This is a genomic window from Amycolatopsis sp. PSD-21 (assembly GCF_055561455.1).
This window is the reverse complement of sequence record NZ_CM145712.1, coordinates 7412705-7470375: the sequence shown is the minus strand read 5'-3', so window position 1 is coordinate 7470375 and position 57671 is coordinate 7412705. Positions and strand designations below refer to the sequence as shown.

The following is a 57671-nucleotide window of genomic DNA, read 5'->3' as shown; positions in this document are numbered from 1 at the left end:
CACCCTGCCGCTGGTGGTCGGCCTGTCGATGGCCCAGTTCCTCGACGGCGGCGCCTCGGTCGGGCTCCAGCCCGCGAAGTTCGTGCAGGTGTTCGCGATCGTGCTGATCCCGGTCGTGATCGGGATGGCGGTGCGGGCGCGGTTCACCGGCTGGGCCGAGCGGATGCGCAAACCGGTCAAGATCGGCTCGGCCGTGGTGCTCGTCCTGGTGATCGCGGCGGCGATCGCGCAGGAATTCCGGACCCTGGCGGACAACATCTGGACGCTCGGGCCGGTGGCGCTGGCGCTTTCCGTGCTCAGCCTCGCGATCGGGTACTACGTGCCCCGGTTGTTCCGGGTGGACCGCGGGCAGTCGATCGCGTCCGCCATGGAGATCGGCGTCCACAACGCCACGCTCGCGATCGCGGTGGCGTATTCCGTGCTCGGCGACAAGGCGATGGCCGTACCCGCCGGGGTCTACGGCGTGCTCATGTTCTTCCCCGCCGGGATCGCGGCGTTCCTGTTGTCCCGCAGCAGGGAGAGCGCGCAGGTCTGAGTTAGTTTGGGGATGTGCCTCGCCTCCCCATCGGTGACCTCCTCGACGTGAACGGTGTCGCCGTCCACGTCCGGCAGGACGGTTCCGGGCCGCCGGTGTTGTTGCTGCACGGGTATTGCGGGTCGGTCCACTGGTTCGACCGGCTCACGCTCGGCCTGGCCGCGACCCATCACGTGATCCGGGTGGATCTGCTGGGACACGGGTGCACCGGTGGTTCCGCGGGTTTGGACGCGGCGTCGCAGGCGCGCATGGTGGCCGGTGTCCTCGATGCGCTGGGCGTCGAGGACGTCCTGGTCGCCGGTCACTCCTTCGGTGCGGACGTCGCCTTGGCGCTGGCCGCGGTCTCCCCGCGAATCGGTTCCCTGGTCCTGATCGGACAGGCGCCGGACTACAGCTACGCGTCTTTTCCGCCGGGCAGTTCGGTGTTGTTGCCGATGGTCAGCGCGCTCGTGCGGCTCGTGGCTCATCGGCCGTGGGTGCGGTTCGCTTCCCGGTTCCGCCGAGGCGGCTGGTTCGGCGATCCCTTGCAGGACTTGGCCGATCACGCCGTCACCGCGCCCGCGATGGCCCGGGTGGTCCTCGTGGAACGGGCGCGGCTGCTCGCGTTTCGTCCTCTCGATGCGCAACTGGCGGCCTTGGGGTTGCCGTGCCTGGTGATTCTCGGGCGACGGGACCGGTTTTACGACTGTGACAAGACTTTCGCGCGGTACTCGGCGGCAGGCGCCCGCGTGGAGGTCGTGGAGGACGCCGGGCACTCGCCGTTCCTGGAGCGGCCGGGCGAGGTCGCTCGGTTGCTTCGTGAGTTCAGTGGGTCGTGAGTGGCGTTTCGGGTTAGAACCCGAAACGCCACTCACGACCAGCGCGCCCCACGACCGACTTGCCTCTACGTGCTTGCTTCCCCGATGGCCTGATCCAGCACGCCCAGCCCTTCCGCCAGTTCGTCCTCGGTCGCGGTCAGCGGGGGAGCGATCCGGAAGACCCCGCCCATCCCCGGCAACTGCACGATGTTCATGTGCAGCCCCAGTTCGAGGCACCGCCGCGTGACCAGCGCGCCCAGTTCGTCGGAGCTGCGTTTCGTGGCCCTGTCGACGACGAGTTCCACGCCGACCAGCAGGCCCCGCCCGCGGATGTCGCCGACGACGGGATGACGCGCGGCGAGGTCGTCGAGGCCCCGGCGGAGGAAGGCACCCAGTTCGGTGGCGCGTTCGTCGAGCCGGTCGCGGGTGAGGACGTCGAGCACGGTGTTCCCGACGGCCGCCACCAGCGGGTCCGCGACGTGCGTGGTGAAGAACAGGTAGCCGCGGTCGTGCGCTTCCTGCTCGATCTCGGCGCTCGTGATCACCGCCGCGAGCGGGAGGCCGGCACCCAGCGTCTTGGACAGCGTGAGGATGTCGGGGACGACGCCGTCGCGTTCGAAGGCGTACCAGTTCCCCGTGCGGCACAAGCCGGTCTGCGCCTCGTCGAGGATCAGCAGCATCCCGCGTTCGCGGCACTTCTCCTGGAGGGCGGCGAAGTAACCCACCGGCGGCTCGATGATCCCGCCCGAGCTGAGGACCGGTTCGACGATGCACGCCGCGAGGCTGCCGACGGACTGGGCGTCGATCATCTCGAACCCGAAGTCCAGCTGCCGTTTCCAGTCCAGTTCTCCTTCCGGAGTAAGGAAATCCGGCCGGTAGGAGTTCGGCGCGGGAATGGCGAAGTTGCCGGGCGCGGTCGGTCCGTAGCCCTTCCGGCCCGCGCTGTAGGTCGCGTTCGCGGCCGCTTGCGTCATCCCGTGCCACGACCGGGCGAACGACACGATCTCGTGTTTCCCGGTGACGAGTTTCGCCATCCGGATCGCGGCCTCGTTCGACTCCGCCCCGGTGGTCAGCAGCAGCGCCTTTTCCAGCGGTGACGGCAAGGTCTCGGCCAGCCGACGCGCGAGGTCGACGACGGGGCGGCTCAGCATCCCGCTGAACAGATGGTCGAGCGAGCCGATCTGCCGTCGGACGGTCTCGACGATCTCGGGATGCGAGTGCCCGAGGATCGCGCTCATCTGTCCCGAAGTGAAGTCGAGGATCCGCCGCCCGGATTCGGTGAACAGGTAGCTCCCGGCGGCGTGGTCGATGATCTCGCGGGTGAAATCGCCGGCCCCGGCGTAGCGCACGAGGTGCCGGTCGGCGTCGGCCCAGAAACGGTCGGCGGTGGACAGGTCGGTGATCGGAGCAGCCATGTCCCGACGGTAAGTCGCCTTCGAGCGACACGTCCAGCTCACGATTCCGGCTGTGCTGTTCGGCCGATCCGTACAACAATGGCCCCATGCTCAACCCCTGGAGGCTCAGCCTGCTGAGCAGGCTGGACACGCTCGGCACCGTCCGCGCGGTCGCGAAAGCGGCCAACCTGAGCGCGTCGAGCGTGTCCCAGCAGCTCGCGGTCCTCGAGGCCGAGACGCGCACGCGGCTGCTGGAGCGCACCGGCCGCCGCGTCCGGCTGACCCCGGCCGGGCGGATGCTGGCCCGCCGCGCGAGGGAGATCCTCGACCACATGGACACCGTCGAGGCCGAGTTGCGCGGCCTCGGTGAGGGCCCGGCTGGCCTCGTCCGTCTCGGCGCCTTCCAGAGCGCGATCCACACCATCGCCGTCCCGGCGGTGAACCGGCTGGCGCGCACGCATCCGCGCCTGCAGATCGAACTCCTCGAACTCGAACCGCATGTGAGCATGCCCGCGCTCCGCGTCGGCGACGCCGACGTCATCGTCACCACCACGGACTTCGTCGAGCAGCCGCTGGGGTCCGACATCGACCTGGTGCCGCTCGCGACCGACCCGATCGTGCTGGTCGTCCCGCCCGGACATCCGGCAGCGGGCCGCGGGCCCGCCGACCTCGCCGCCTACGCGAGCGAGCCCTGGGCGTTCGACGTCCCCCAGTCGTACATGGCCAATCTCGCCACCCGGCTCTGCCGTGAAGCCGGTTTCGAGCCGCGCGTGATCGCCCGGTTCAGCAACTACATGATGACCTTGCAGCACGTCGAGGCCGGGCTTTCGATCGCGCTCCTGCCCGGCCTCGCCGTCGACCGGCGCTACCGCGTCGCCACCCGTGAGCTCGCGACGCCGGTCGACCGGTCCATCACCGCGGCGATCAGGCGCGGGTCCGCGCCTCGCGCCGCGGTCGACCTGGTTCTCGAGGCGATCCGGAGTCATCCGGAACTGCCGCTGTGAACCCGTGCCGCCGCGCCGCCAGCACCACGGCCAGCGTCGGCACGAGCAGCACCAGGACACTCCAGGGGAACGACTCCGCGCCGAAGCCGTCGAGGAGGACGCCGCCGGCGATCCCGCCGCCCGCCATCGCCGCGTTCCACAGGGTGACCAGCATGGCCTGCGCGATATCCGCCGCGCCGCCCTTGTCGCCGGCCTGTGCGGCGGCGGTCTGCAGCAGCGTCGGGATCCCGCCCCAGCCGAGCCCCCACAGGGTCACGGCGACGTAGACCAGTGCCGGATTTTCGCCCAGCAGCGCCAAAATCGTCGCTCCGAGCGCTACGAGAAGGGTCCCGGCGACGGTCAGCGGACGCAGCCGCCGGTCGATGAAGAGACCCACGAGCCAGATGCTGACCATCGACGCCAGGCCGAACACCAGCAGGATCCGATCCACCGAGCCGCCCATCGACACGTGTTCGAGGAAGGTGGCGATGTAGGTGTAGAGGATGTTGTGCGCCAGCACGAACGTCAGCGTCACGAACAGGACCGCGGCGACGCCGGGCACGGCGAGCGTCCCGCGCACCGGGAGCCTGCCGCCCTTGTCCTGCCCGGGGAAGTCGGGGACGGCCAGCGCGATCCAGCCGAGCAGGCCGAGCGCGAGCGCCGACATGAGCGAGAACGTCACCTGCCAGCCGAAGAGGCCGCCGAGGAAGGTGCCTGCCGGGATGCCGAGCGAGAGCGCGAGCGGGATACCGGTCATCACGACGGCGATCGCCTTGCCCCGCACCGGTTCCGGCGCCAGCCGCCGGGCGTACCCGGCCAGCAGCGCCCAGACCACGCCCGCCGCGATCCCGGCGACGAACCGCGCGCCGAGGGTCAGGGGATAGTTCGTGGACAGCGCCGTGACCGTGTTGGCGACGGCGAACCCGGCGACTCCGGTCAGGAGCAGGCGTTTGCGGCGCCAGCCCGCGGTCGCCGCGGACAGGGGAATCGCGGTCAGCGCGGTGCCGATCGCGTACACCGTCACCAGTTGCCCGGTCGCCGCTTCGCTGACGCCGAGCCCGGCGCTCATCGCGGGCAGCACCCCCGCGGGCAGGGCTTCGGTGAGGACGGTGACGAACGCCGCCGTGGTCAGCGCGAGCAGCGCGCCGAGTGGGAGTTTCGCAGTCATGCTCCGTATGCTCGAACCATCACATAGATGTGAAGGTCAAGTCGGCCGGGGTGAGGTGGCGCACATGCGGATCGGGGAGTTGTCGGAGCGGACGGGCACGTCGCGCCGGCTGCTGCGGTACTACGAGGAGCAGGGTCTCATCGTCTCGGAGCGGCTGCCCAACGGCTACCGCGACTACGCCGAATCGTCGGTCGACCGGGTGATCCAGGTCCGCGGCCTGCTCGACGCCGGGCTGCCGACCAGGATCATCAAGCAGATCCTGCCGTGCCTGGACAAACCCCGGCAGATCTACTTCCCGGACGCGACCCCGGAGATGCTCGAAACCCTGGAGGCCGAACGCGACCGGATGACCCGGCGCGCCGAATGCCTGCTCCGCAACCGGGACGCCATCACCGAGTACCTCGACGCGGTCCGCGCCTACGACCCGGCTTCCTGAGCCGGAGGGACTTTCCTCGCAACGGCCTTGACAGGGTGAGAAAGCGCTTTCAGGATGTGGGCAGGAAAGCGCTTTCAAAGGAGAACGGATGACCACGCGGAAACTCGGCGTCGTGATGAACGGCGTCACCGGGCGGATGGGCTATCGGCAGCACCTGGTGCGCTCGGTCCTGGCGATCAGGGAGGCCGGCGGGGTCGAGCTGGCCGACGGTTCGCGGGTCCAGCTGGAGCCGGTCCTGGTGGGGCGCAACGCGGACAAGCTCGAAGAGATCGCCACCCGGCACGGCCTGACCCGCTGGACCACCGACCTCGACGCCGCGCTCGGCGACGACGACCTCCCGCTCTACTTCGACGCGCAGCTGACCGCGGTCCGCGAGAAGTCGATTGTCCGTGCCATCGACGCCGGAAAGCACATCTACACCGAGAAGCCGGTGGCGGAGTCGGTCGAAGGCGCGCTCGCGCTGGCACGGCACGCCGAAGCGGCCGGGGTCAAGAACGGCGTCGTCCACGACAAGCTGTACCTGCCCGGCCTGCTCAAGCTGAAGCGCCTGATGGACAGCGGCTTCTTCGGCCAGGTGCTGTCGGTGCGCGGCGAATTCGGCTACTGGGTCTTCGAGGGCGACTGGCAGGCGGCGCAGCGTCCCAGCTGGAACTACCGCGCCGAAGACGGTGGCGGCATCGTCGTCGACATGTTCTGCCACTGGAACTACGTGCTGGAGAACCTCTTCGGCGCCGTCAACGCCGTGACCGCGAAGGCCGTCACGCATATCCCGGAGCGCGTCGACGAGAAGGGCGACCGGTACGCCGCGACGGCCGACGACTCCGCGTACGCGATCTTCGAGCTCGAAGGCGGGATCATCGCCCAGCTCAACTCGTCCTGGTGCGTGCGGGTCCACCGCGACGAACTGGTCGAGTTCCAGGTCGACGGCACCAAGGGCAGCGCCGTCGCGGGCCTGCACAAATGCGTCATCCAGCCGAGGGAGGCCACGCCGAAGCCGGTGTGGAACCCGGACCTCGCCGAGACACGGTCGTACCGTTCGCAGTGGCAGGAAGTGCCGGACAACGAGGACTTCGGCAACGGTTTCCGCGCCCAGTGGGAGCAGTTCGTCCGCCACGTCGTGGAGGACGCGCCGCATCCCTACGACTTCATGGCTGGCGTGCGCGGCATCCGGCTCGCGGAAGCCGGCCTGGAGTCCTCGCGCGAGAACCGCCGGGTTTCGCTGTCCTAACGGCCGAAAACCGCTCCCGGGTCTTCCGCGATCAGCACCGAGATCTCCCGGATCTTGCGGTTCGTGTGCTGTGACGCCTCGGTGAGCCAGCGGAAGGCTTCCTCGGCGTTCAGCTCCAGACGCGCCATCACGATCCCCTTCGCGGTGGCGATGGCGTCCCTGGTCTCCAGCGCGGCGACCAGGGTCTCCGCCTGTCGTTCGGCGGCGGCCCAGCGGGACGCGGTCAGGATGATCGCCGAGATCGCCGAGGTGAACATCGCGACCAGGGCCGCCTCGACCGGGTCGAAGGCGTTTTCCGTGAAGCTCCAGACATTGAGCGCGCCGGTCAGCGGCTCGGTCTCCCGCCGCTTGAAGTGAGACTCGTCGGGGACGAACAACGGGCAGGCCAGCGCGGTCCGCACGCCGAGCAGCTCGGCGGTGGTCGTGAAGTCCGGCCAGCGCGCGGCCGCGTCGGCGTCCAGCAGCGTCCGGACGATCGTCCCGCTCTCGGCGGCCTTGAGGCAGGGCCCCTCGTCGGCGCTGTACTGCGCCTTGTCCAGGGGGAGCACGGACTCGTCGGTGGCGGCGACGGTGCTCGGTTCGCCGTCGGAGTACAGCGTCACCGTGGCCGCGTCCGCGCCCGGCAGCAGGCCGATCACCTTCTTCGCCACCCGTTCCAGCAACTCGTCGCGGGGCTCGTCGAGCCGCATCGACTCGGTGAGCTCCCGCAACGCCGAAGCGGTGTCGCGAAACTGATCCATCGTGGCCCTTTCCCTCGGACGGCGGATTTCGCCGACCACCAAGAACGTACTCGTTCCGGCTAGCCGGGCATTGACCGATTCGGGCTAACCCGTGGCCGGTGACCCGCCGGTTCGGTGCTCATCAGGCCCTCGCCGCGGGTGAGCCCGGGCAACCGCTGTTCGAACCGGGCGACCTCGCCCGTGGGTAGCACACCCGTCAGCTCGGCCCGGTCGCCCTGTGTCACCGAGCCGGTGACGGTGCCGCCGTGTTCGACGAGCCGGGAGAGCGTCGCGGTCACCGTGTCGGCGGGCAGTTCCACCTCGATCCGGCTGACCGGTTCGAGTACCTCCGTTCCCGCCTCCCGGAGGGCCTCTGCCAGCACGAACGGGGTGATCTTGCGAAAGTCACCCGCCGCGCTGACCGGGCTGAAGTAGCCGGTGTGGGTGACGGTCACCACACAGTCGACGACCTCCCGGCCGGACGGGCCGCTCCGCAGTGTCGCGTCGACGGTCTCCTCGATGGCCTTGTGGAAGGCGAGCGGGAGGGAGCCGAGTTCGACCTCGAGGCCGAAGGTCAGGCCGGAACCGGGTGCGCCGGGGCCGACTCGAAGCCCGAGCGTCGCGAAGTACGGGTTCCGTTTCTCCGTGATGAACCACACCGAATGCCCGGTGCCGACCGGCCGCTCGACGCGGACCGGCCGGGTGAGGCTGAACGTGACGTCGAGGCCGTGCTGAGCGGCGAGCGTCTCCGCGATGATCTCCTTCTGCACCTCGCCGTAGAGCCGCACCGAGATCCGGCGGGTCTCGTCGTCCTGCCGGACGGTGATCAGCGGATCCTGTTCCGCCAGCTCCTGCAAGGCCGCGAACACCGCGGGCGTGGCTGGACCGACCACGGTTTCCAAGGCGGGCGGCGGAAACCGTGCGGCGCCGTCCTCGCCGTCGGGAACACCGACGAGGTCGCCGATCCGGATCTCCTTGAGCCCGGTGACCTTGGCGATCCGACCGGCCCGCGCCCGGCCCTCGACGGTCTCGTCGCCGAGTTCGAAGACGTGCACCGCGCTGACCTTCGCCTCCTTCGTGACCGTCCCGCCAGGTCCCCGCCGATGGAATCGGACGTGGTCCCGCGCGCCGATCTCGCCGGAGAACACCCGGACGTAGGCGATCTTCTCGTGCGCGCGGCCGCGTTCGATCTTGAACACGGTGGCACGCAACCGGTCGTCCGGCACCGGTTTCATCGCTCCGGCAAGGAATTCGCGGATACCGGAGGTCAGTTCGGCGATGCCCGCGCCACCGCGCGCGGAGCCGAAGAAGACGGGGGAGACGAGACCGAGCCGGGTCTGCCGGACGAGTTCGGCCCGACAGTCCTCGGCCGTCACCGTGTCTTCGAGATACGCGGCGAGGAAGGCATCGCTGTGCTCGGCCAGCCGTTCGGCCGTCGCCGCCGGCAGGGAGGACGGCCGGACTTTCGCGTTACCCGTGCCGATGCCGTCGACTTCGGACATCGGCACGCAGGCGACACCGAGACGTTCGGCGAGGTCGGTGAGGAGTCCCTCGTGGCGGGCGCCCGCCCGGTCGACCTTGTTGACGAAGATCAGCACGGGGATCCGCAGGCGGGAGAGCGCGCGCATGAGCACGCGGGTCTGCGCCTGCACTCCCTCGACGGCGGAAACGACCAGAACGACACCGTCGAGCACTCGCAGCGCGCGTTCGACCTCGGCGATGAAGTCCGGGTGGCCGGGCGTGTCGATCAGGTTGACGCGCAGGTCACCGACGCGGAAGGCCACGACGGCCGAGCGGATCGTGATCCCGCGGCGGCGTTCCAGTTCCATCGTGTCGGTGTGGGTGTTCCCGGCGTCGACGCGGCCGAGGGTGCGGATGGCACCGGTGTGATGGAGCAGGCGCTCCGTCAGGCTCGTCTTACCGGCGTCGACATGGGCGAGGATTCCCAGGTTCAGGTACTCCATGGATGAACGGCTCCAGGGCTGTCGAAAGGTCCATACGGCTCGGGGACTCGACAGCTCGGCGCACGCCGTTCTCCTTCTTTCCGGGGAAGCACCTGGTCGGGCCGGACGTTAGCAGCGGGTTTCCGGCCGGTCACCCGATTTATGGCCGGGCGTTGACTTGCGGCGCTCGGTGGGCTGTAATTCTTGGACATTTCAGCGCAAAAACATGACAAGAGTCAGGAAGATTCCGCTCAGTCCCCTCCCGGAACAGAGGAATGTCATGAGAACGAAGCGCCCACTGACGTGCGCGGTGGTGTTCGCCGCCCTGTCCCTTCTCCTCACTCCACCCGCCAGCGCGGCGAACGACGCCCCGGCATCAGCCGCCGCCGAAGCCGCCGACGCGACCTACACCGCCAGCAGCCAGCTGGCCGGCTACGCCGTTTCGAACGTCGGGGACGGCAACCAGGCCACCTACTGGGAAAGCACGAACAACCAGTTCCCACAGTGGATCCAGGCCGACCTCGGCGCGGCCACGAACATCGCCCGGCTCGTGCTCAAACTGCCCTCGGGCTGGGAAGCCCGCACCCAGACCTTCTCGGTGCAGGGGAGCGCGAACGGCACGAGCTTCAGCGACCTCGTGCCGTCGGCGGGCCATCGGTTCGACCCGGCGACCGGCAACACGGTCACCCTCGACGTCACGGGGAACACCAGGTTCGTGCGGCTGAACATCACCGCCAACACCGGCTGGCCCGCGGCCCAGCTCTCGGAGTTCGAGGTGCGCGGTCCCGCGGGCGGGGACACGCAGCCACCGTCCGCGCCGGGGAACCTCGCCTACACCGAGCCGTCGAGCGGCAAGATCCGGCTCACGTGGTCGGCGTCGGCCGACAACACCGGAGTCACGGGCTACGACGTGTACGCCAACGGGCAGCTTCGCGGTAGCGTCGCCGGGGACGTCCTGACCTACACCGACGACCAGCCCGACAGCGCGACGGTCGCCTATTCCGTGCGCGCCCGCGACGCGGCGGGCAACCAGTCGCCGAGCAGCGGCACGGTGACGAGGACCGGTACGCGCGCCGGGACGAACCTCGCCCTGGGCAAGCCGATCATGGCGTCTTCGGTGCAGCACTCCTACGTCGCGGCCAACGCCAACGACGACTCCGTGACCACCTATTGGGAGGGCGCGGCGTACCCGAACCTGCTCACCGTCGCGCTCGGGTCGAACGCCGATCTCGACCGGATCGTCGTCAAGCTCAACCCGGATCCCGCGTGGGCACAGCGCACGCAGACGATCGCCGTCGAAGGGCGTGACCAGGGCGCGGCCGCGTTCACCACGCTGGTGCCCGCGCAGACGTACACGTTCACCCCGTCGAGTGGCAACACCGTCACCATCCCGGCCGGTGGCCGCGCCGCCGACGTCCGACTGAGGATCACCGCCAACTCCGGTGCCCCCGGTGGACAGGCCGCGGAGTTCCAGGTCTTCGGTGTTCCCGCGCCGAACCCCGACCTGACGGTCTCGGGGGTTTCGTGGTCGCCGCGGAACCCGGTGGAGACCGACGCGATCACCGTGTCTGCCACTGTCCGCAACGCCGGAACGGCGGCTTCGGGAGCGACGAACGTGAATCTCTACCTGGGCACCGCGAAGGTCGGCACGGCACCTGTCGGCGCGCTCGCGGCCGGAGCGTCTGCGACGGTGTCGGCGGACATCGGCACCAGGGAGACGGGCAGCCACCAGCTCACCGCGAAGGTCGACGAGGCCAACGCCGTCGTCGAACAGGACGAGGGCAACAACTTCTACACCGGTGCGACGGCACTCGTCGTCAGCCCGGTGGCCAGCTCCGACCTCGTCGCGGCCACCGCCTGGTCGCCGAACAACCCGACGGCGGGTGACACCGTGACGTTCTCCGCCACGGTGCGCAACCAGGGAACGGTCGCTTCGGCCGGCGGCGCGCACGGCGTCACGGTGACGATCACCGACCAGAACGGCGCCGTCGTCAAGACCCTCACCGGCTCGTACACCGGCGCGATCGCGGCCGGGGCCACGGCACCGCCGGTGAACGTCGGCACCTGGACGGCCGGGAACGGCCGGTACACGGTCAAGACCGTCGTCGCGAACGACGCCAACGAGTTGCCCGCGAAACAGGGCAACAACACGAGCACGCAGGCGTTGTTCGTCGGCCGCGGCGCGAACATGCCCTACGACATGTACGAGGCCGAAGACGGTGTGGTCGCCGGCGGGGCGTCCGTGATCGGCCCGAACCGGAAGATCGGCGATCTCGCGGGCGAGGCGTCGGGCCGCAAGGCCGTGACACTGAATTCGACCGGCTCCTCGGTCGAATTCACCACGCGCGCGGCCACGAACACCCTGGTGACCCGGTTCTCGATGCCGGACGCCGCGGGTGGCGGCGGGCAGAACTCGACGCTGAACGTCTACGTCGACGGCACGTTCCTGAAAGCCATCGACCTGACTTCGCGCCACGCGTGGCTTTACGGCCCCGAAGCGTCCCCGCAGAACTCCCCGGGAGCCGGGCCCCCTCGCCACATCTACGACGAGGCCAGCATGCTGCTCGGCACGACCGTGCCCGCCGGGCACAAGATCAAGCTGCAGAAGGACGCCGGGAACGGCTTGAACTACGCGATCGACTTCGTGAACTTCGAGCTGGCCACCGCGGCCGCGAACCCCGACCCGGCGCGCTACGCCGTCCCGGCCGGGTTCACCCAGCAGGATGTGCAGGCCGCGCTGGACAAGGTCCGCCAGGACCCGAACCTCACCGGTGTCTTCCTGCCGCCGGGGCAGTATCCGATGACGAGCAAGGTCACCGTCTACGGCAAACCGGTCACGGTGCTCGGCGCCGGGCCGTGGTTCACGAGGTTCACCGCGCCGAGCGGGCAGGAGAACACCGACATCGGGTTCGACGCGCAGGCGAGCGCGAGCGGTTCGACGTTCGGCGGGTTCGCCGTGTTCGGGAACTACACGTCCCGGATCGACGGCCCCGGCAAGGTCTTCAACTTCACGAACGTCACGAACATGACGATCGACGACATCTGGGTGGAGCACCAGATGTGCCTGCTGTGGGCGACCAATGTGGACAACACGACGGTGAAGAACTCGCGGATCCGCGACATGTTCGCCGACGGGCTCAACTTCACCAACGGCAGCACGGGGAACCGGGTCACCAACAACGAGGCCCGCTCCACCGGCGACGACAGTTTCGCGCTGTTCGCCGCCACGGACCTCAACGCGGGCAACCAGTACGACAACGTGTTCGAGAACCTGACCGTGCTGCTTCCGTGGCGCGCGGCCGGGCTGGCGGTCTACGGCGGGTACAGCAACACCTTCCGGAACCTCTACATCGCGGACACGCTGACGTACTCCGGGATCACGATCAGCTCGCTCGACTTCGGCTACCCGTTCCTCGGGTTCGGCCCGCAGCCGACGACCGTCCAGAACGTGTCACTGGTCCGCACCGGTGGCCATTTCTGGGGGCAGCAGACGTTCCCGGCGATCTGGATGTTCTCCGCCTCCAAGGAGTTCCGCGGTATCCGGGTGTCCGATGTGGACATCCAGAGCCCGACATACAGCGGCATCATGTTCCAGACCAAGTACACCGGGAACCGTCCGGAGAACCCGGTCGAGGACACGGTGCTGACGAACGTGTCGATCACCGGGGCGCACCGCAGCGGTGACGAGTTCGACGCGAAGTCGGGGATCGGGATCTGGGTCAACGAGCTGCCGGAACCGGGTCAGGGCCCGGCCGTCGGCTCGGCGACGTTCACCGGGCTGACCCTGAGCGACAACGCCGAGGACATCCGGAACACGACGAGCACGTTCACCATCAACCGCAACTGAGTGCGTGGCGCCCGCCGGGAGCAGGTTTCCCGGCGGGCGGCCCGGGTATGCGGGTGCTGACCCGACTCCCGGACAGAGAGGCCATGCCGTGCGCGATGCCGGGTATGACGCGGTGATCATCGGTGCCGGACCAGCCGGGTTGACCACCGCGCTGGTGCTCGGCCGGTCCCGGCGCAGCGCGCTGGTGATCGACGGCGGCGCGGGCCGGAATTCGACCGCCGCGGGCGTACACGGGCTCCTGGCCTGCGACGGGATGAATCCGGACGCGCTGCGGGCCGCCGGTCGCGAGCAGCTGGCGGAGTACCCGGAGGTCCGCCTGCGCGAGGGCAGGGTCCGGTCCGTCGACGGCGATCGCGGCGAGTTCGTCGTCTCGTTCGAGGACGGGCGTTCGGTGAAGGCGCGCCGGATCGTGCTGGCCACCGGCGTGATCGAGGACCTGCCAGGGATCGCGGGGCTGGCCGAGCGCTGGGGGAAGAGCGTGCTCGGCTGCCCCTACTGCCATGCCTGGGAATTCCGGGACCGGCCCTTGGCCGTCCTGGCCACCGAGGGGCGGCAGGACGCGATGTTCGCCGCCCAGCTGACCCGATGGAGCCAGGATGTCACCTTGTGCGCCAACGGTTTCCCGTTGTCCGCCGAAGATGAGGCATTGCTGGGCGAACGTGCGGTCCACGTGCGCCGCGAGCCGGTGCGAAGTGTGGAGGGACCCGAGGACGAAGTCGAACGGATCACCTTCCGCGAAGGCGACCCGGTGGAATGCGCGGCGGTGTTCCTGCACGTCACCACGCGGCAGGCCGACCCGCTGGCCGGGGAACTGGGCTGCGTTCTCCAGGACGACGGCACCGTGAGGATCGACGACGTCGGATTCACCGGCGTGCCGGGTGTCTTCGCCGCGGGTGACCTGGCGCGGCGGGAGTCGTGCCCGCCGGGCATGACGTTCGTGGTGACCGCGGCCGCCATGGGTTTCGTGACGGCCACCGCGGTGGATCACGAACTGTTCCAGGAAGAGCTGGACTGAAGAGCGGAATCCGTGCTTCACTCCTTGCCATGCCGTACCGCCGGACCCCGAAGACGCAGGCAAGACTGGACTCGCAGCGAGGCGAGATCCTGGCCGCGGCCGTCGCGCTGCTGGCCGAGACCGGGTACGCGGGCTGCTCCATGGCCGCGGTCGCCGCGCGGGCGGGCGTGGGCACCGGCAGCGTGTACCGGCAGTTCCCGTCCAAGGCCGACCTGGTCGTCGAGGTCTTCCGCGAGGTGGTCTCCCGGGAGGTGGACGCCGTCGAGGCCGCCGCGTCCCAAGGCGACGTCCGCGAACGCGTGGTCGCCGTGATCGAGACCTTCGCCGGGCGGGCGCTGAAGGCACCGAGACTCGCGTACGCGTTGCTGGCCGAACCGGTCGACGCCGTCGTGGAGGCCGAACGCCTGGTGTTCCGCCGCGCGTTCCGCGAAGTCATCGCCAGGAACATCGCCGACGGCGTGACGAGAGGACTGCTGCCCCCGCAGGACGCGGAAGCGACCGCCGCGGCGCTGGTCGGCGCGGGCGCGGAAATGCTGGTCGGCCCCTTGGCGGGCGAAAGCGGACCGGACACGATCCCGCAGCTGGTCACGTTCACCCTTCGCGCGCTGGGAGGTGCCGATGGCGTTTGAGACGCTCACGTACCGCGTCGAAGACCGGAAGGCGTACCTGACCTTGAACCGCCCCGAGCGGCTCAACGCGATCAACGACGTCATGCCGCGCGAGATCCGGCAGGCCGTGGAGCTGGCGAACGAGGACGACGCGGTCCGGGTGATCGTGGTGCGCGGCGAAGGCCGGTCTTTCTGCGCCGGATACGACCTCAAACAGTTCGCCGAGGACGACGCCGAAGGCCGCTGGAATCAGGGCCCGGTCTGGGATCCGGTCAAGGACTACCGGGTGATGAAGCGCAACACCGACGACTTCTTCAGCCTGTGGCGATCGCTGAAACCCACCGTCTGCCAGGTGCAGGGCCACGCGATCGCGGGCGGCAGCGACATCGCGCTGTCCTGCGACGTGCTGATCATGGCGAACGACGCGCGCATCGGCTATCCGCCCGCACGGGTGTGGGGCTGCCCGACGACCGCGATGTGGGTCTATCGCGTCGGCGCCCAGCGCGCGAAGCGGATGCTGCTCACCGGCGACACCATCGACGGCGCCACCGCGGCGGAATGGGGACTCGCGCTCGATGCGGTGGAACCCGGACGGCTCGAAGCGGCTGTCGAGGAACTGGCCGACCGGATGGCGGGCGTGCCGACGAACCAGCTGGTGATGCAGAAACTGATGATCAACCAGGCCTACGACAACATGGGCCTTTCCGGCACCCAGACCCTCGCGACGCTCTTCGACGGCATCACCCGGCACACCCCCGAAGGCCGCTGGTTCCGCGAATTCGCCGAACGCGATGGTTTCCACGAGGCGGTGGCCTACCGCGATTCCGGGCAGGTCATCCCGGACGGCGGCGGACCGCTGCCCGAACACGAGGATTCGAGGAGGTCGTCATGACCGCGAACACCGAGAGCGAACGCGTCGCCGAGCGCCTGCAGCGCTCCGCCGCGCGGCTGTCCTACGACCCGGACGTCGACGTCGACTGGCTGGCACCGCTGGTCGACGGCGCGTACGGCAAGGCACCGGAACGATGTTCCTTGTACGGCACGGAACTTTGGGAACGTCTCGACGAAGGCCAGCGCGCCGAGCTGAGCCGCCAAGAGGCGGCGGCCGCGGCGGCGTCGGGTATCTGGTTCGAGCTGATCCTCATGCAAGGCCTCGTGCGCCACGTCTACAACAGCGACCCGACGACGCACAACGCCCAGTACGCGCTCACCGAGATCGCCGACGAATGCCGTCACAGCACCATGTTCGCCCGCTCGATCGAGAAGAGCGGCGGCGTCGTCCGGCGCCCGAGCCGCTCGGCGCACCGCGCGGGCAAGCTGTTCGGCGCGATCTGCGGCCCGGCGCTGCTGTTCGCCGGCGCCATCTACGTCGAAGAACTCGCCGACGGCATGCAACGCGAGATGATGCGCGACGACAGCCTGCAGCCGATGATCCGGATGATCTCACGCATCCACGTCATCGAAGAGGCACGGCACATCAGCTTCGCCAAGGACGAACTGAGCCGGGCCTGGGCGCGCCACGGCCGCGTCGGCCGCGAACTGATCCGCTGGGCGATCGCCGGGATGGCCTACGTCGCGACGTCGGAATTGTTGCACCCCAAGGCATACACCTCTGTCGGCCTGGACCCGCGCGAAGCCCGCCAGGTCGCCACCGCGAACCCGCACTGGCGCCGGACCAAGGCGGCGTGGGCTGCCAAGGCCGTCGAACACTTCACCGAGATCGGTCTCATCGGCGGCCCGAGCCGCCGGCTCTGGCGCCGCGCCGGCGTCCTCGACTGAACAAGGAAGGCACTCCATGTCCAAGCTCCTCGGCCTCGGTATCGCCGCGACCGGACTCGCCCACTTCGCCGCCCCGGCGGCCTTCGAACCCGTGACGAAGATGGCCTTCGCCGACGACGTCCGCAACTGGACCTACCGCAACGGCGCCACCGAACTCGCCATCGGCCTGGCGATCGCGGCGGGCCCCACGCGGAAGGCCGGGTTCGCGGGACTGGCCGTCTACGCGGGCTGGCTGGGCAAGCGCGTCCTCGCCCGGCGTTAGGTGTCTCAGTCTCGGAGTGATCGCGCAGGTCAGATCCTGAAACGGCGTCCCAGCACCGATGGTTGACGAAGAGGCTCGGACTGGCGGCGGCGACCGTGGCGCCCTCCTGCCCGGATTTACCGGCTCGACACCGGTGGGGGACGTTCCGCACGAGCTGCGCCTGGCCTGCCTCCGGGGAGGCGCACAAGCGCACCCGTCCGGTCGATCAAGCCCGGTGAGGGGATTCGCCCCTGCAACCCCGGGTCTCCGAAACGGAAACGAGGTCGAAGATGCGCCATCAGGAGCTCGAAGCCGAGCCCGTCGGGTGACGTCGGGTAATACCTTCTGGCTGCTCGCAGGGTGCTCGCAGTGTCATGGTGTGTCGTCTGATGGCGGACTGATTCGGGCCTGTCGGGCTCGTGTATCAGGGATTCCGTCGATTGGTCCAGTCGCCCCGAAGAGCCGGCGTCGTCGGCCCGGGATGACACAGGTGGGGCGGGCCGCGCCGTGGTTTTCCGCTGCGCGAGAATGACACGCTCCGACACTTGCGCGTTGTCGGCGTCTTGGTCGTTGTCCTCTTTATGGCCAGTTGACTGGCCACTTGTCCCGGTAATCTCCATTATTTGTCGATTTTCGCCCGGTGCCCGCCGCATATCATCGTTGGCGTGTCCGAGTACGAGTACGATCTGTTCATCAGCTACAGTCGTCACGGCAGCGTGCAGAAATGGCTGCTCAATCACTTCTACGGCAAACTGCGTGAAAGTCTCGCCGACGAGTACGGCAGTGTGAACGTGTACATGGACCGACAGATGCCCAGTGCCGTGCATTGGCCGTCCAATCTGCGGGACGCATTACAGCACAGCAAGATCATGGTTCAGTTGCTCACTCCGCCTTACTTCGAGTCACCATGGTGCATGGCAGAGATGCGCAGCATGCAGGCCAGGGAGAAGATGCTCGGACTCGCGGGACACGGCGTTTCTTCTCAGGGGTTGATCTACCCGATCCTGTACGGGGACTCGGAGAATTTTCCCGAAGAGGGAAGAGTGCGAGCCTGGCGGGATTTCAAGGACGTCGCCTACCCGGATCCGTGCTACCAGCAGAGCATCGAATACAACAAGTTCCACCACAAGGTCAAGGAGCTGGCGCGGGACCTGGCGCAGTTGGTGGCCCAGGCGCCACCGTGGCAGCCGGACTGGCCGCTCGTGGAAGTACCGGAACCGGTGCTGCTGCCGACCCCTCCGCTGCCGAGGTTCGAATGACGACCGGCACCGTGCTCACCTTCTATTCGTACAAGGGCGGGGTGGGCCGCAGTTTCACGCTGGCGAACGTGGCCGTGCTGCTGGCGCGCTGGGGTTACCGGGTGCTCACGGTGGACTGGGATCTCGAAGCACCCGGGCTGCACCACTACTTCGGGCCGAAACTGGTCGAGCAGCCGGAACGCGGGGTCGTCGACCTCGCGCACGACTTCCTGCGCGGTGCCGGATCACCGGTGGCCCCGCGGGATCTGGAGTCCTACGCCGTCCGGGTCGGCGTCGAAGGTGGCAGGCTCGACCTGCTGGCCGCCGGACGCATGGTTTCCGGCAAGCTGGACGACTCCTATTCGAAACGCATGCAGGAGCTGAACTGGGAGGAGCTGTACCAGCGCGGTTTCGCCGCCTACCTGGAGGCGTGCCGGGCGGTCTGGACCGAGGACTACGACTTCGTACTGCTCGACAGCCGGACCGGTGTGTCCGACATCGCCGGCATCTGCACAGCGCATCTGCCGGACCGGTTGGTCGTGGTGTTCACCGCCAACGACCAGAACCTGGACGACGTGGTGGACGTCGCCCAGCGGGCCGACCGCGCCCGTGACCGCCTGCCCTACGACCGCCCCCGGCACTCGGTGCTCCCCATTCTGTCCAGATTGGACAATCGAGTCGAGTACGAGCGCGCCGAGCAGTGGCAGCGCAAGTGCGCCGAGACCGTGGCGCCGCTGTTCGGAAACTGGCTGGCGCAAACCGTCTCTGTGGGCCTGATGATGCGTCACCTCACGGTGCCCTACGTCTCCTACTGGAGCTTCGGCGAGCAGTTGCCGGTCCTGGATGAGGAGGTGCCCAAGGCGGACCAGATCTCCTACGCGCTGGAAACGGTCGCGTCGGTCATCGCGCAGGACTTCGACCGCACCGACGTGCTGGCCGACAACCGCGACGCCTATGTGGCCGCGGCGCGGGACCGGTGCCGTGAGTTCGACTTGGATGTGCTGGTGTCGAGTGCACGGCAGTCCAAGGTCGCCGCCGAACTGATCCAAGAACTGCGCCTGCTCGGAGTGCGCGCCGACCGATCGTTGTCCGGTGACCCAGGGTTCCTGGCCGAGGCCACCGATTCGGCCCAGCACCTGTGCCTGGTGGTGGAGGGACCGCTGAACCGGTGGCAGATCACCGAGTCCGAACGGTTCCTGCGGCACACGCTCGGGCCGGATGGCAGGCAACGGCAACTGTTCTGCCTGCTCGCCCGCGGCATCGACCGCGACGAACTGCCAGGTTTCGTGCGTAATCTGCACCACCTTGAATTCACTCCGGACGTGCGGCCCGTCCGGGTGGCCCGACAGCTGCACCACCTGCTCACCGCCACCGGGGCAGGGCCGGACCAGGAGGCGCTACAGGTCGCGGCGGACGCCCTCCGCGCGCTGCCGGACACCCTGCCCTACGCCGAACGTTTCGTGCTGATCGAGGACACCGTGCGCGGAATGGCCACCGCGCTGGACGAGGGTGACCTGGCCCGGCTGCTCGACCGGTCGGCGGACCTGGACTTCCTCGGCAGAGCCCACGGAGACGGCGCCGGGGTGCCCGCTCCCCGCGCGCTCCTCGACGCGACGAGGGAACTGCTGAGCCGGATCGATCGACGGATCAACGCGTTCACCGAATGAAAGGCGGCGATATGCCGGAGCAGTACTCCACGAATGCCAGAGCCGCACTGCTGGCGCTGGTGCTGGCCAACCGGGACATGCTCAACACGGAGCTGGTCAAGGATCACAAGGTCCGGCTCGGTCCAGCCGAACGCGACCGGTTGAACGCCGCCGGACTGCTGGAGAGTTCGACGAACGTCCGGCCGTTCGTGCACCGGATCACCGACGCGGGGATCGACTGGTGCATGACAGACCTGGTTCGCTCGGAATTGCCGCCCCGCTCGGGGCCGCAGGCCAGGCAGCAGCTCGACCTGCTGCGCCGGCTGGTGCCCTTCCTGCGTCAGCGCGGTCTGCTGGCCGAAGCGCTGCGGTCCGGTGACCTGGAGTCGCTCATCCGCGGCGTCTACGCCGAGCTGTCGGTGGGCGTGCAGGACTGGATCCGCCTGGCCCGGCTGCGGCCGAAGCTCAACGGCGCGGACAAGGACGAGGTGGACGCGGTGCTGGTCAAAATGGCGAAGACGGGCACGGTCCACTTGGCCCCCGACTCCAACCGCAAGGTGCTCACCGATGCCGACCACGCCGCCGCCGTCCGGGTCGGTGGCGAGGACAAGCATCTCATCGTGATCGAGGAATCATGACCGACGACTTACGCGAGGTCTTGGCCGTCCTGCGGTTCAACTCCGCCGAGACCCCGGACGATGTTTGGCACACCTCGCCCTCGCATATCGACGGCCTGCACGCCAGGGTTGAGCACAACATCATGGCGGGCATCGAGGACGCCAGGGCCAGCACCGGCCCGAGTCCGGTGGGCGTGGCCGTGCAGGGGGAGAAGGGGGTGGGCAAGACCCATCTGCTCGGCACGGTGCGCCGCATGGTGCAGAGCAAGGGCGGCTACTTCTTCCTGGTCGAGCTCACCACCGGGGCCGCGTTCTGGGATGACATCGCCGAGGCGATGCGCAGCGAACTGCACCGGGCCAACGACGAGGGCGAGCGTCAGCTCACCGTGCTGCTGCGGCAGTTGTGCGCCGGTGCCGCGGTGTCCGAAGAGGTCAGCCGAGCCATCGTGGGCGAAGCGGAACTGCGGCCCGACCACCTGCGTGCACTGCTCAACGGCCTAAGGCGGGCTGACGGCCGCATCGCCGTGGAATGCGGTGACACCATCCGCGCTTTGGTGCTCTACGGATCCGACGCCGCGGACATCGGCCTGGAGTACCTCCAAGGCCACGAAGGCAGCAACGACGACCGCCGGTTCTGGGGCATGCAGCACCGCGCCAAGTCGCCGCGCGTGCTCGTGCGCGACATTTCCCGCGTTCTCGCCCTGACAGGACCATGTGTCGTGGGGGTCGACCAGCTGGACACCTTGGTCAACAAGGGGCAGGACGTACTCGACACCCAGGAGACCGACGCCGAGGTGACCCGGGAGATCGCGCTGATCTCCGACGGCCTGATGGCGCTGCGTGAATCCACCCAGCGGACGCTGACCATCGTGGCGTGCCTGCCCAACACCTGGATGCGGTTGAAGAACGTGGCCAGCGACACGGTGGGCGACCGGTTCACCCAGACCTCGTTCCTCGGCGCGATCCAGGATCCGGCACTGGGCAAGCGGCTGGTCGAGAAGTGGCTTCGGGTGATCTACGAAAAGCACGGGGTCACGGCGCCGCACTCGACCTGGCCCGTGGCCGCCAGTGCGTTCGGTGAGAACTGGACGAGTTACACGCCGCGGCAGTTGCTCAAACGGATCCACGCCCACGCCGAAGCCTGCCTGCACGGTGAGATCCGGGAACTGGGTTCATTCGACGAAAAGGTGGTCGAGCCCGCACCCGTGACCATCCTGCCGGATCAGTCCCTCAACGAACTCGACGAGGAGTTCGCCCGGTTGCGGAGTGAGGTCGACCTCAGCAAGCTGAACATCAGCAGGGACAACGAAAATGAGGTCACTCCGCCTTTGCTGCTAGCCGGGTTGAAGGCGTGGATCACCGAGGTCGGCAACGACGACCTGAAGTGGCAGGCGGAGTCGCTGTCGGACGACAAAAGGCTGCACGCCGGGCTGCGCCGGCTCCTCGACGACGCACTGGACATCCAGGAGCAGTGGACCTTCCGGGTCATTTCCGGGGCCCACGGCACGACGGTGCTGCACCGGTTGCGCAACGCCCGCGACGCGGCGGGTATCCGGGCCGGGGCCAAGGATCGGCACCTCGTGCTCATCCGCTGGGGCAACCGCGGCTGGACCGGGCCGACCACCCGCAAGGAGTTCACCGCGCTGGAGCGGCTGGGGGTGCGGCGCCTCGACATGTCGGACGAGGATCTACGGACCTTCAGCGCGCTCCGGGAAATGCTGGCCACGCCGACCCACCGGCTACTCACCTGGCTGGTGGCGCGTAAGCCCGCCAGCGGCCGGACGCTGCTGCGCCACATCCTGCCTCCGCCCACCCAGACCAGGAGCGGCCACCAGGAAACACGGCCTCCGCCGGAACTCGCCCCGGCGAGACTCGCCACCCCATCCCCCGTCGAGCCGAAGCCCACCCCGCCGACGATGCCGGTCGCACCAGCAGGCGAGGAACTCGTGCTCGGGCTCGACGGGGAAATCCGTATCGAACTGGAGTCGCTGCGCAAGCACGTCATCGTGTTCGCGGGGTCCGGCAGCGGGAAAACCGTGCTGCTGCGCCGGATCGTCGAGGAGTGCGCTCTGCGCGGGGTGTCGGCGATCGTGCTGGACCCCAACAACGACTTGGCGCGCCTTGGTGACGCCTGGCCCGAACCGCCTGGCGATTGGCTACCCGGGGACGTTGCCAAGTCGGCGGAATACCTGACCAACACCGAGGTCGTGGTTTGGACACCGGGCCGTGCCGGCGGACGTCCGCTCAGCTTCCACCCGTTGCCCGACTTCGCCGACGTCCGCGAGGACGCCGACGAGTTCGCGGCCTCGGTCGAAGCCGCCGTGGCCCGGCTGGTGCCGCACGCCAGGGTCGCCAACGGTACCAAGGGGGCCGTTCGCGGCCGGGCGGTACTGCGCGAGGCGCTGACGCACTACGCCCGTTCCGGGAAGCGGGACCTCAACCGGTTCATCGAACTGCTCGCCGAACTGCCGGAGGGGGTGAGCAAGCTCAGCACCGGCACCGCGATGGCGGCCGATCTGGCGGAAACCCTGCGGGCGGCCGTGGTCAACGACCCGCTCCTCGGCGGGCCGGGGGAAGCGACCGATCCGGGGGTCCTGCTCACACCTTCGACGGGCAAGCGGGCGCGGATCTCGGTGATCAGCTTCATCGGATTGCCTTCGGAGGAGCAGCGGCAGGGTTTCGTCAGCCAGCTCCAGTGGGAGGTGTTCGCCTGGATCAAACGCCATCCGGCCGTGGACCGGCCGCTCGGCGGGCTGTTCGTGATGGACGAAGCACAGACCATCGCACCGTCTACGGCGTTGACGGCCAGCACGCAGAGCACCATCCTGCTCGCGTCCCAGGCACGCAAGTACGGGCTCGGCCTGGTGCTGGCCACCCAGGCACCGAAGGGCGTGCACAACCAGGTGGTCGGCAATGCCACGACGCAGTTCTTCGGCAGGCTGAACAGCCCGGCGCAGGTGGCCGCCGCGACCGAGATGGCCAAGGCGAAGAGTAGTTCGGTGGGCAACATCTCACGGCTGGAACGAGGGCAGTTCTATGCCACCGGCGAGAACTTCGCCTTCCGCCGGATGCGGGTGCCGCTGTGCCTGAGCCACCACCCACCGAGTCCGCTGCGACTGGAAGAAGTGCTGGACCGGGCCCGCGGGCACCGGTGACCGACGGCGAAAAGCGCCCCCCACCCGTTCCGGGTGAGGGGCGCTTTTCCGTGGGTCAGCGAACCACGGCCGCGACCTCGGTGTTGATGCGCTGCCACAATGCTGCGAACAGGTCTTCCCGGCGGTAGACGCGGGGCTCGCCGGTGCTGCGGCCGAGCACCGAGAAGTTGTGCAGTTCGAGTACGGCGGCATCGTTTTCGGTGCTGTACACCGGGCGGGCCCAGCCGTTGCTGCACACGCCGCCGGTGTCGGTCTGGTGCCTTCCGACCACGAAGTTCACCGTCTCGTCCCCGCCGATGCCCCCGCGCTGGATGTCCAGCGCGTACACCGTGTCACCGGCCTGCTCGACCCGGACGCTGATCCGCGCATCACCGCGGTGCACCGTGCCGACGAACCCACTGCGCTCCAGGCCCGGCATCGCCGCGGTGAGCTGGTCACCCAGGTATCGGAGGGTGGCTTCCTGTTCGGCGTACCGGCTGAACGTGGCGGGCACGGTCGGCGTGCAGGTGAGCCGCCGGGCGCCGGTCACCACTTCGGCGACCGGTGCCTGTTCGGCCCCCGCCGACTCGGCGGCCTCGACCCGGGCGGCCAGCGTCTCGGTGAGCAGGTCGGGCCGCGCGGTGTCGAACCGCAGGTAGCTCACGTGCGGGTGTCGCAGCTCGGCGGGCACGGTGAGCTCACCGACGAGCACCGGCAGCACGTGCTCGTCTCCGTTCTTGACCGCGCGCAGCATCGCGGCACCGAAATCGTCCACAGTGGAGAGGAAGGGCAGGAAGAAGCGCACCGGTGCGGCCGGCAGGTCCCCCCGGTCCTTGTGTCCCCACCACTCGTGGGTCTGGTCGGGCTCGTGCAGGACCGTCAGTCCGCGCTGCCGGATCGTCTCGACCACCTCGCCGACCGCGGACCGCGACTGCTCGGTGAACGAAACGGCGACGTCGTAGGCCGCATTTTCCTTCATAACCCACCCTTCCTGATCGTCACCGGTACCACACCGGTGAGTACCGGGGCAGACTCCACCGCCGCTGTCGACCAGAAGTGGACGAGGTGTGGATGCCCGCCCGTTTCCCGTTGACCGCAGCGGGGGAAACGGTCACCTCCTTGTTGGCCGTCCGGGATCTGATGAATCCTCGATATGGGCACCGGAACAGATCCGGAAAAGCCCGAAATCAATTCGCCAATTCCTCAGGAGGATTCGTCATGTCCAAATTCATGCCCACTTTCGCCGCCGTCGTCGCCTCGGGCACCGCCATGTTGTGCCTGGCCGTGGCCGGTTCCGCCAGCGGTTTCGCCCTGCCCTCGGACGAGCCGCCCGCCACGCCGCCGACCACCACCTCCGCGCCGAATCCGGACGGAAACCCCTGGCACGACTGAGTTACCGCCGAACGCGTCCCCCGGTCGCCCGCGAGCATTTCGCGGGCGACCGGGTGATTGCGCGGGTCCGGGGCAGGTGCTGTACTCGAAGTCAGTCGGAGCGGGAGGCTTTGGTGACCGGAACATTTGGGGAATTACTGCGTGAATACCGCATCGCCGCCGGCCTGTCGATGGGCCAGCTGGCCAAGCGCATTCACTACAGCAAGGGTTATCTCAGCAAGATCGAAAACGGGGTGAAAACGCCCCACGATTCGATGGCCCGGGTCTGCGACGGGGCGCTCGGCGCGGGCGGCGCGTTGCTGGCGGCGTCGCGGGCGGCGAAAGAGAGCGCGGTGACCCTCGACCGCCGCCAGGTTCTGGTGGCCGGCACCGTGCTCGGCGTGACGCTCACGGGCGGGCCGCGGCCGGTGCCGGACGAACGGGTGGTCGTCGGGATCCGGACCACCTTCGAGCACCTGCGACGCCTCGGTATGCAGACAAGTCCCGTGGTGGTGCTGGAATCGCTGACGGCGCAGGTGCAGATGCTCGGCGCGCTGGCGGGGGAGAATCCGGAGCCGACCAGGTCGCACCTGTTGCTGCTGGCCGCACGGATCGCCGAGTACACCGGATGGATGCAGCAGGAAGCGGGGGACGACCGGCGCGCGCTGTTCTGGACGAGGAAGGCTGCGGAACTGGCCGTCGCGGGCGGGGACGAAGAGATCGTCAGCTACGCCTTCGTGCGGGAAGCCGGGCTCGCGCTCTACCGGCACGATCCGATCGCCACGATCGAATTGGCGCGCCGGGCCCAGCAGGCGGGACCAGCCGGTCCGCGCACCCTCGCTCTGGCCGCACGGCGGGAGGCACAGGGCCACGCCCTGGCCGGTGATCGCGGCGAGTACGAACGCGCGCTGGACAAGGCCCTGTTCCACCTCGACGCGGCTGGCACGGACCCATCGGCGTATCCGGTGCTCGGCTCCACGGCTCCCGACCCGATCGAGCTGGCCCGGGGCTGGTCGTTGTGCGACCTCGGCCGGCCCGGGCAAGCGGCCGAACTCCTTGACCGGGAACTGACCCGGCTGCCCACGGACTCGCGGCGCACGCGGGCGCGGTTCGGCGTCCGCAGATCGCTGGCCTACGCCCTGGCGGGCGAGGTCGACCAGAGCTGCCGAACCCTGCGCGAAACACTGGAGGACGCGGCCCACGTCGATTCGGCGACGATCCGGCTCGACCTGCGGGAACTGGCCAGGAACATCGGCCGGTGGCACAACCACGCCTCGGTCCGCGAGGTCTACCCGGAACTGCGGCAAGCGCTGCACCAGCGAGTCTGAGGCTCAGCCCACTCCGTCGCGGCAGGCGCAGGTCAGTTCCGCCCGTTCGGCCCGCACCTGGTCGGCCTCGGGCAGTTTCAGCGCGGTGAACTCCTTTTCGGCCGCCTCCCAGTTCGCGACGGCGTCCCCGTGCCGGCCCAGCCGGTGCAGGGTCTGGGCGACACCCCGATCGGCGTGAGCGCGATGCCCCCGGTTACCTGACGTGGCCGCTAGCTCCAGTGCGGCCTCGTAGAGGCGCAACGCCTCGACGTCGTCACCCTTGGCCTGCGCGGTCGCAGCACGGTCACGGAAGAGCCGGGTGCGGAGGTCCGCGTCGAAGACCCCGGCCGCGATGGCGGCGGCTTTTTCCTGGTAGCGCTCGGCTTCGCGGATCCGGCCCGCCGACCGGTGCACGTTGCCGATGTTGGACAGCGCGTAGGCCATGACGCACTCGTCACCCGCTTCGGCGGCGAGGTGGTGCGCCTCCTGGTGGTCGACCAGCGCCTCGCTCGGGAAACCGAGGCGCTGCCGGACCGAACCGAGGTTGTTCAACACGTGCGCCAGCCCCTGCGTGTGCCGGATTTCGCGCAGGATCGGCACCGCGGCGCGATGCTGGCGCAACGCGACGTCCAGTTCGCCGTGCAACTCGTTGAGGTAGCCCAGATTGCTCAGCGCGTGTGCCTGCCCGCGCAGATCACCGACTTCCTCGTACTTCTCCAACGCCGCCTCGAAGTGAGTGATCGCTTCGGCGTGCCTGCCGAGTTCCATGGTCGGGATGGCGATGGCGCACAACGTGGTGGCCTCGCCCCTCGCGTCGCCCAGCCGCGCCCAGCAGGGCAGTGCCCGCCGCGCCAGCTCCAAGGCCTCGGACAGTTCGCCGCGGCGGTTGTGCACGGTGGCCAGCCTGAGCAGCACGTGTGCCTGGCCGACCGTGTTGTCCTCGTTCGCGGTCACCAGTCGCCGGGCCAGTTCCATCGTCTCGGCCCAGTCGTCGAACTGGCTCGTCGTGTGGAAGTAGCGCCAGATGAGCACCGCCAGCCGCCAGGCGTGCTCGGGCATGCCGTGCGTGGCCGCGTAGCGGATGGCGGCCACCAGGTTGTCCCGCTCGGCGGTGATCCATGCTGTCGCGGCCTCGGGGGTCTCGAAGGTCCGGGCCACCGGCGATGTCCGGGTCACCGTGGGCAGGCGGGCGCGCTCGAACGGATAGGCCGTCCCCGCCGCGTCCGCCAGGGTGACCAGGTAGAAGTCGAGCAGCCGGAGCACAGCACCGGTGTGCTCGCCGGCCTCGGCCGCGGCGAACTCCTTGAGCGGGTCCAGCATCTGGTACCGCTCCGGCGTGAGCTCCTCGACCAGGCACACCTCGTGCAGTTCGTCGAGCACCAGCCGGGCGTGGATGAGGGCGTTGTCCATCAGCGCCGCGGCACCCGCCACGGTGACGTGTGGTCCCGGTGTGTGCCCCAGCAGGCGGAACATCTCCTGCTGGTGCTCGCCCAGCTGCTGGTAGGAAACCCGGACGGCCGCGGCGCCGGCGTCGTTACCGGTGTCCGCGTGCCAGGGGCCGCTTTCGGCCAGCAACCGGAGCAGGTGCTCCAGAGGCCACCGGTCGTGCCGGCGGAACAATGCGGCGGAGACGCGGATCGGCATCGGCAGATGACCGCACCGTTTGACCACCTCGGCCACCTCGCGGGCCCGGCCGGTGACCCGCAGCGGGCCGGTCAGCGTGCAGAACAACGCGGCGGCGTCGTCCGGTGGCAGCGGAGCCAGCCGTACCTGCTGCCCGGTGTCAGGCTCGCCCACCCGCCTGCTCGTCACGATCGCGAAGCAGTCCGGGGCGTCCGGGAGCAGGGCGCGGACCTGCTCGGCGGATTTGGCGTTGTCCAGCAGGATCAAGGTCCGGGTCCCGTACAACTCGTTCTGGTACATCGTGATCTTGCGCCCCGGTGCCGCGGGGATCTGCTCGGCGGGTACCCCGAGCTCGAGCAGGAGCTGGGTGAGCGCGTCGCCCATGGTCATCGCGGCGACGTTCGGGGTGAAGCCGTTCAGTCGTAACAGCAACTGGCCGTCTGGGAAGCGGTCCCGCAGCCGGTGTGCGGCTTCCACTGCCAGGCCGGTTTTGCCCACCCCCGGCGCGCCGCTGACCCACACGGCGTTCTCTCCGGTGCTCGCCGCCGTGGCGATCAGGTCGAGTTCGTCTTCGCGGCCGGTGAAACCACCGGGCCGGGACGGCAGGGAGCTGGCGGGCTCACCGCGTTCGGCCCGGGCGGCGATGTTGCGCAGCTTCGGGCTCGGCTCGAGATCGAGTTCGGCCAGCGCGGCGCGGGTGCTGTGGAAAACCCGGATCGCCTCCACTCGATCACCGTTGGCGAGCAGTGCGCGCATCAGCAACTCTGCGTGGCGCTGACGGTCCGGTTCCTTGCCGACGATGCGGCGCAACCGGTCGCGCGCCGATCGATGGTCACCGGTTTCCAGTTCCAGTTCGGCGAGATCGCCGACAGTGTCGAGATAGCTGTCGGCAGGCGAGATCACATCCGTGCCGCCCACCCGGTCGATGTCGATGTCCTCGAGGAAGCGCCCGCGCCACAGGTCGACCGCGGCGCGGAGCAGTTCGATCTGACGGCGTGGCTCGTGCTCCTGACGGGCCTGCTCACGCCACTGATCGAAGCGATGGAGGTCGAGTTGTTCCGGGGAAACCCGCAGCAGGTAGCCGGTCGCGGTGGTCTCGATCGCGACGTCGTCGGCCGGGCCGAAGGCCTTGCGTAACTTGTTGATGTAGCCGCGGACCAGGGTCCGGCGCTCGGGGTTGGCCCCCCAGATGATCTCGGTGAGGCGGTCGGCGGAAAGCGGTTTGTTGGCGTGCAACAAAAGCACGACGAGCACGAAGCGCTGCTGCTGGTCGCCCAGGGGTACCGGAGCGCAGTCATGCCATGCCTCCACCGGGCCCAGCATCCGAAAATCCACTCCGCCTCCCTGTCTGCGAGCTTGATGTCCATCACTATGTCGTGCAAGCGCCCGTTCGTGTGTCACCGAAAACGACGTAATTTCGGCTCGCATCTCATCGGGCGCGCACAACCGCCGTACGGGCTGATCCACGACGTGTCCACTTCTGGTCCACTCGCCAGTCGCAAGCTGCCGGTCGTCGAAGCTCGACGGGGAGGCTTGCTGATGAACACCCATGAAGAACTGGTGCGGGAACTCAAGTCGTTGCGCAAGGGCCGCGGGGTGCACGCGGGGAGGATCGGGGAGCGGATCGGCCCGACGCTGCGTGTGCTGTGCGGTGTGGCGGAGGACGACGGTCCGGTCGCCATCCGGGAGAAGCTTGTGGCGCGGTTGACCGGATTGGCCGAGCAACTGCCGGAGGACATGCGGCTGGTCACCGTGGCCGCCTTCGGGCTCACCCCCGAGGTGCGTATGCCGCTGTACCGGGATCGCGTCGGCTGGGCCGCACTCCGGATCGATCGCGACGCGCGTACCGTGCGCCGCCGGGTCGACGAGGCCATCGATCAGCTCGCGGAACTGGTGGCGACCGTCCCACCGTTCCCGGAAGGTGCCTGGCACATCGCGGAGCTGCAGGTGGTGGTGACGCTGGACCTGCCGCAACACGAGGTGCTGGAGCAGTACCGCATCGTCGCCGACCACGACGGGCTGCACGAACTCGACTTCACCTCGCCGACGCTCGAACTGCTGGGCCCGCTCGAGGTGGACGTGCTCTACGGGGGCACCCTGCGCTCCGGTGGTACGGCGCGAGGCCGTCTGTCCCTCACCGCGCCCGAACCACTCGCGAAAGGCGAGACGCACGCCTTCGCCATGAGGTACCGCGTTCCCCGGCCTCAGGTGCTGCGGTCGTACGTTGTGCGTGAACTGGAACAACCCTGTGATCTGTTCGATCTGCGTGTGCGTTTCGCCGGACATCGCATTCCGCGCCAGGTGTGGACATTGCGCGATGCCACCGGTCCGCACGCTGGTCACCGACAACCGGTGGACCGCGCGGGAGAAATACACCAGCGATTCCGGCGACTTTTGCCGGGCCGGTCCTATGGGGCGCGCTGGGACGGTGAGGAAGCGGGGAACGAATTTCACGGGCACCACTGTTCGTGTGCGGACCGGAGCACCGGCTTCGCCGACGAGCGGGTTGGAACGTGAGCTGACCGGGCGGCGTGAGTGCTCCACATCTGATCCACATTCGATACGCGTGGCGAGTTCATGCTTCCCGAAAGCGCCGTCACGGTGCTGAAAGGAAGGCAGCGCGATGGACCTCGATAAATCCCTTATGGACTCCGAAGTGCCCCGACTGGACGGTCTGGCCGAGTTGACACCGACCTTCTCGGTGTCCCTGCTGCACTGCCATCCGGACGCGGACCCGGAAGCCGCGTTCCGCTCGCTCGTCAGTTTCCTCCGGACCGCACTGGAGTCGCGGGGCCGGGCGCAATCGGTTCGGTGCCTCGGTGAGGCCGTGCTCGCCGAGTCCGATCGGATCGAAGGAATCGGATCCCTGGTGGAGCTGGGCGTCGATGGCCTGTATGCGTCGGCTCGTGAGCGTCGCACGATGCCGAGCTGGTCCGGAGAACACCAACAGGTATTCGACGTCGGCAATCAGTTGACGGTCGCGGTGCGCTGTGGAGCCTTCGTGGTGGTACACACACCGGTGAGCGACGAAGCGTTGCGCAAGTGGTTGCAGAGGTTCAACAAGCTCTATCGATATCTGCCGAGCGCGATCCTGCGGGGGACGTTCCAGGGCGACGGGAAGACCGTGTGGCTACGCGGGGTTCATCGCCGCCGCGCGACCAAGGCCGACAGCAAGACCTTGGGTGGGCTGCGGATCCAGGAGGTGCTCGACGATGAGGACGGCAGCTTCGCGTTGAGCGCGGCCGCGATCGACTATGTGCCCCTGGACGAATGCGCCGTAGTGCGCGGCAGGCTGACGGTCAGCCCGGCGAAGTCGCACCTCTACTGGAAGTTCCGGGTCGATCTGCCGACGTTCCTCGCCGCCGCCACCGAAACCGTCGCCCTGATCGAGAAGTCTCTCGCGGTCGAACCGCCGGAGGAGCAGTTCTGGCAACTGGCGGTGCCGGAGACCGAACTGGCCAACGTGTTCGGCGCGTACGACGTCACCATCGCCGAACCGGACGAACTCCCCGATACGGCGGACCCGGACGCGGAACTGACGGAACGCGCGGAGCTGCTGCGCAACTCGTTCCTCGAGGTGCGCGGGCACCCCCAGTCCCCGGCGTTCACCGCGGTCGTCGGTCGCGAGGGGGCCGAGGCCGGCTCACTGTCGATCAAACCGGTCGCCCGGGGAGACGGCTTCGAGCTGGACGTTCGCTTCACCGGAACACCGTCGAACGAGGCGATGGCACGGCAGATCCGGGACGCCATCGGTAACGGTGAACTGTTGAGGATCTACTACGAGTCAGGGCACACGTTCGACGAGTACCAGATCAACCTCCAGAACCAGTCCGCACCGCCGTTCGCCAACCTGGAGTTCACCGATTTCGGTGCTCACCAGGTGAACCAGGAAAAGCCACCGGTGCGCGGCGACCAGGCCATCCACGACGCGATCGGACTGACCAACGACTACTCGTTGTTCGCCTGGGTCAAATCGACCTACACCAACGGCTGGCTCGTCTGTGACGACGGCGCGGGCGAGGTCGCCGACTTCCTGCACCTCGCCGACGGCACGCTGACCGCCATCCACGTCAAGGGCGCACTGAACACCTCGCCGACCCGAAACGTCGCGGTGACGGCGTATCAGGAGGTTGTGGCGCAAGCGGTGAAGAACCTGCGCTTGCTGGACAATGGGGCGCTCGTCGAACGCTTCACCACCCCGAGGATCGCCTGCCCGGCGGCCTGGCTCGACGGGACCCGGAACACGGAATTGTCTGGGTTCGTGACCGCACTGCGGGCGCGGACCACTCTGGACAAGACCCAGGTGGTGATCGTGCAACCACACCTGCTGCGCCCCGTGCACGACGCGGCACGAAAAGCGGCCGAAGCGGGCAAGCCGACCCGCGACTCTCGCAGCCTGACACTGCTGGACGTGCTGCTCCGAAGCGCGCGGAGAACCGTCATCTCGTACTGGGACGACTTGACCGTCATCGGCAGCGAGTAATCGCGGCCCGCGACACAGCTCGGACGGCCGATTGGTGGATCGAACGCGGGCGAGCCCGCCGACGGATACGGGTGCGCCGTTCACCTGCGGTGACGTGCCCTCGGCGGGCCGCACAAGAAAGGGAACGGGGTCGAGAAGGGTTCTTCACGGAGCGCTCGCGATTAAAGGCATGACAGGTACGACCTCATTCGGCCCACCCAAGATCAAAGCCCACCGGCAAGATCCTCTTGTGGAGAATCCCGCAGGTGGGCTTCGATTCACTACTGTGCGCCATCAGGGACTCGAACCCCGAACCCGCTGGTTAAGAGTGAGCTGCTTTCAATGTCGGATGATGTCGAATGATGCCGGACAAGACCTTTTCGTCTGGTCGCGGCACATCCTGGGTGTCGGGGTATGTCGCCTGGTGTCGGACTGTTTCGGACCTCTCGGGCTCGTCTCGGGCTCGCGGATGCCGGGTTCTGTCGCTTGGTCCAGCCATGTTGGAGGGCGGCGTTGCCAGGGGGTGTGGACGGTGACGGTGGGGGACCGTCGCGATCCAGTTGTGTCGGCTGTGACCACGATGGTGGGGGCCGTGGTCGGGCTGACGTTCCTCTTCGGGTTCGGCAATGTGTTCGCGCTCGCACTCCGGCTTGGTGTCCCGGTGTGGGTCGCGCCGTTGGTCGCCCCCGCGGTAGACCTGACGGTCGTGGCGTTGCTGGTGGCGATCCGTCGCCTGTCGGCGCATGGTGCAGCTCCTGAGGTGCAGCGCTCGGCAAGACGACTCCTTGTTCTCGCTAGCGCGGTGACGCTGGCGCTGAACGTGGCCGAGCCTCTGATCGCCGGAGAGATCGGCAAGGCGCTCTTCGACGCAGTAGGGCCGGTGTTGCTGATCGGCTGGTCCGAGGTGGGGCCGGGTTTGCTTCAGGCGCTCGCGGACCTTCGGCACGGCACGCAGTCTCCTAACGTCGCTATCCCGGTAGACGTGGTTCGGGAAGCCTCATCGGAGGCATCGAGCGTGGCCCCAGTCGGACTTGACGGCGGCTTGGTTGAGCGGGCGAAGCAGATGGATGCCCGGCATCGGGAGCTGCACCAACGGCCCATCTCTGCTGAAGGGCTTCGCAAAGCTTTAGGCGTTGGCGCGGAGCGCTCTCGTGTCTTGACGCGTGTGGTCCGCGCAGAATGGCGGGGGCCGTCGCAGTTGGCTGGAGACTCTATTGCCTAGCGTGCACTGCCATCTGTTTCCTGAAGTTCCTTCACGTTCTTGAGGATGGCAACGGTTGCGTCCTTTGGGTCGCGAACGTCCTGCGATAGCGCGTGGAGCACTGCGTCTTGGTCACCGCCGAGTTGACCAGCGATGTCGTAAGCCAACTCGGCCTCGATCCACTCAGGATAGGGCTGGCAGCCGCGTCCAGTCAGGATCGACGAACGGTCGAAGATGAGCCACTTGAGGCCGGCGTCGTGCTGCTCGTGGGGTTGTAGCCGAGCGGCGCTTGCAGGCTCAAGTGGAACGTCCTTCATCGTGTGCTGCATCTTCAGCCGGACGCGCAGTGTCGTTGCCAGATGGCCGGGGAGCTGCAACAGAAGAGCTTTCATGTAAGCATCGTTTTTCGTCAGATGCTTTGCATGAGCTGCTTCGAGGTGAAGTTCGAGCAGCCTGGCTAGCATCTGCGCCCGGTCACGGGCCGCGGCTTCGTGCTTGTCCTGTTCGGCTCGATCGTCGACTCGCCGCCATCCCATGGTGGCGATCCACAGGGCGACGATCGATGCGAGAAGTGAGCCAATGAGACTGAAGTAGTTAGTCATTGCAGGACTCTAAACCTAGCCACCCACAATTACGCTTGATGTGAAGTCTCCCCGTCTTCTGATGGCTTCTCGGCAGAGGTTGGCATGTCTCTGTTTCTCATTCGCTCGACCGGATGGGGTTCTTCAAGAAGCGGTGATGTTCCGTTCGGAAGTAGGTCGTCAGCTCGCATCTCTTGCCTGATGACGTCTTGTAATTCATCCGCGATGGCGCCGATCCTGACTCTCATGGCGATCCGGTCGCCGTCGTCTGGTTGCCTCCCCAGCGGCTTTCCCCAGAAAGCCTCAGCCGGAATGCGGTTAAATAGGCCGTTCACCGTCCGGCTCCCGTACATCGTGGCGCGGACGCCCAGGCGGGCACGTTCCAAAGGAGGGAGGCGGAGATCTGGGAAATGGCTTCCGAATCGCTTGCGGGTTTCCTCGTCTACCATGTCCTGTTCGATCCACTGCTGCTCGGCATAGGTTTCCGTCAAGAGATCCACATAGAGCTGTGCGCGCTGCTCCCTCAACCAGCGACTGTGGTCTTGGCGCAGCGCGAGCCTGAACGACACCAAGGGCACGACGACGGCGATGATCGCTGCTATTAGTGACGGCACGAGCACGAGGGCTGACGGTGTGGTCATGGGCACGAGCCTTGCATAGCCATGCGTTCGCCAGTTGCCCCGAGGCGTGACGAGCAGGGCCGAGACCCGGTCGATACGGCTTGAGGTGTCGGTTCAGCCGGTTGGTTCGGCTGGCTGCTGCTGCCAAGGGTGCTCGTCGAGCCAGCGGCGCTCGATGGTGTGGCCGCGTGGTACGACCTCGTAGTCGAACAGCCACTCGGGTGCGCTCGCCGGGCTATCTTCGCGCCAAGGCGCGGGCAGTCGTGGGCCCTCGAGCCGTAGGTGCGGGAGGGGGTCGTGCTCGGGGTGACAGAAGATCTGGCTGTCGGCGGCCTCGAAGATGATCGAGTTCAGTGCCACGCCCAGCCCGCCAGGCAGGATGGCAAGGTGGTCGCGCTGTTTGGCTCGCTCGCTCCGTCGCGCGTACCGGCCGGGCAGTATCAGGAATCGGTGTGGGTCGAGCGCCAGAACGACGTCCCAGTAGGCGGCGGCGAAGAGTTGGTCGGGCTCGTCATGTCCGTTGATCACCACGACCGGGCTGTCGCTGGTCAGCAGGCACAGCGCGCTGTAGCCCAGCCCCCACGGCCGGTTCAAAACGATCAGTGCCAGTTTTGCCAGATGGTCGGCGATGAACTTGACGTGCCGGTCCCGGCCGGCTTGCGAGCGCAGCGCGCGTGGCAACGCCAAATTCCTCTGCTCGTCCCCGGCGAGGTGCGCGAGCCGGTGGCGCTGCCTGGTGGTGCGGACGATCTGCGCGGCGATCCAGAACGCGAGGGCTGCACGATCTTCGCCGTCGACCGGCCAGTACCTTGGCAACGCTCCTTCCGGGGCGTCGAGCAACGCCCGAAAGACCGGAGTCGCTTTGCTCTCAATGTTACATAGGAACTTCTCGACTCGTTCGCCGTAAAAGTCGGTGACCGCAGTGACCTTGCGGATATTCGGCGGGAAGTGGCGCTCGAGGTCATCGACGCACCGGGCGCGGACGAACCACTCGTCGCGGCGCCGCTCGGCGAAACGCCGCAGGTACATCCTGGGCACAGTGTGATCGTTGCTCATGCTGTGCCTCCCTGATCGTCGATGTCGGAATTCTCCCGATGATGACAGGTGGCACCGACAAGATCGGCAAGTCCGGGTGACGTGCTCCGGGCCTCCCGCAACGGCAGTGGATGCTTCGAGATGCCGAGCCGATGGTCTCGGCGGAGAACACCACGAACTTAAGGCGAGTGTCGATGGGGTGGCGACGACGGCGACGAGCAGGCGCCACTGTGGCTCCAGAACTGTCATACCCGAGTCTTACTATCCGCGCATGAATAACCTCGTAGCGTCATGGGCTCACGGGTCCCTGATCGCATTCGACCTGGAGACCACTGATGTCGATCCGCACCGCGATCGGATCGTCACCGCGGCCGTCATCGCCATCGTGCCCACTGGACCAGGTCAGAAACCCCAGGTCGACGTGAGGACCTGGCTCGCCGATCCCGGGGTCGAGATCCCCGCTGACGCGACTGCTAAGCACGGAGTGACGACCGAGCATGCGCGCGCTCATGGGCGTCCGGCCGCCGAGGTGATCGCGGATATCAGCTCCCATCTGGCCAGGATCTGGACCGCCACCGTTCCGCTCGTGGCGTTCAACGCCCCGTTCGACTTGACCATGGTCGATGCTGAGCTACGTCGCCACCACGGTCGGGGGCTGGACCTGTCGGGCCCGGTCATTGATCCGATCTGTATCGACCGCCACTTGCACCCCGCGGAGCGTGAAGAGAAGCGTTCGCTGACCAACCTCTGCAAGGTCTATGGTGTCCGGCTCGGTCAGGCGCACAACAGCACTGACGACGCAATCGCTGCTGCCCGGCTCGCGTGGCAGCTCGCTAAGGAACAGCCCGAACGGGTCGGGCGGCTCGCCCCGCACGTGCTCCACAGCCGGCAAGCGCAGTGGTTTCGTGAGCAGCAGGACGCGCGCGTCGAGATGCTTGAGCGCAGGCTGTGGGGGGTTCCCCGCGGTAACACGGCTCGTATCGAGCGGCTTCAGCGGCAGATCTCCGATACCCGAGCCTCCGGCAAATCTTGGCCGCTGCTGCCAGAGACCGTTGCCGCATCGGCCCGGCGGGTTCTGCCGCCCAGGCCCGGCGGGCCCGCGCGTTCCCATGCTTCGTGGACGTCTGAGCTTGAAGCCGCGCTGCGCGAGCAGTGGCTCGCCGCCGACCCCACCATGGCGCCGACGGCGCTGCACGACCAGCTTGCCGAGCAGTACGGGCGCACGGCAGGGGCGATCCGTTCCCGCTTGATCAAGCTGCATTGCGATATCGACGCGCCGGGCCAAACTTGCACTCCTGACCGTTCCGCCGCGCTCAAAGCCCGGCTCGACGCCGAATATGCGGCCGCCCGCAGCTAAGACTCGGGCCTCGGCGCGGCGGCCGTTCCGATGATGACTCGCCCCGGTGGCGTGTCGTTGCCGACAAATACGGACAGTCGATGTCGACAATGGACAGGTGGTGTCGATGACGGAGGACGGTGGATCGTTGCCGGAGCTGCCCGATGAGGTGGCGTCGACGATCATGCGCGAGTTGCCCACACAGGGCGCGAGGATCTTGGCGTGCCTGCGGACGGCGTCGGTGTTGATCGTTTACTCGCTGGACGACGAGGCAGATCTTCGGCTTGCTGAGAGCGCGGCTTACAACGTGCGCGAGGCGGTCGATGCGGTCGTCAAAGAGAGCAGCCCGGTGCCCGGTGGGGGTCTTTCCGTCGTGCGTGAGGCTTGGCAGCGGTACGAGTCGGAGATAGCGCGGCCGGATAATGACGGCGATGCATCGCTGGCCGCGCTCACGGAGGTTCTGCGGCGCGTCACCGAGAAGCGGGATCGGGACTCATATCACGCCGCTCGTCTGTTGCAGTATCTCCGGTCGAAGGCCGGTATCGATCCTCTGGGCGGCGAGCTCGACCCGGTCAAGGAGTACACCCGGCTTTACAGCGAGACAAACCAGGCTCTGCACGCACAGACGACTCCCCAAACCGCAGTCACGCTCTACACCCGTGCCGTGGCATGGTTCGTCCGGATGTTCACGCCATCCGATGAGATCGTCCGCGCACTACGGGCCTTGGCAGCCGAGCCGTGGAGCGGCCACGACCAGGTCGAGCGTTTGCGGAATCTGGCGCTGAACGAACATCATCTCCGGCTATTTCTTGAGCTGCTGACCGACCCTGGCTGGCTTATTCCTCTCTACGACGCGGACGTGATCGCTCTACCTGCGCCGAGCGGAACCTGGCCGGGGGCGGCGCTGCTGGAGGGCCTCGGGCGCACGGCGCCAGCAGAGGTTGCCGTCGTTTTGGCGCGCCTGGTGAAGGACGTGAAGCAGCGCACGCTCGAAGAGGACAGGGCGAACGTGGCGTTCACTCTGTTGCTGTTCGCATCCCAACTGGGATCTGCCGGACATAGCGCGGTCGGTGACATCGTCTCGGCCTATTCGAGCAACCGGTCGGTTCGTGTGATCGGCGCCGACGTGATCAAAAAGGCTGATCCTACGATCCCGCTGGTGGAGACCGTGGCCAGGACGATCCTGGATGGCGCTCCTCTCGACACCGACCGCTACTACTACAAGCTGGTGCTCGAACGACTCGAAGCAGGGCTCAACCGCGACAACGCCACGAGCCGTATTCGCATGCTCGCGGCCAAGACACGGGAAGCGTCCCAACATCCTCAGGCCGGCTGGATCACTCGAGACAGTGCGCGCCTCACAGCCGACCTCGGCGAACACGATCGCCACTACCTCGTGATCCTCGCCCACGGCCTCGCGCGCCTACTGCAGCAAGCACCGAACCTCGGCATCTCCACCGCGAACCTTCTTAACTGGACAAAGGACATCAGCGGCGATCTCGGGGAAAGGATCACCAGCCGCGTCCTCGTACTCGCCGACGACGTCTCGATCCACGACAAGATCGATCACATCACGCGCCGCCTCGCGTCGTTCGCTCCTACCGGCGACGACAAAGACCTCATCGACGCCGTGCTCCTTACAGACCCTGAGCCTGGCCTTCTCGCGCCATGGGCCGAAGCGCTCGGCCTACCGGGAGACGATCCGTTCGGTGAGGACGAGTCCATCCCGGCCGCACTGCGTCGCGCTTGGCACTGGTCGACGGTGCTGCCCGACTCTGCACTGGAGAGCTGGCAGAGCCGGATCGCGGAACTGGAGGAGCGCCACGGCTCCCTCCCTCAGGAGCTCTTCGAGCACAGGACTGATCATGTCACCATGATGTCGGGGCAATCCGCATACAGCGTAAAAGAACTGTCCTCCCTGCCCGTCGCCGACGCCATCGACACGGTTGCGCGGTGGCGGCCCGACGGTGACAGCCGCGGTCGCATGATTCTTGCTCGTGAACTTGCCCGGACCCTCGAAAGTGTCGTCGAAGCAGAACCGCAGGCGTGGGCGGCCGATCCCGTGTCGGTCGTGACCGGTCTGCGGGAGCCTGTGTACGTCCTGCACTATTTCGACGCGGTCGCCAAGAAGGCAGCCGATGTCATCGAGAGTGCACCGGACATCGTTGCGGCGGCCCAGCTCGTGCGGACCGAACGCTGGACCCCGATCGTTCTCGGGGAGGACGATTTCGACTTCGAGCCGGACTGGAGTCGCGTCGAGCAGGTGACAGTCGACCTCGTCCGTGCGCTGGCGAATCACAACACCCGACTTGCCGACCACCTCGACACCGTCTGGGGCTGGGCGCTGGAACTAATTGACCGTGCACCTGAGAGCGGAGACGCTGCTCACGATGACCACGACGCGCTGTTCCGCGCGATCAATAGCCGCCGCGGACGAGGGCTGCAGGCAATTCTTTCGCTGGCAGGGTGGGAGTATCGCAACGGAGGCGTGATCCGCCCTCAGTTCGTCGAACTACTCGACGAACTCGTCCAGATACCTGGTCCAGTCAGCATGGAGTACCGGGCCGTCCTCGCCGATAACCGCAGATTCCTTGAAATAATCGCGAAGGACTGGCTTGCTCGATGCGTCGACACTCTGTTCCGGGACACCGGATTTGGCGTCGAGACGTTCGAGCTGACCTTGAAGTACGCACAACCCACCCCCTGGCTCTACGCCAACCTGCGAGATGAGTTGATCGCCGCGGCACAACGAAATGCGGACCACGCGGTCGACACCCTCCTCGTCGGAATGCTCCGCGGCGAGACAGGGTACGAGATTCCCGCCATCCTCCGGGCCCTCCGCGGCTGTCCTGAGGCGCTTGCCGCAGCATCCTCAGGGGTCGCTGTCTTGGTTCAAGGCAGCACCGACGGTGAACCAGAACTCGACGTCGCCGCCGAGTTCTGGCAAGCCTTGCTCGATGCCAACCGTGCGGCAGTGCCCGCAGACGCGCTCCGTGCCGCGGGCCGGTGGGCGTTCGTCACCGGCCTCACCGAAGCAACGTGGGCACAGCTCACAGTCCGAACACTCGCCATCACCGGCGGCTTGGACCACTACGCCATCGAAGTCGCGGACCGCTGCCGAACAGCACCGGTCCCGGACGACAGCACCAAGATTCTGCTCATGCTCCTAGGCAAGGGCGCGCCGTGGGAGCAGGACTACGTCGCACGAGCCTCGATCGACGCACTACGAACCATCAGCACCACACGGTTCGATCCCAACTTCGATGAACTCCGCACCAAGGTCATCGACCGCGGCTACACCGAAGCAACCGACATCGATCCGTATGCCGACCCAAACGACACCTGAACAGCAGCTATAGACACAACTCGTGCTGTCCAGGCGCTTAGTGTCCGACGAGGCGATCGACCGCGCTGCCGTCGACGGAGATGGTGTCCCGGTTCGGTCGATTGCTGGTCTTCCAGTTGCCGAGTGCCGGAGCGATAGCGAGTTCTTGTCCAGCGGTGAGCGGAACGGGGCAGACGCAGGCGGTGTGGTTGTGGTTGTTGGCTGTCTGGATGCCACCCTCGGTGAACTCCAGCAGGCTGTTGTTGTCCTGCGCCAGCGCGGGCGTGGCGGAGATGAGGGCGGCGCCGGCAGCGGCGAAGACAGAGGATGCGATACGTGATGGTTTGAACACGCAAGGCAACCTAGCAGGAGTCGGGTTGCCTCACCCGTCGACCTCCCGGCGGCGCTTGGCGTGCTCATACCCCCATGTCTTGCACGGTGAGGTCGGGTCGCACCCGGTGCACCCTCGGTCGAAGGCGGTTCGTGAATGTCGCGACGGAGGCCTCGACCCGGACTTCCACCACCACGTCCGGTTTCACCGGCCGGAACTGTGTCTGGCCGCGGCCGAACACTCCCGACGACACCTTCTGCGGCGGCTCCCCGGTCACCCTCACCTGACCTGCGACCTCGGAGGCGATCTCCGGGGTGATCGGCTGGGATAGCCCGATCTTGCGGAGCTGCCCGGTGCTGTCGGGGCGGGCCAGGACGAGTTCGTCGGGCCGGTCCGCGGTACCGGTCACTCCCACCACGACCGCGTCGACGACGACCATCTGCCGGATCTTCACCCACGATCCGGACCTCCCGGCTCGATAAGGCGAACCGAGTTGCTTGCCAACACATCCCTCGATTCCCACCTGGCTGACGCCGGGATCCATCCAGGTCAGGGCGACGGACTGGTCGGTGGTGCTGGGAGCGAGCTGCAAGGGCGGCGTGACTCCGGTGAAGAGCTTCTCCAGCCGCTTCCGGCGATCGCGGTAGGGCTTTGGCCGGAGGTCGGTACGGCCGTCGGCGAGCAGGTCGAAGGCGACGAAGTAGATCGTGATGCCCGCTTCCGCACGACCGCGCGGTGTGGAGGTCAGCGCGCCGAAGTCCAGCCGTCCGTCCTTGAGCGCCACGAGCTCGCCGTCCAGCACGACGTCGCCGAGCGCTGCCGCGGCCGCCGGGATCTCCGGGAAGCGTGCCGTCAGGTCGGTCTCCCGGCGGGACTGCAAGTACCCGTCCACTGTGAACAGCAGGCAGCGCCAGCCATCGAATTTCGGCTCATAGGCCCAACGTCCCGTCCGGGACGTCGGAATCTCCGGAACCGGCTTGGCCTCCACCACCGCCACCGGCGGGCGCAGCGCGGCCATCATCGACCTGCCGAACGCCGACGGTCCGACGCGTGACAACGCCGCGACGGGCGGGGTGCGGGCAGGGAGGCCATGGGCCAGTCACCTCCGTTGCGTCGGCGTTGTCGCGCTCTCTTCGCACGGTAACCCTTTCGGCCTAGCGGCGCGGTGTTTGCGCTGGTCGGGGCCCCAGGTGGGTGATGTTGCGGGCGTTTTCGAGAGCGGTACGGAGGTGTTCGTTGTCGATGCTGAGCCGCTGGATGGTGGCGATGGCGAGCTCGAGGTGCTCGGTGTGCTCCTGGTTGGCCCGGCGGAGCCGGGCGTTGTCCTTGCACAGGTCGGTGAAGGCGTCCGCTGCTGGTGCGGTGCTGGCTGTTGCTGCTGTGGCGGCGGGCGCCGTGCTGAGCCGGCTCGACTGGAAGTCCCCGGGAAGTTTGCACCCGCCGTGCGGAACGCGATGGCCATCCCGGGCCGGATCGGGTCGGATGAGCTCTAGTACTGCAACGGCAGTTAAGGAAGTGGGTAGCCGCGGCGTTTGTAGTGGCTGAGGCGGGCTTGGTGTTGTCGTCGGCGGCGGAAGCGTGACCAGGACCAGATGTGTTCGGCGGCGTCGGCGACACGCAGGACCAGCTTGGTGAGCAGGCGCCGGATCTCCGGTAGTGTAAAGCTGATCATGTCTGGTTCGGCGATACCGATTCCCCTTTTATGGCAAGGGATTTGGCGACGGCGAGCCAGGCGTGGGCGAGCATCGACAGGGTGATGTGGGCGTACCACGCCCGCCAGGACCGGACCTGGTAGTGATCCAGTCCGGCTTCGTTCTTGGCCTGCTGGAAACACTCTTCGATCCGCCAGCGCGCCCCGGCGATCCAGGCCAGGTTCAGCAGGGTGGACCGGCGGGGCCCGTAGCAGATGTAGTAGGCGATCTCGGTCGGATCAGAGATCGAACGCCGGGCGAGCAGCCAGTGCCCGCGCCCGGCCTGCCAGCCAATCCGGACCGGCACCCGTGCCCAGTCGTACTCGCGCGGCCCGTGCGCGCCGGCACCGACCGACAACCGCCGCCACGCCCGGGCGGGCAGGTCCGCGATCAGCTCATCGGCCCGCTGTTCGGTGCCCTCGGCGGTGATCAGGGTGTCGTTGACCTTGGTGGCCAGCACGTACGCGGCGTCGTGTTCCTCCAGCCAGGCTCGCAGGTACTTGACCTGCCCGTAGGCCTCATCGGCGGTGACCCACGCGAACGGCACACCCGCCTCGAACGCCCGCGCCAGCATGCCCATCGCCTGCCGCGGCTTCGTGGCGAACTCGACCTCATCCGGAATCCCCGCCCGTTGGCACCGGTCCCGGTCGGCGATCCACGGCTCCGGCAGATACAGCGCCCGATCGATCAGCGCATGCCCATGATCACCGGCATAGGCGAGAAAGGTCCCGATCTGACAGTTCTCGATCCGCCCCGCCGTCCCGGAATACTGCCGCTGCACCCCGGCCGAGCGCACACCTTTCTTCAGGAACCCGGTGTCGTCCACGATCAGCACGCCGCCCGGCTCGCCGAGATGCTCGACCACGTAGTCCCGCACGTCGTCACGCACCCCGTCGATGTCCCAGTCCGCCCAGCGCAACAACCGCTGCATCCCATCCGGAGACACCTCACCGGACTGCTCCGCCAGTGTCCAGCCGTTCTTCCGCTCCAACCCCGCGACCAGCCCGGACACATACTCCCGAGCCCGGCCCCGCGGCTCCGACCGCCTGAACCGTCCCGCGATCCGATCATGAACCCGATCCAGCTGCCCCATCACCACATCGACCACCACAACGATGATCTACCACACGACGACCAACTGCCGTTGCAGTACTAGTTCGGCACTTCGGTCCAGGTCGGCATGTCGCGCAGCGTGGAGGCGGCGACGAGGGCGGGGCGAGGAGTGCCGTCGAAGGGCTGGTAGTAGGTGGTGTCGTCGGGCAGGACGTACCAGCGGCCGCCGCCGAGGGAGGGCTTGTCGGCGGCTTCGTACACGGTCGCGCCGGTCAGGGCGGGTTCGTCCACCGTGCCTCCCAGGTCACTCTTACGGCCTAGCGTGTTACCAAGTCGAGTCAACCATGCCAGTCGCCGCGCATGGTTCACTGGTCGGGGTGGTGTCGGGTTCGCTACCTGGTGTTATGTCAGCCACTAGGCTTGACGGAAGCGTGTTCGACGGTCAGGATCGTCGACAGAGTTCGTGCGTATGTTCGAGTGTTTGTCGCTGGCTTCCCCCCACGGCAGAGCGTGTGGTGTGGAGCTGGTGTGGCGTTCAACAATCCTGCTGTCCCGTGGCGTGAGATCCAGCGGGTCGCGTCCGGTCGTCCTCGTGTGGAGGGTGACGGGAACGATTCGCCGGCGTGGTCGCGTAAGCGAGAGGGTTACGCGGGGCCGCCGGTGGATCTGCGGGTCCGTGAGGGGGACGACGACGGTGGCGCGGTGCCGCGGGTTCCGTATGCGGAGTTGCACGCGCATTCGAACTTCAGCTTCCTCGACGGCGCCAGCCACCCCGAGGAGCTGGTCGAGGAGGCCGCCCGGCAGGGCCTGGATGCGATCTTCCTGACCGATCACGACGGCATGTACGGGGCGGTGCGGTTCAACGAGGCCGCCCGCGAGCTCGGGGTCCGGGTCGGTTTCGGTGCGGAGCTGTCGCTGGATCTGCCCGCACCGCAAAACGGCGTCGCGGACCCGAGCGGCGCGCACCTGCTGGTGCTGGCCCGCGGCATCGAGGGCTACCGCCGGTTGTGCCGGGTGATCTCCCGCGCGCAGCTCGCGGGCGGGGAGAAGGGCCGCCCGGTCTACGACGAGACCGCGCTGGTCGATGATCTGGCGGGGCATGTGCTGGTGCTGACCGGCTGCCGCAAGGGCCGGATCCGCCGCGCCCTCGCCGCGGACGACAAGGTCGCGGCGATGTCGGAGCTGGTGTCCCTGGCGGACAAGTTCGGACGCCACAACGTGGCGGTGGAACTGATCGATCACAGCCTGCCGCTCGACTCGACCTACAACGACACCCTGGCGTCGATGGCGGAGGCGGCGGGGGTGGTGACGGTAGCGACGAACAACGTCCACTACGCCCACCCCGGCCGGGGCCCGCTCGGAGACGCCGTCGCTGCGGTCCGCGCCCGCCGGTCGCTGGACGACATGGAAGGCTGGCTCTCGGCGGCGCACATGGCGTTCGTACGCTCCGGCGCCGAACAGGCCGAGTACTTCGCCCGGTATCCCGGCGCGGTCACCCGCGCCGCCCTGCTCGGCGTCGAATGCGCCTTCGACCTGAACCTGGTCGCACCCGACTTGCCGCCGTTCCCCGTCCCGGCGGGGCATGACGAGATGTCGTATCTGCGGGAGCTGACGTGGGCGGGGGCGGCGAAACGCTACGGGCACCGCGAGGATTATCCGAAGGCTTACGCCCAGCTCGAGCGGGAGTTGGACGTGATCGAGGAGCTGGGGTTCCCGGGGTATTTCCTGGTGGTGTGGGACATCGTCCGGTTCTGCCGCGACGCCAACATCTTGTGCCAGGGCCGGGGATCGGCGGCGAACAGTGCGGTTTGCTACGCGCTGGAGATCTGCCATGCCGACCCGGTGAAGTGGGGGCTGTTGTTCGAGCGGTTCCTGGCGCCGGAGCGGGACGGGCCGCCGGACATCGACATCGACATCGAGTCCGACCGCCGCGAAGAGGCGATCCAGTACGTCTACGACAAACACGGCCGTTTCCATGCGGCGCAGGTGGCGAACGTGATCACCTACCGGGCGCCGTCGGCGATCCGGGACGCCGCCAAAGCCTTAGGTTTCAGCCCCGGCCAGCAGGACGCCTACAGCAAGATCGTCAACCGCTGGGCCGGCGTGAGGAAAACCAGCGAGGAAGCCGCGGGGGAGATCCCGGGCGAGATCCTGGAACTGGCCGACGCTCTTGAAGACTTCCCTCGCCATTTGGGGATCCACTCCGGTGGGATGGTGATCTCCAAGGAGCCGGTGTCGGAGGTGGTGCCGGTCGAGTGGGCCCGCATGCCCGGACGCAGCGTTCTGCAGTGGGACAAGGACGACTGCGCCGCCGTCGGCTTGGTGAAGTTCGACCTGCTCGGCCTCGGCATGCTCTCAGCGCTGCACTACATGATCGACCTCATCGCCGAACACCACGGCGAGACGATCGACATCGGCAAGCTCGACCTCGCCGACCCGAAGGTTTACGACATGCTGTGCGCGGCGGACGCGATCGGTGTGTTCCAGGTCGAGTCCCGGGCGCAGCTGGCGACGCTGCCGCGGTTGCGGCCGCGGAAGTTCTACGACCTCGTCGTCGAAGTCGCGCTCATCCGGCCGGGCCCGATTCAGGGTGGCTCCGTCCACCCCTACATCGCCCGCCGCCGCGGCGAGGAAACCTGGAAACACAAACATCCGCTCTTGGCGCGGAGTCTCGATAGGACACTCGGGGTGCCGTTGTTTCAGGAGCAGGTCATGCAGATGGCCGTCGACGTCGCCTCCTTCACCCCGGCCGAGGCGGATCTGTTGCGGCGGGCGATGGGCGCGAAACGCTCCAGCGCCAAAATGCGGAAACTCGCCAAGAGATTCTTCGACGGCGCCGCGACCAACGGCGTCGACCGCGACACCGCGGTCAGCGTGTTCGAGCAGATCCACGCCTTCTCCGGCTACGGCTTCCCCGAAGCCCACTCCATGTCCTTCGCCCTGCTCGTGTACGCCTCCGCGCACCTCAAGTACTACTGGCCGGCGGCGTTCTGCGCCGGCCTGCTGCGGGCGCAGCCGATGGGGTTCTACTCCCCGCAATCGCTGGTCGCCGACGCCCGCCGCCACGGCGTCATCGTGCGCGAGCCGGACATCAACGCCAGCCTCACCCACGCCACCCTCGAACCCGAGCCCGAAAGCACCGGCGGCCACGCCATCCGGCTCGGCCTCGCCGCGATCAGGAACGTCGGCGACAACGCCGCCCAGGAGATCATCACCGAACGCCAGACCAACGGCCCGTACACCAGCATCGGAGAGCTGACCGAACGAGTCCGGCTCAAGAAACCCGCGATCGAGGCCCTGGCCACCGCCGGAGCGTTCACCAGCCTCGGCCCGGAACGACGCCAGGCCCTCTGGGCCGCGGGCGCCGCGGCCACCACCCGGCCGGAACACCTCCCCGGACTCGCGCCCGGCCTGGACGCCCCGGCGCTACCGGGGATGACGCGGTTCGAGGTCACCGCCGCAGACCTGTGGGCCACCGGCATCTCACCCGGCACCCACCCCGTCGAATACCTCCGGACCTGGCTCACCGAGCGCGGCGCCATCAGCGCCGCCCAGCTCAGCCAGGCCGAAGACGGGGCACGGGTGTGGATCGGGGGAGCGGTCACCCACCGGCAACGCCCCGCGACCGCGGGCGGGATCACCTTCTTCAACCTCGAGGACGAGACCGGCATGGCCAATATTCTCGTCTCCCCGGGCTTGTGGGCTCGGCACAAAGTCATCGCCCGATCCAGCGCCGCGCTGCTGATCCGTGGACAGGTCCAGGCCGCCGAGGGCGTGGTCACCCTCGTCGCGGACAAACTCGAACGCCTCGACTTGTCCATGACCACCGGCCCGTCCCGGGACTTCCGGTGACCGGTGCGAACCGGCACTGGCGCACCCTGGAGATCCCGATCCGCCCCGGCACCGGGACACCGGCACGATGCCCGTGGGGCCACGACCTCACGATCGCCGGAGTCCGGCAGGGCTGGTCCCAGGACTACCGAGCACCGGAATGGCTCTGCGAAGCCTGCTACGCCCTCCCCCGCCGAGCAGGCACCTGGGCGATGATCGACCCCGCGCCCGCGCGACACGTCACCGAAGAGCAGGCCGACGAATACGGCCTGCGCCTGGTGCTGCTGCGACCGGCCACGGCCGCCGGAATCGGCGCCATCCAACTACGCCTGGGGCACACCGTCTTCGGCGAGATCCGCTTCTCCTTGTGCGGCATCGATCGCCGCGCGGTCCTCGTCCACGTCGAGGTCGAGGAGAAGCACCGGCGCCGCGGCGCAGGCCGGGTACTAGTCGCCGCCGCGGCCGCCCGGGCGCCACGCTACGACTGGACGACGCTCCCCATCGGACAGGACCCGATTTCGGTCGCGTTCTGGGCACGCGTCGGAGCCATCGGGCCACCCAGCCCGTACCCCTGCACACATCAGACCGAACAAGGAGTCATCCCCGCCGAATCACGATGGACAAAATGGTGGTAGTCCCCGGCTCGGCCTGTCCGACGCCGATCCTGCATTGGCGAGTGTGAACGTGGCTTCGGCGAGCTGTGAAGGCGTGCGGGCCACTGGTAACGCACACCGAACGTGCGACGACCTAGGTAGTGGCCCGGCAGCCCCTCCCCCCTCGCTGCCGGGCCATTCCCGTGACTTGGTCGCGCAGACCTCGGGCCGCCCACAAAGCTGCGGAACCTGTGGGCGAAGCAGAGCGCTGGCGTTGGCCCGGTGACTCCGTAGCTCCTATATGGAGGAGTGCTCCGCGTTGGCTTCGATGACCTTGAGTACGCGGTAGGTCTGCGAGGACGCGGTCGTCGGCGAGCAGAGCGTCCCATCTGCCACGGTGATGCGGTCTAAGGGCGTCGCGGAAGTAGTGCTCGGCAGCTTCGTCGTCCGTCACGTCGTACGGGAGCGGGTTCTGCATGGGGATCTCTCACAAGATGGGCGGTTCAGGGTGGCATTCGACGCAGAGTTGCGCGTCCGGTGGTACTGGTGCGTCGACGAGGCCGATGCGTGCGCATCGGGTCAGGGCCGCGGTGTACTCGCCGGCTCGAATCGGCAGAGGCTTGTCGTCGACCTGATGCACGTCATACGGGGCGGTGAGACCGACACAGCGTTGGCCCGGAGCGGCTGCCGCTAGGAACTGTCCGGCGCCTGACTCGCGCGGCGGGTCCAGGTCAAAGGGGGGCCAGAACATCGCGTCAACGCCGAGCGGCGGTTCAGGACGCCGGACGTCCGGGCGCAGCGGGCGCACGGTCGCCCGCACCGCCGATCCAGCACGAGCGGGATCACGATCGGCCGCGGCGGATGATGTGCGGACTTTGCGGCCCGGACGGCGGATCTGCACTCCGTCCGCGACCAGGAAGGCGCGCACAGCCGGAACGGGCAATCGGTAGAGGCCGGCGAGCTCTCGCAGGGTGGCACCAGCCTGGTAACGGACGCTCAGCCCCAGCGGTGGACGTAGGTTCCGGCGGTGGCGTGTCGAAACGGGGTGCGCGGTCTGGTTACCCATGACTGTCCCGGGTGCATGTGACGGTGACTGACTGGTGGTGTGCTGGTTGAGTCGTTCATCGGCGTGAGGTGCCTTCGGGCGTGGGGGTGCCGCCCCCTGCGTACGAGGAGGCGGCACCGCCGAGGTCGGTTGCTACGTGGCGTTGCCGGTGCGAGCGACGTGGTAGATCCAGTCGCGGAGGTCCGGGGAGCTGGTGAAGACGTCGGGCTCGGTTCCGCAGAACCTCGGGTCGGCCGAGCGACTAGCAGTCCCGACGAGCTGGGTCACTCCGTCGACAGCAGCCAAGGCGGGAGTCCCGGAATCTCCGTAGCAGCTGCCGTCGGTGCCGCTGGGATTGTCACTGCAGAATTCGCCTGCGGACAGGAACGCTGCCGCGCAGCGCGACGGCGCAGTGACATGAGTGTCGAGCTGCTGCAAGCGCCTCGGCAGACCGTTCTTCGTGCTGTCGGGTTCAGTGACGCCCCAGCCGTACAAGGAGACCTTGTCACCACGTCGGGCTACCTCGCGGGCGAGTTGCACGGTCGGCTGCTGCAGCAGGTGGTCGAGTTTGAGCATTGCGATGTCGAAGACCCTCTTCTTCGGCCCTCCCTGACCCCACTGCCAGCCTGGGTGCACCACGATCTTGCTCACGGTCGCAGTCTCGCCACCAGCGAGCCGGTCGAGGCTGCCGGAACGGACGTGGAATTCCTTGTCAGCGGTCGGGATCGGCGCCGAGTCGGAGTTGAATCGCTGCTTCAATTCCGACCGGGCCGCCGCATTCGCTGGTGGATCGGTGACACAGTGCGCGGCGGTGACCACCCATCCGCGGAACACCAGAGCCGCGCCGCAGGTGTGGTAGTCGAGGTACTGTTTACCGTGTTCGGGCGCATCGTACTGCAGCGAGGTGATTCCCGGCGGCGCGCTAGCGGCCGGATGCCCACCGATCAGCATCGGCTCGACCAGTGGCGGCGGCGGGTCGGCAACGGCCGAAACCTTAGGAGCGACAAGCGCGGTCGTGATGCTTGCTGCCGCGGCGGCAAGCATCAAAGCTTTTCTGTTCAACAAGAAGTTTCCCTGTCTCAAAAGTGTAGGTACGCAACGTCCACAATGGATCTATAGTTGATCGCGACGGCGGTCCGCGTGCTCGCTGATCATCACTTGAAATCATGGAACGAAACCCCTTCGGCTTGGATGTCCTGGGTAGTGACGAGGCGGTGACGCCTGGTCGGTGCCATGACTAGGCGTTGGCCTTCTCTGTAGCTGAGGCGGGCATGGATACGGCTTGCTCGCGGCGGCGATCTTCCACGAGAGCTTTGAGGAAGTCGTCAGGCTCAGGAAGTGCTACCCGCTCGTCCGGCGGGTTCTTCCACGTCACCGAATCAGCCTGGGCAGTCAGCGTCGGAGGTAACGGTACCCAACTCGCCCCCGCCCTCCACCGACATCCTTCTGGTAGCTCGTCGTGCGAGCGGGGATTCGTGCCAGAGGTCAGAATGATGCTGCGTCTATGGGGAAGTGCGACGATGGGATATGACCGCATAAGCTCCGGGTTGGTGACGGTGATGCGGTCAAGCGTGCTGGCCGGAAGTTCGAGCGCGTCGAGTCCGTAGCCGCAGACCACCAGGACCCCGAAGGGCAAGGTTGCCCAGCATGAATCAACCTCGGCGGCTGTCCACAATGGCTTCGTCCACCAGCTGGGCGAAATCGGCCGAAGGCACACGGCTCCGGGGAATCCGGACCACTGGCCAGCGACACCGTCCGGGGAAACAGGGGTGCTCAGATCGAGGAAGGTAGCGGGTGTGACTGGCCAACCGCGCCTGACGGCGAGCCGTGCGGCCTTCCACATCAGCGAGCTGTTGTTCTTATTTCGCATTCGAATTCCTAGCTCAGTATCAGGCAGGTGACGGTGATGATGAGGACCACGACGAGGACTGCAGAGACGGCCCGAATCGCCGTCCTGCGCTGAGCCCGTCGAACAACGGCGTTTCCGTACCCGGAACCGCGGGCAGCCACGACACAGGGTGGACACAAGCGCTGGTGCCGGAAGGTTTCGAGATGACGTTCGTGGCACACGAATCCGCACAACGCCTTCGACATGCCGGCGAGTTCGTCTCGGTGCCACGCGTGCCCGTACGCCGTCGGCGCATACGAGGGGACTAGCCATCGAAGTACCACGAGACTTCCTTATTGGAGTTCGACTTCGTCTGGAGGTGGCGGCCCGGCAAGGCGTGAAAGGAAGGCCGGGACGCCACCGAGGCGGGCTTGGGGATGGCAAGCCCGCCAGTCATCGGGCTGTGCTCACGTGGCGATGCCAGAGGCCATCGTGCTGAGAATGGCTTCAAGCTCAATGACGGGGATGCCACACAGCTCCGCGAGGCTACCGACTGCCTGTTCTTCCAGGTGGAACGTCGTAGCAGGCTTCTTTTGGTTGAGCAGGGCCATAGCCCAGCGGCGTAACGACTCCAGCTCCGGACGCTCGTCGTCGGCAACCTTTTGCAGATCCAGGTGAAACTCTGAGGGTGCGTCCACGAAAACCTGGCGCTGGACTCTCGCGATGAGACTGGCTGGACGCTCGTCCATCGCAAGGCACAACTCGAAAACCCTCGTGACGGAGGCCTTCCGTGTCCCCAGCTCGTACGTCGCGAGTGTCTGCAACGACACGTCGGACTCCAGCCGCTCTAGGAGATCACTGCGTGTCAACTTTCGACTCTTTCTCAGGGCTTGTAGCTCGCGGCCGAGAATCTTCTGGACGCAGAGGTCGTCGCCCGCGGTTGTGCGCGGAGAGACAAGCGACGCCTCGTCGTAGTGGTCGACGCTGTCGGTCTGCCGAAGAAGGCCGTGGAATGCCAATGCTGCTGTGACCGCGACCGGCCGGTGCCCCAGAATTTCCGCGACCTGCTCCACTGTCTTCCGACCGTGGCAGAACAGGTCCCGAAGTTGTCTTTTCCCATTGCTGCTTAGCAAAGGACGCTTCGGCAAGCCGTAGACGAACACGTGCCGATATAGGCTCGTGCTGCCCATCCCAAATCTCGCCTTGATCTCTTCAACTGTGGTGTTCAAGTCGAACCACGCCTTGGTGAACGCGCTCTTGAAGCTGTCCAAGTCCTGGGCAGCGGCGGACAGCTCGTGAAGTTCCGTCTGTGCTGTCACTGGCCGCCTCGGTCTCCGGCCTGGCCATCCGGCACTTTGCCTACGTCGGCGAAGCTGGCGTCGGTTTCGCGCGCGATCTCCGTCGTTGACTTGCTCTGCAATCGCTGATTTGCCCGCGTCAAGTGGCAACTGTCCCGAGTGGACGGGCGTCGGTTATTCCTAGATGAACTCACGATAATCCCACTGTTGGCCAGGTCTGATGTCGCTGGACCCGGAAAGATAAAGGGGCGTTCCTTGGCACTCTTCATTCGTAGCGCTTCCACGTCCGGCGAACCGTCCGGGTCCTCGCTTGGCCACTGTTGTTCGGCGATCCATCTGTGCAGCCGCCGCGCCCGCAGTGGAGGAAACAGGTAGCTCTCGTCGGGCTCCCGCGAGCTCCCGACCGGCCAGAAGAGCACGGTCCGCTCCGCAGGTGGACAGAACCAGTCCATCGATCTCAGCTCCCAGTGCCATGGATCTAGACCGGCTCCAGCTCGTTCCTGGTCACTGCGGCTTCCAACTGCCGGGAGACGCTGACTCCGCAGCCTCCGAACACCAGGCAGTACGCCAACTCAATCGGCATCTGAGTCATCGCCCGCTTCTCAAGCTAATCAAGGACGAGGCCCAGCGATTGAATTTGGCGAAACTTGAACTTGAACGAAACGGCAAGGTGCTCCCGGCAGCCGCCGAGCACGCCGCAGGTAATCATCCTTGCCCGAAATCCCCCAGGTGTGCGCATGAAGCGGCATTCAAGTCGTGCGACAAGCGCCGCGCCCACAGTGATCAACTCTTGGCGCTCCAAAGCCCCATTCAAGCTAGCTGGAAACTCGAATTCCTGGACGTTGTCGTAACGTGAGTCGTTTAATCGCCAACCCCGGCGGGTCATGTAGTCACCGTTGATCTCGCGAAATGCGTTCCATGGCAGAGTCATTGCATCTCCTGCACGGCCTCCATGTTCGCTACGGAGGCCCTGGTCTCCAGTGTCGTGCGAGACATGAGTCGCTCCTTCCCTCGCGATGTACAGAAATGCATCAAGGCTAACCCTCCGGTACTGGTGGCCAGAGTGTGCTTCACGGTAAATCCTTTTCGATGAAGCCCAGCTAAACTCTGGTAGACCTCGTCTATATGCAGATGCTCCAGGTGGGCAATCTGGCGGCAACTCAAGCCGAACTTCGCTCGTGCTAGTGCTAGTAAAACTGTTCGTTCGGTGCCGCAGAGAGCTACCCGTCGCGCCATTACTCGATTTATCCAATTCAGATTGTTCTGCGATGCCGCGCAGAGCGATCCGTAGTCGTGCCATATCACGATAAATCCTGGATCGCGGCGCGGAGTACTTCTCGGAAATGCTCCGCACCGACATTTTTGCGACCATGTATTCTTTCCGCAATTGTGAATCGGTGTAAGGGCGCGGCCTGCGCCGCCTGCCTTCCGGGCGGATCTCAACGTCGGATTCCCTGATTACCTTCTTAATCCAGCAGGGAGAGCAGTTGTAAGTCTTGGCTAGTGTCGCCGTTCCAAGGTGCTGGTCATGCTCATACTCCCGCGCGATGCGCTCTCGCAATTGCGGGCCAAAAATGTGGTGCGCGCGAACCTCGCTCGGCGGCAGGTTCACTATGGCCCAGTCAAGGTCGAATTTTTGCACGGCGGTCGGCATGAGACGCTCTCCAGTGAGTTATGGAAGCCCCGCCCGTCAATCAAGGTGGATCCAATGGGCAACGGGCGGGGCACTGTCTCGACCGCTCGGGGGGCGTGGCGGTCGAGTCAGGTCACATTTCTTTCGTTAACCAGGTCCACGCTCAGGTGGCAAGTCTTGCTGATATGAGGCGGCATCCCCGCCGCCCGTCCCGGCTAGCTGGTTCGATAAGGAAAGAAGGTGCTCTACCATCTGCCGGTACATTCCCGCCATATGCGCAGGGGGAGCCGCTACGTCCTTTTCCTCGATCAGGCTCAGCCAATGTGACAGCCAGCGGTCCGCTTCGTGGAGAAGGCGGCCTACCGCCGACCTTCGCCGGGTCATCTGAATTGCCTCGCGAACGGATGTTCGGATCGCGATCAGCTGACGATGTTCTTCGTCAGAGCTAGACCGGTACGGGCGCGGAAGGTTCGCCAGGGAGGCTCGGGCGAACCCGAGCGCCAACCTCCGCCGCGCTTGTCGACGTCGCTGAAATCGCATTACGGAGTCCACAACCGCGGAGCAGCCGCTAGAACGAGCCTCGGCGCAAGCGGGTCACTCGGAGAGGGAAGCTCCAGCAGTTCACCAAGTACATACGCCAGAGAACCCTCTCGCTCCCACAGCAAGCCGTTGGTGTGGTCGCAACGCAATGCCCCCGCATCGTCCGGTCCCTTGATCCGGATCGCATCGACGGCACCTTCGACCACCCAGGTGTAGGCCCCCAGGACGCGGTCAAGTCCGCCTTCGTCATCAAAAGACGGCGAGAACATCCAGCCGCGAGACACAAGGGCAGCAAGGTGTTCGAAATCGGGTGAATCCCAGATAGGGGCGAGGGGAGATACCGGCGCGGCCGTCATCGCCGATCACGTCCCAGGCCATGCTGAGCAGCTCGACGTGCGACCAGCGCGATCCGCTTCGGAGTCCTGGAGCCCATCGCCGCTGCCCCACCGCCGGCGCTGTCCTGCGGCGAAGCATGCCTGACGGTCGGAATGCGAGAACTGCTGTTGGGTGCCCGAAGCTGGATGCGACGCCCAATCCAGCTAGACGCAACACAGATCAGTGGCACGGCCACCACGGCGGCCATAACCATGAGCACAAAGGTTGGTGTTTGAAGATCAATCACCAAACCAACCTAAGAATCTCCAGGTTGGTCAAGGTAGGACACCGTGTCCTACTACACGGATGGGGGTAGGACACCGTGTCCTACCCCCATCCGTGGAAATATCTAGCCGCGTTGGACTTCTCGGCCTACGCCGATTCGCATCGCGAGGTCGCGAAGCTTATTTGACTTTCGAGTTTCCCTGACCTGCAATTCTCGGGTCACTTGCTTGGCAAGACTTTGGTGTCGCATCCAGTCGGGCGCCATCCCCTCAGTGGCCAGCAAAATTTGAAGCGCTTTGTTGTCATGCCCCATTCGCGTGTGAGCAAGCGCGCGGTCGGTCATGTGCCTAGCCTGGGCAGCAAGGGGCAGTCCGGGATTATGGGGCATTTTCTTAGCCGCCCGCAGTGCGGCACCGTAGTCCTCAGTGACGACGTGAACGTCCACGGTTTGCATTGCAACTTGCGAAGGACCGAACGCCGTTTGATAGTCGTCTCTATCATGGCCGATTCGTTGAGCAATTCCGTCGGCTTCAATAAGGAGGTCGGCGGCGGTAGCAGCTTTCCCTCCGCGTGCTGCGGCAGTAGCGGCAGTCGTGATCAAGGAGCCATAGGTTGACAAGTGCGGAGCCGTCACTTTTCCAATAGGCTCGATAGATTCTGCCGTCTTCGTTGCGAGCTTTACAGCCTCCTTGTACCTTCCTGAAACAAGAAGTTGCCATGAAATCGACCCACGTAGCGTCGCGGTTAATAGCTCATCACCAGCACTGCCGGAAAATTCGATCGAACGGCGGCCAGCGATAAACGCGGCGTCTGGCTGATGCAGATGAGCCAGCGTGCACGCGGCTACCCAGAATGTGCGAGCAAGAGCGTCAGCTACTTTCGGACGGCCCTTTTCATCGGCGTCGCGCAAAGTGGCCTGCAAATCCGTCAGCGCAACCGGGATAAGACTCGTGAGCACGTCGTATTTCCCGGACCAGTACGACCCCCACAGATACTTCGCAGTCCGCTCGGCATCGCTGACCGGAACGGGCTCGCCTTCGAATGTCCCAAGCAGGTCGCTAATATCCGTTACCGCCCTGCGCAGAGCTAGGACCCCCGCGTCCTCTCCCGCCTCGGGAAACGCTTCGCGGCCGAGAAGATCCGCCACCTCTCGGTCAAGAGCGCGGGCGATGCGGTGAAGGTTGCCGATCTGGGCGGCGTGGCGCTGTCCCTGCTCCAGCTTGCGGATCAGGTCGACGCTTACTCCCGCCGCTGCCGCCAGTTCCTGTTGAGACATCCACCCGTCACGCAGGTTGCGGATGCGCTCCCCGATTGTGCTACCCAGCGTTTCCATATCTGCTCACTCTCAGTGTTCGAGTCGCAGGTCCATATTTCAACGGTACAGCGCGATGCTCCAGCGTCGACGGCTGAGCAGCCCTGAGTGTCCGCGTCGAGCCGCCCGTGAACCGCGAAGTCCTGGTCGACCTGCGGATTTCGTATCGGTCGCACCCTGTTAACACATGGTGATCACGTGGCTACTTTGGATCAGGTTCGAGGTTCCTTCCCGAGTTCGCATTGGAGGTACGAGATGCCTGCAAACGTTGGTGTCCCGGTGACGGAGGTAGTCGAGCCGGTCGCGGAGCTGGCGGTGGGTGAGCTGGCGGCGCTGGTGGCCGAGCCGGTGCCGGACCGGTGTGGTCTGGATCGGATGACGCCTCGGCGTCTGGAGGAGTTCCTGACGACGGTCGCGTTAACCGCGCACCTGTAAGGCTGCTGGGCCGCGAGCTGGGAGGAGTTGTTCTGATGACGACGAATTGGGGCCGTGTCAACATGCAGTTCACTGCTGGCTCGCGGTCCCTCAAAACGCCGGATGAGCTGTCGCTGGCGGACATGCTGCTGGCAAACGCGATGCCGCCGAGCCTGTTCCAAGCCTATGTGGCCGATGATCTGGGTGCGCTTCACGCCGTGCCGATAACGACGGTGCTGGCCGAGGTGCCGGCGGATCGCGAGATCGTTCTTCGGTGTATCCGGAATACCGATATCACTACGCTCCGGGCGCCGAAGGTCGATCTCGTCGCCCGTGACGAATGGCCGGTGGCGGCCGTTCCGGACCTCGACGTGGGGGCTTACGACCCGGTCGCGCGGGCTCACCTGGTCGACGAGCACACGTTGCGCGAGATGGTGGCCGCCCGGATCGGGCACTTCCTGAACCAGTACGAGGTCGGGGGCACGGTCCTGGCGGGGATCTCCGGTGGCGGGGACAGCAACACCCTGGTCAGAGGGCTTAAGAAGGCCGGTTGCGACGTCGTCTGCTTCACGCTGGCGATGGAGCCTTTGTGGCCGGAGTCCGCGGTCGATCGCGCCCGCGAGCTGTGCGAGGACGCCGGGTTCGAGCACGTCGTTCTTTACGCCCAGGACATGGCCGATCTGCTCGGCATGGCGAAGGGGCCGGAGGCGCTGTGGGAACGGTTCCGCCGGGACTTCGGCCCGGACACGGTGCATTTCTTCGGCACGTTCTTCGTGAACCTGGTCGGCCGCCGGATGTGCGAAGACCGGGAGATTCGTAACCTCGCGGTCGGCTACAACCGCGAAGACCTGGCGGCCGAGCTGCTGTTCTGCCTGCTCAACGGCAGGTCCCCGCTCCCATACCCGATCAGGCGGATGGGCATGGTGGACTGCCTGTTCCCGCTGTGGGAGATCCCGAAGCACCTGCTCGACGCCTGCTATCCGCACTACAGCGCGAGCAACTACGAGGAGCGGGTGGACTCCACGACCCCGCAGCGCTCGGCGATCTACGTCCTCGCGCACGCCATGGACGCGCTCCAGCCGCAGCTGTCGTTGTCCCTGCTCAAGGGCGTCTCCAAGCTCATGAACAAGGTCGATGACTGGGAGGTGATGACTCCGATCGAGGGCACGCCGCTGATGCGGACCGGCATGAGCGACCTGGACACCGAGAACCAGGTCTTGGGCCTGCTGCGCGAGTACTTCATTGACTGGGACGAGACTGCCTGACCAGGCGCGGGAAACCGGCCCCCAGGACACGGACGCGCGCCCCTTGCG

General features: G+C 66.9%; 43 protein-coding genes (1 of these 43 cut by a window edge). 26 read left to right on the top strand and 17 right to left on the bottom strand.

The genetic code is table 11. The annotated features are described in order from the left end of the window. A protein-coding gene (locus ACZ1DY_RS35000) for a bile acid:sodium symporter family protein (RefSeq protein WP_257484687.1) crosses the window boundary here: on the top strand, positions 1 to 535 show its 3' portion. It extends 320 nt beyond the left edge of the window; 535 of the gene's 855 nt are visible here — the last part of the coding sequence; its start codon lies beyond the left edge, outside the window; it ends in the stop codon at positions 533 to 535. A 14-nt stretch (positions 536 to 549) separates the two neighbouring features. Further along, positions 550 to 1353 (top strand): alpha/beta fold hydrolase, encoded by an 804-nt coding sequence (locus ACZ1DY_RS34995; RefSeq protein ID WP_465482249.1) that lies wholly within the window; start codon positions 550 to 552, stop codon positions 1351 to 1353. A gap of 65 nt (positions 1354 to 1418) precedes the next feature. Here ACZ1DY_RS34995 and ACZ1DY_RS34990 read toward each other — a convergent pair whose 3' ends face one another. Beyond that, positions 1419 to 2747, bottom strand: coding sequence for an aspartate aminotransferase family protein (locus ACZ1DY_RS34990; protein ID WP_465482248.1), 1329 nt, complete (start codon positions 2745 to 2747; stop codon positions 1419 to 1421). Positions 2748 to 2833: 86 nt separating this feature from the next. On the opposite strand from ACZ1DY_RS34990, the gene ACZ1DY_RS34985 reads away from it, so the two are divergent. After that, positions 2834 to 3730, top strand: a complete 897-nt coding sequence (locus tag ACZ1DY_RS34985; RefSeq protein ID WP_465482247.1) for a LysR family transcriptional regulator — start codon at positions 2834 to 2836, stop codon at positions 3728 to 3730. On the opposite strand, the gene ACZ1DY_RS34980 is transcribed toward ACZ1DY_RS34985, so the two are convergent. After that, positions 3651 to 4877: an MFS transporter gene (locus ACZ1DY_RS34980; RefSeq protein ID WP_257484691.1), complete on the bottom strand. Its 1227-nt coding sequence runs from the start codon at positions 4875 to 4877 to the stop codon at positions 3651 to 3653. The genes ACZ1DY_RS34985 and ACZ1DY_RS34980 overlap by 80 nt on opposite strands. A 64-nt stretch (positions 4878 to 4941) precedes the next feature. On the opposite strand from ACZ1DY_RS34980, the gene ACZ1DY_RS34975 reads away from it, so the two are divergent. Together ACZ1DY_RS34975 and ACZ1DY_RS34970 are read left to right on the top strand one after the other, a co-directional pair. Beyond that, positions 4942 to 5313, top strand: coding sequence for a MerR family transcriptional regulator (locus ACZ1DY_RS34975; protein WP_192743113.1), 372 nt, complete (start codon positions 4942 to 4944; stop codon positions 5311 to 5313). An 88-nt stretch (positions 5314 to 5401) separates the two neighbouring features. Next, on the top strand, positions 5402 to 6541 hold the full coding sequence (locus ACZ1DY_RS34970; RefSeq protein WP_257484692.1) for a Gfo/Idh/MocA family protein: 1140 nt from the start codon (positions 5402 to 5404) through the stop codon (positions 6539 to 6541). On the opposite strand, the gene ACZ1DY_RS34965 is transcribed toward ACZ1DY_RS34970, so the two are convergent. Beyond that, a complete protein-coding gene (locus tag ACZ1DY_RS34965) occupies positions 6538 to 7281 on the bottom strand; it encodes a GAF and ANTAR domain-containing protein (protein ID WP_465482246.1) in 744 nt (247 codons plus the stop codon). The genes ACZ1DY_RS34970 and ACZ1DY_RS34965 overlap by 4 nt on opposite strands. Positions 7282 to 7340: 59 nt before the next feature. Then, positions 7341 to 9224 (bottom strand): GTP-binding protein, encoded by a 1884-nt coding sequence (locus ACZ1DY_RS34960; protein ID WP_465482245.1) that lies wholly within the window; start codon positions 9222 to 9224, stop codon positions 7341 to 7343. Between the two features lie 259 nt (positions 9225 to 9483). Here ACZ1DY_RS34960 and ACZ1DY_RS34955 point away from each other — a divergent pair, with 259 nt between their 5' ends. The 10 genes from ACZ1DY_RS34955 to ACZ1DY_RS34910 all read left to right on the top strand — a co-directional run bounded on the left by ACZ1DY_RS34955 (position 9484) and on the right by ACZ1DY_RS34910 (position 23349). Continuing rightward, a complete protein-coding gene (locus ACZ1DY_RS34955) occupies positions 9484 to 13050 on the top strand; it encodes a discoidin domain-containing protein (RefSeq protein ID WP_465482244.1) in 3567 nt (1188 codons plus the stop codon). Between the two features lie 88 nt (positions 13051 to 13138). Continuing rightward, positions 13139 to 14065 carry an NAD(P)/FAD-dependent oxidoreductase gene (locus tag ACZ1DY_RS34950; RefSeq protein WP_465482243.1) on the top strand — a complete coding sequence of 309 codons (927 nt, stop codon included), beginning with the start codon at positions 13139 to 13141 and terminating at the stop codon, positions 14063 to 14065. Positions 14066 to 14094: 29 nt separating this feature from the next. Beyond that, positions 14095 to 14694, top strand: coding sequence for a TetR/AcrR family transcriptional regulator (locus ACZ1DY_RS34945; protein ID WP_465482242.1), 600 nt, complete (start codon positions 14095 to 14097; stop codon positions 14692 to 14694). Beyond that, on the top strand, positions 14684 to 15565 hold the full coding sequence (locus tag ACZ1DY_RS34940; RefSeq protein ID WP_257484697.1) for a crotonase/enoyl-CoA hydratase family protein: 882 nt from the start codon (positions 14684 to 14686) through the stop codon (positions 15563 to 15565). Before ACZ1DY_RS34945 ends, ACZ1DY_RS34940 begins: the two co-directional genes overlap by 11 nt. Continuing rightward, positions 15562 to 16452 carry an AurF N-oxygenase family protein gene (locus ACZ1DY_RS34935; protein ID WP_126732780.1) on the top strand — a complete coding sequence of 297 codons (891 nt, stop codon included), beginning with the start codon at positions 15562 to 15564 and terminating at the stop codon, positions 16450 to 16452. The genes ACZ1DY_RS34940 and ACZ1DY_RS34935 overlap by 4 nt, the downstream gene beginning before the upstream one ends. 16 nt (positions 16453 to 16468) lie before the next feature. Next, complete coding sequence (locus ACZ1DY_RS34930) at positions 16469 to 16714, top strand: hypothetical protein (RefSeq protein WP_378442710.1); 246 nt, start codon at positions 16469 to 16471, stop codon at positions 16712 to 16714. 644 nt (positions 16715 to 17358) lie between these two features. Continuing rightward, positions 17359 to 17952, top strand: a complete 594-nt coding sequence (locus ACZ1DY_RS34925) for a TIR domain-containing protein (RefSeq protein ID WP_465482241.1) — start codon at positions 17359 to 17361, stop codon at positions 17950 to 17952. Beyond that, complete coding sequence (locus tag ACZ1DY_RS34920) at positions 17949 to 19598, top strand: KGGVGR-motif variant AAA ATPase (protein ID WP_465482240.1); 1650 nt, start codon at positions 17949 to 17951, stop codon at positions 19596 to 19598. The genes ACZ1DY_RS34925 and ACZ1DY_RS34920 overlap by 4 nt, the downstream gene beginning before the upstream one ends. Before the next feature lie 11 nt (positions 19599 to 19609). Then, the gene (locus ACZ1DY_RS34915) at positions 19610 to 20215 is read left to right on the top strand and encodes a hypothetical protein (RefSeq protein WP_126732784.1); all 606 of its coding nucleotides are present in this window, start codon (positions 19610 to 19612) and stop codon (positions 20213 to 20215) included. Further along, on the top strand, positions 20212 to 23349 hold the full coding sequence (locus ACZ1DY_RS34910; protein WP_465482239.1) for a helicase HerA domain-containing protein: 3138 nt from the start codon (positions 20212 to 20214) through the stop codon (positions 23347 to 23349). Before ACZ1DY_RS34915 ends, ACZ1DY_RS34910 begins: the two co-directional genes overlap by 4 nt. A gap of 55 nt (positions 23350 to 23404) precedes the next feature. Here the strand turns inward: ACZ1DY_RS34910 and ACZ1DY_RS34905 are convergent, their stop codons facing one another. Further along, entirely contained in the window at positions 23405 to 24307 is a 903-nt protein-coding gene (locus ACZ1DY_RS34905) for a hypothetical protein (RefSeq protein ID WP_465482238.1), read from the bottom strand. Positions 24308 to 24546: 239 nt separating this feature from the next. Here ACZ1DY_RS34905 and ACZ1DY_RS34900 point away from each other — a divergent pair, with 239 nt between their 5' ends. Together ACZ1DY_RS34900 and ACZ1DY_RS34895 are read left to right on the top strand one after the other, a co-directional pair. Then, a complete protein-coding gene (locus ACZ1DY_RS34900) occupies positions 24547 to 24720 on the top strand; it encodes a hypothetical protein (RefSeq protein ID WP_465482237.1) in 174 nt (57 codons plus the stop codon). A gap of 113 nt (positions 24721 to 24833) precedes the next feature. Then, positions 24834 to 26027, top strand: a complete 1194-nt coding sequence (locus ACZ1DY_RS34895) for a helix-turn-helix domain-containing protein (protein WP_465482236.1) — start codon at positions 24834 to 24836, stop codon at positions 26025 to 26027. 3 nt (positions 26028 to 26030) lie between these two features. Here ACZ1DY_RS34895 and ACZ1DY_RS34890 read toward each other — a convergent pair whose 3' ends face one another. After that, positions 26031 to 28964, bottom strand: a complete 2934-nt coding sequence (locus tag ACZ1DY_RS34890; protein ID WP_465482235.1) for an AfsR/SARP family transcriptional regulator — start codon at positions 28962 to 28964, stop codon at positions 26031 to 26033. A gap of 24 nt (positions 28965 to 28988) precedes the next feature. Here ACZ1DY_RS34890 and ACZ1DY_RS34885 point away from each other — a divergent pair, with 24 nt between their 5' ends. The 3 genes from ACZ1DY_RS34885 (at position 28989) to ACZ1DY_RS34875 (ending at position 33313) form a co-directional block, all read left to right on the top strand. Then, positions 28989 to 30146: a hypothetical protein gene (locus tag ACZ1DY_RS34885; protein ID WP_465482234.1), complete on the top strand. Its 1158-nt coding sequence runs from the start codon at positions 28989 to 28991 to the stop codon at positions 30144 to 30146. 139 nt (positions 30147 to 30285) lie between these two features. Next, positions 30286 to 32112 (top strand): hypothetical protein, encoded by a 1827-nt coding sequence (locus ACZ1DY_RS34880; RefSeq protein WP_465482233.1) that lies wholly within the window; start codon positions 30286 to 30288, stop codon positions 32110 to 32112. Between the two features lie 559 nt (positions 32113 to 32671). After that, positions 32672 to 33313: a hypothetical protein gene (locus ACZ1DY_RS34875; RefSeq protein WP_465485745.1), complete on the top strand. Its 642-nt coding sequence runs from the start codon at positions 32672 to 32674 to the stop codon at positions 33311 to 33313. Here the strand turns inward: ACZ1DY_RS34875 and ACZ1DY_RS34870 are convergent. The 3 genes from ACZ1DY_RS34870 to ACZ1DY_RS34860 all read right to left on the bottom strand — a co-directional run bounded on the left by ACZ1DY_RS34870 (position 33310) and on the right by ACZ1DY_RS34860 (position 35549). Then, positions 33310 to 33894: a hypothetical protein gene (locus ACZ1DY_RS34870; protein ID WP_465482232.1), complete on the bottom strand. Its 585-nt coding sequence runs from the start codon at positions 33892 to 33894 to the stop codon at positions 33310 to 33312. The genes ACZ1DY_RS34875 and ACZ1DY_RS34870 overlap by 4 nt on opposite strands. A 29-nt stretch (positions 33895 to 33923) precedes the next feature. Continuing rightward, the gene (locus ACZ1DY_RS34865; protein WP_465482231.1) at positions 33924 to 34514 is read right to left on the bottom strand and encodes a hypothetical protein; all 591 of its coding nucleotides are present in this window, start codon (positions 34512 to 34514) and stop codon (positions 33924 to 33926) included. 93 nt (positions 34515 to 34607) lie between these two features. After that, positions 34608 to 35549: a DUF4238 domain-containing protein gene (locus tag ACZ1DY_RS34860; RefSeq protein WP_465482230.1), complete on the bottom strand. Its 942-nt coding sequence runs from the start codon at positions 35547 to 35549 to the stop codon at positions 34608 to 34610. A gap of 250 nt (positions 35550 to 35799) precedes the next feature. Here ACZ1DY_RS34860 and ACZ1DY_RS34855 point away from each other — a divergent pair, with 250 nt between their 5' ends. Further along, entirely contained in the window at positions 35800 to 36885 is a 1086-nt protein-coding gene (locus ACZ1DY_RS34855; RefSeq protein WP_465482229.1) for an exonuclease domain-containing protein, read from the top strand. 106 nt (positions 36886 to 36991) lie between these two features. Next, entirely contained in the window at positions 36992 to 40210 is a 3219-nt protein-coding gene (locus tag ACZ1DY_RS34850) for a hypothetical protein (RefSeq protein WP_465482228.1), read from the top strand. A 37-nt stretch (positions 40211 to 40247) separates the two neighbouring features. Here the strand turns inward: ACZ1DY_RS34850 and ACZ1DY_RS34845 are convergent, their stop codons facing one another. The 4 genes from ACZ1DY_RS34845 to ACZ1DY_RS34830 form a co-directional block, all read right to left on the bottom strand. Then, complete coding sequence (locus tag ACZ1DY_RS34845) at positions 40248 to 40541, bottom strand: hypothetical protein (protein ID WP_465482227.1); 294 nt, start codon at positions 40539 to 40541, stop codon at positions 40248 to 40250. A 64-nt stretch (positions 40542 to 40605) separates the two neighbouring features. After that, positions 40606 to 41577, bottom strand: coding sequence for an ATP-dependent DNA ligase (locus ACZ1DY_RS34840; protein ID WP_465482226.1), 972 nt, complete (start codon positions 41575 to 41577; stop codon positions 40606 to 40608). Between the two features lie 611 nt (positions 41578 to 42188). Next, positions 42189 to 43322 carry an IS701 family transposase gene (locus ACZ1DY_RS34835; RefSeq protein WP_043829840.1) on the bottom strand — a complete coding sequence of 378 codons (1134 nt, stop codon included), beginning with the start codon at positions 43320 to 43322 and terminating at the stop codon, positions 42189 to 42191. 41 nt (positions 43323 to 43363) lie between these two features. Beyond that, positions 43364 to 43555 (bottom strand): hypothetical protein, encoded by a 192-nt coding sequence (locus ACZ1DY_RS34830; RefSeq protein ID WP_465482225.1) that lies wholly within the window; start codon positions 43553 to 43555, stop codon positions 43364 to 43366. Between the two features lie 237 nt (positions 43556 to 43792). Here ACZ1DY_RS34830 and ACZ1DY_RS34825 point away from each other — a divergent pair, with 237 nt between their 5' ends. Both ACZ1DY_RS34825 and ACZ1DY_RS34820 read left to right on the top strand, forming a co-directional pair. Beyond that, positions 43793 to 47116, top strand: coding sequence for an error-prone DNA polymerase (locus ACZ1DY_RS34825; protein ID WP_465482224.1), 3324 nt, complete (start codon positions 43793 to 43795; stop codon positions 47114 to 47116). Next, positions 47113 to 47730, top strand: a complete 618-nt coding sequence (locus ACZ1DY_RS34820; RefSeq protein ID WP_465482223.1) for a hypothetical protein — start codon at positions 47113 to 47115, stop codon at positions 47728 to 47730. The genes ACZ1DY_RS34825 and ACZ1DY_RS34820 overlap by 4 nt, the downstream gene beginning before the upstream one ends. A gap of 1156 nt (positions 47731 to 48886) precedes the next feature. On the opposite strand, the gene ACZ1DY_RS34815 is transcribed toward ACZ1DY_RS34820, so the two are convergent. The 4 genes from ACZ1DY_RS34815 to ACZ1DY_RS34800 all read right to left on the bottom strand — a co-directional run bounded on the left by ACZ1DY_RS34815 (position 48887) and on the right by ACZ1DY_RS34800 (position 55965). After that, entirely contained in the window at positions 48887 to 49795 is a 909-nt protein-coding gene (locus ACZ1DY_RS34815; RefSeq protein ID WP_465482222.1) for a S1 family peptidase, read from the bottom strand. Between the two features lie 1233 nt (positions 49796 to 51028). Beyond that, positions 51029 to 51880: a helix-turn-helix domain-containing protein gene (locus ACZ1DY_RS34810; RefSeq protein WP_465482221.1), complete on the bottom strand. Its 852-nt coding sequence runs from the start codon at positions 51878 to 51880 to the stop codon at positions 51029 to 51031. Between the two features lie 586 nt (positions 51881 to 52466). Then, a complete protein-coding gene (locus tag ACZ1DY_RS34805) occupies positions 52467 to 53513 on the bottom strand; it encodes a hypothetical protein (RefSeq protein WP_465482220.1) in 1047 nt (348 codons plus the stop codon). 1243 nt (positions 53514 to 54756) lie between these two features. Further along, a complete protein-coding gene (locus tag ACZ1DY_RS34800; protein WP_465482219.1) occupies positions 54757 to 55965 on the bottom strand; it encodes a helix-turn-helix domain-containing protein in 1209 nt (402 codons plus the stop codon). Between the two features lie 258 nt (positions 55966 to 56223). Between ACZ1DY_RS34800 and ACZ1DY_RS34795 the strand changes: the two genes are divergently transcribed. Beyond that, positions 56224 to 56379 carry a hypothetical protein gene (locus ACZ1DY_RS34795; RefSeq protein ID WP_465482218.1) on the top strand — a complete coding sequence of 52 codons (156 nt, stop codon included), beginning with the start codon at positions 56224 to 56226 and terminating at the stop codon, positions 56377 to 56379. Between the two features lie 35 nt (positions 56380 to 56414). Further along, entirely contained in the window at positions 56415 to 57623 is a 1209-nt protein-coding gene (locus ACZ1DY_RS34790; protein WP_465482217.1) for a tRNA lysidine(34) synthetase, read from the top strand. Positions 57624 to 57671 lie beyond the last annotated feature (48 nt).

Excerpts from the sequence above, each read along its gene's own strand:
- ACZ1DY_RS34990 (WP_465482248.1), bottom strand. The coding sequence starts at position 2,747 with ATGGCTGCTCCGATCACCGACCTGTCCACCGCCGACCGTTTCTGGGCC.
- ACZ1DY_RS34985 (WP_465482247.1), top strand. The coding sequence starts at position 2,834 with ATGCTCAACCCCTGGAGGCTCAGCCTGCTGAGCAGGCTGGACACGCTC.
- ACZ1DY_RS34980 (WP_257484691.1), bottom strand. The coding sequence starts at position 4,877 with ATGACTGCGAAACTCCCACTCGGCGCGCTGCTCGCGCTGACCACGGCG.
- ACZ1DY_RS34975 (WP_192743113.1), top strand. The coding sequence starts at position 4,942 with ATGCGGATCGGGGAGTTGTCGGAGCGGACGGGCACGTCGCGCCGGCTG.
- ACZ1DY_RS34970 (WP_257484692.1), top strand. The coding sequence starts at position 5,402 with ATGACCACGCGGAAACTCGGCGTCGTGATGAACGGCGTCACCGGGCGG.
- ACZ1DY_RS34965 (WP_465482246.1), bottom strand. The coding sequence starts at position 7,281 with ATGGATCAGTTTCGCGACACCGCTTCGGCGTTGCGGGAGCTCACCGAG.
- ACZ1DY_RS34960 (WP_465482245.1), bottom strand. The coding sequence starts at position 9,224 with ATGGAGTACCTGAACCTGGGAATCCTCGCCCATGTCGACGCCGGTAAG.
- ACZ1DY_RS34955 (WP_465482244.1), top strand. The coding sequence starts at position 9,484 with ATGAGAACGAAGCGCCCACTGACGTGCGCGGTGGTGTTCGCCGCCCTG.
- ACZ1DY_RS34945 (WP_465482242.1), top strand. The coding sequence starts at position 14,095 with ATGCCGTACCGCCGGACCCCGAAGACGCAGGCAAGACTGGACTCGCAG.
- ACZ1DY_RS34940 (WP_257484697.1), top strand. The coding sequence starts at position 14,684 with ATGGCGTTTGAGACGCTCACGTACCGCGTCGAAGACCGGAAGGCGTAC.
- ACZ1DY_RS34935 (WP_126732780.1), top strand. The coding sequence starts at position 15,562 with ATGACCGCGAACACCGAGAGCGAACGCGTCGCCGAGCGCCTGCAGCGC.
- ACZ1DY_RS34930 (WP_378442710.1), top strand. The coding sequence starts at position 16,469 with ATGTCCAAGCTCCTCGGCCTCGGTATCGCCGCGACCGGACTCGCCCAC.
- ACZ1DY_RS34920 (WP_465482240.1), top strand. The coding sequence starts at position 17,949 with ATGACGACCGGCACCGTGCTCACCTTCTATTCGTACAAGGGCGGGGTG.
- ACZ1DY_RS34915 (WP_126732784.1), top strand. The coding sequence starts at position 19,610 with ATGCCGGAGCAGTACTCCACGAATGCCAGAGCCGCACTGCTGGCGCTG.
- ACZ1DY_RS34910 (WP_465482239.1), top strand. The coding sequence starts at position 20,212 with ATGACCGACGACTTACGCGAGGTCTTGGCCGTCCTGCGGTTCAACTCC.
- ACZ1DY_RS34905 (WP_465482238.1), bottom strand. The coding sequence starts at position 24,307 with ATGAAGGAAAATGCGGCCTACGACGTCGCCGTTTCGTTCACCGAGCAG.
- ACZ1DY_RS34900 (WP_465482237.1), top strand. The coding sequence starts at position 24,547 with ATGTCCAAATTCATGCCCACTTTCGCCGCCGTCGTCGCCTCGGGCACC.
- ACZ1DY_RS34885 (WP_465482234.1), top strand. The coding sequence starts at position 28,989 with ATGTCCATCACTATGTCGTGCAAGCGCCCGTTCGTGTGTCACCGAAAA.
- ACZ1DY_RS34875 (WP_465485745.1), top strand. The coding sequence starts at position 32,672 with ATGGTGGGGGCCGTGGTCGGGCTGACGTTCCTCTTCGGGTTCGGCAAT.
- ACZ1DY_RS34870 (WP_465482232.1), bottom strand. The coding sequence starts at position 33,894 with ATGACTAACTACTTCAGTCTCATTGGCTCACTTCTCGCATCGATCGTC.
- ACZ1DY_RS34865 (WP_465482231.1), bottom strand. The coding sequence starts at position 34,514 with ATGACCACACCGTCAGCCCTCGTGCTCGTGCCGTCACTAATAGCAGCG.
- ACZ1DY_RS34860 (WP_465482230.1), bottom strand. The coding sequence starts at position 35,549 with ATGAGCAACGATCACACTGTGCCCAGGATGTACCTGCGGCGTTTCGCC.
- ACZ1DY_RS34855 (WP_465482229.1), top strand. The coding sequence starts at position 35,800 with ATGAATAACCTCGTAGCGTCATGGGCTCACGGGTCCCTGATCGCATTC.
- ACZ1DY_RS34850 (WP_465482228.1), top strand. The coding sequence starts at position 36,992 with ATGACGGAGGACGGTGGATCGTTGCCGGAGCTGCCCGATGAGGTGGCG.
- ACZ1DY_RS34805 (WP_465482220.1), bottom strand. The coding sequence starts at position 53,513 with ATGCCGACCGCCGTGCAAAAATTCGACCTTGACTGGGCCATAGTGAAC.
- ACZ1DY_RS34800 (WP_465482219.1), bottom strand. The coding sequence starts at position 55,965 with ATGGAAACGCTGGGTAGCACAATCGGGGAGCGCATCCGCAACCTGCGT.
- ACZ1DY_RS34790 (WP_465482217.1), top strand. The coding sequence starts at position 56,415 with ATGACGACGAATTGGGGCCGTGTCAACATGCAGTTCACTGCTGGCTCG.